This window comes from Anaeromassilibacillus sp. Marseille-P3371 (assembly GCF_900169665.1).
GTDB lineage: Bacteria > Bacillota > Clostridia > Oscillospirales > Acutalibacteraceae > Anaeromassilibacillus.
On the sequence record NZ_LT835157.1, the window covers coordinates 1,037,470 to 1,091,814 of the forward strand.

The following is a 54,345-nucleotide window of genomic DNA, read 5'->3' on the forward strand; positions in this document are numbered from 1 at the left end:
CGTTTTTACAGAACGAACTGGGCAAAAAATGACAACCATTCTTTCATAGTATCGGAGGTTTTGTTTTCAATTAAAGGAACTAAAGCAGACGTTTAGGCTTTTTGTTGTTACTGATAAATGGTGGTTAGAGAATTCTGAAGCACCTGCGAAAAATTGATATGGTTCTTTTCTGCAAAAATATTGAGCCATGCGAGATTTGTAAGATTTTTTCGAACCGCTTTTTATCATATTTTCCGTGTAGGCATCCATGTCCAAAACGAGAATGTTGACGAAATCACCGGGTTTAGAACGGAGGCTCTCTATTGGGCTTACTTTGGGTACGTCTTTGCCATCTTCCAGTCCACCGAGAACCCATCCGGAAACTGCATCCGTAGCCATTAGAATAGATCTGCCAGAGAATCCCCTTCGCTCACGCATACGGGAAGGTCTGAGACTTCCACTGTATAACCACCTTTGTTCTGCTTGTAGGGACAGAAATAAGCTGGATAGATTAAATTCATTACGTAAGAACTCACTTTAATGCTCCTGCGTAATTCCCAAAGCGTTTTTCAGAGCAGCCTGCAAGGTTTGGGAAAAGTTGATCCCTTCGCGCTCTGCCTGTGCATTTAGCCAGAACGGAATAGACATGTTTTTTCGTACAATGCGATTATCCGTTTCTGCTCGGTATTTGATTGTATCTACATCAATCCAAGCACGTACATTCACATCTGATTCTATGGGAATATTCTATGGAGCGCATGCAGAGGGGATTTCTACGTGCTGATCTTCCAGGACACACAGGCAGCCTGCCATCACGTTGCATACCATGCTCACCGCTTCGTCTAGAGTAACTCCACCTGTGATACATCCAGGAATATCTGGGACGGAGGTAATATATCCACCGTCCCCATGAGGACTAAAAACTGCTGTATATAAACAACGTACGATAAAGCCTCCTTAAACATTTTTGACAAGCAAGGGGCTTATCGAAGCCCCACCTGTCTTAATAACTTTTTTGCTGCTGTATTGTCAATTTCTATATGACGTTTAACTGGAATAGTGATTTTGGTAGCTGGGTTGAAATATATATCATGGTTTCCACTATACATTACTAGCTAAAGCTCCCGGCTTTTAAAGTGTTGATTACCTTCCAACGTTCCATCTTCGTTCTCCCTTTCTTTCTTTATTTACATTATTACACATAAATCCAAATGACGTTACACAAAAATACGCATATAAAGAAAAGGGAAAAATTATACATATCGACAAACGCTTCAGCATAATAAAAACCGGCCAACGGCGGCGAAAACCGGGCATAGGACAATCCACGAATCCCATACCCATTCTAGGAGGTGATTCATATGGCATATGCCCGCGGAGATACAGGAACACCCATTGTGCGAGTCTACTACATAGACGCAACGCCGGAGCTGGTGGCGCGAACGCGAGAGAACTTCGAGCGGGCGTTGTCGAAACTGGAAAGTGAACGATTAGGGGCGGAAGTAGAGATAAAGGTTGAGTGGCCCACTTATGCCACACGCAAGGAGAATACAAATCGAAGAAGATTAACATGAGACACATTGATGGACGAATTTTCGCAAGCCGTAGAGCAGGAGGATGAGTTTTTTTTTCGAAAACGGGATCGCTTATTGGTGGCGGTATCTGAAAATATCGCTGGGGCAATCAACCCCGTGAAAGAGGCTTCAGCGCCTATTTTGATCTGTATCATATGCCGGTATGCGGATCAGCTCGGTAAGGTGTACCCAAGTGCAGAAGAAGTGGCCAAAGAGTTTCAAAACGTCTTGGGAACCGCGTCTTTTGTGATTTCAATGGAAGGAGGAAAGCCGAATGCTGGAATGGATGATGGCACACCCATAGATGACGCTGATTCTGATGTTGGCGACGCTGGCCGTATTGGATGATGATCGTACGGACGATAGCAGCAAAGGCACATCACAGATGGAGCGATCGACCGCCAGAAATTTTAAAAGGAAGAAAACCGGAATGATACTGATAAAAAAGAAAGCCGCCGCCAGAAGGGGCACTTCTGACAGCGGCAAAGGGATAATTCTTCACGCGCTTAGTGTACCGCAGAGAGAGGAAAATGTCAAGGAGGTAAAGGTGTGAGACCGTGCATTTACCCGTTGGGTGACCGGAATATCGTAGGAACCCGTGTAGCAGACCTTCGAAAAGCAGCCGGTTGGAAACAGATGGAATTTATGGCAATGCTACAGCTTCGTGGAATGAAATCTCTGCAACCGACCTTTCGAAGTTAGAGGGGCAGAGCCGTAGGGTAACGGATCAGGAGCTTTCCATCATTGCAGCGGCGTTACATACAACGCCGAATACTCTCTTGAAATAGGAGAGGGGGAAAGGAAAGTGAAACGGTAGGAATTGCAGGAAATCATAAATAGCGCAGTTGAGAAAGCGCTCAAGGCCTGCGATGAAGATAATCCCGTTGCGGCATGGTCACTGTTTATTTCTGCACTGGATTACGCTGGTCGTCGGATCATTGGGGACCGATTGGAGGAACAAAGGTTGAAGAAGTGAACACCAAGGAATGGCGAGAAGAACCAAAACCCATAAAAGGCTATTACATAGACCCGGATTCCGTAGAGAACGGCGTTTCCCCTATCAATTTTATCGGATGCTTCAAATTCAACCGGCTGTCCAGAAAGGAAGAGACAAGAAGATTGCAGCACGATCCACAGCAGGTCCGCCGCGTATGGCAAAACACAGTGAATAATGCACGGGGCATGTGTTTGAAGAGGAAATCAAGATGGCATGTAGACATTACAAGGCACAGCGGCGCGCAAAGATTGATAAATTTCCGGAGCCGTTTCGTGTGGTGCAGAAGAATGGTGAGGGAATGTTCACTAGGAGGTTCACCGCCGCTGCGGCACCGGACTATCAAGTTTGGGGCCAAATATACGGCCACAGACCGGATGAACTGGAACGTCCTGACACAAGAGCAGATGGCTACGCTTAAAGATCACGCTGGAATGGGTGCGGCTACCGCGGTATGCGTTGGAATAAAAGAGCACTTTTTCTTCCTGCCGTGGGACGTCTGGCGCGATTATGAAAGCAATTTATGGACGAAAATATGTGACTGGTGGAGATTTACACCCGTGTCGTGTGAAATCCAATGGGATGGTGTTATTCCTAGATTATATGTGGGAGGATGTGAAGCGATGAGCGAGGAGAGAGGCCTTTTGACAAGCCAGGAGAAAAAAGCATATTTAGAGCACTACAAAGAAGCGGATAGAGAGATTGACCGTTTGTGCGAGGAGTTGTCACGATGGCGGGCGTTGGCAACCAAAGTAACGCTTGTTTTATCTCAAGAGCCCACAGGAGGCCGAGAAAGAGAGAATCAAATAGAATTAAGCTTTTGTAAAAATTATCGCCTTAGAAGGGCAAATAAACACTAAAATTAACGAGATATTGAAAACCAAACAGCGGGTGGAAGAAGCGATTCAAACGGTTCAGGACGGAACTCTGAAAGAAGTATTAGACAGGCGCATACTCGGAGAAACGTGGAAACAAATAACCGTGCACATGAAACTACACCTATCAATGGACTTGTTCCCTTCACGGAAAGGCATTGAAAGAGTTGATCGTAATTGATACTTAAAGTGTGATATAGTTAAACTATTGAGAGTGAGTACAAGGATGAGTTCACGTTCTTTTCTGAAAGGTACTTCCTTTTGTAACCAATCTACTTGCCGTATTACAACCTATCATTGAGGATAGCATTCGTCAACATCAGTCCGATGCTAACGCAAAAGTGGCAACTGCTGTAAAGATCAACCGAGAGCAGCGCCGCGCAAAGAAATGGCCGGGTGGGATTTACCGGAATTTGTGGAGATTGGCGGTAAGACGTATCAAATCAATGCGGATTACCGGGATATTCTTGATAGTATTACCTGTCTGAGCAATCAGGAAGAGAGTGAACAAACGTGCCTATACGTCGCAATGGCGCTTTTCTATGAAGAGTTTGCGGATATGCCGCGAAAGGATTATCAAAAGGCTATTTTTTGGATGATGCGCTTTATCAATTGTGGTGAAGAAGAGACGGACACCCGCCCGCGGCCAAAACTTCTTGATTGGGAACAGGATCACAACATGATTGTGGCGGATGTAAATAAGGTGGCGGGGCGTGAAGTACGCGCCCTGCCCTTTTGTCACTGGTGGACATTTATCGCGTGGTCCGACGCTATAGAAGAAGGACAACTTTCTACGGCGGTTTTCATTCACGATAAGCTTCGTCAGGGAAAACTTGAAAAATGGGAACAGAAATTTTACCGGGATCACAAGCAACAAGTGGACTTGAAATAGCAATACATAGTGGAGAAATTGGCCGAGCAGGAACGATTGAAGAAGTTATTGGAAGAATAAAAACCGCGCCCCTATAGGAAGGGCGCGGAGACTATTTATACTTTCCATCGATGTCCACAAGATTGACAAATAGCATATGTTTTGGTCTTGCTACCCTTGCGAGTCAAAAGAGGTATTAAAATAATTAATCCTAATGTACAGCAAGCTAAAACAATCCATACGATGGACATTAAACAACCACGCTTTTTTGTTCAGCGACAGCTTGTACAGTTACATTATTACTGCGGCATCGTGGACAGATTATTTTTTTTGCCTCGTTTTGCACTTGCAAATTTAGTTGAGCTTGTTGTATACGCAATTGTTCACGTTGTATATCTAATTGCTGCTGAATTTGATTGGATGATATGTTGTTATTAATTGGTGTTGCAATATTAGCAGTTTGCGATGTTGTGATAGCAGCTCCACAGTTCAAACAAAATTTTCCGTTTTCTGTTTCCGCCCCACATTTTGGACACTTCATAAATCTCCCTCCCCGATAGTTCACTATTTGTTCATATTATAATGCTTTTCGGAAAATTCTGCAAGAGAAAAAGAAAATTTTCCTAATCCTCTTGACTTTTAAACATACATAATACATCATTTAAGTACGGACAAAATAGAGGGAGTTGAAAATATCCCCGAGAACAGGAAGACTAACAGTTGATCTTAAACGATCACGTATGGAAATCCGAATTTCTGATAATAACCAAAGTAAAATGGATACTCTTGCAAGGTTTTCGGATTGACAAAAGCGGAGGTAATTAAGCAAGGCATTGATTTGATGTATGCAAAAGCACAAAAAATAGCAATAACGCCGTACGACCAAGCATAAACGTTATTACTATTAACCAGAGGTTACCCATCTGATGAATCCATTATATCAGATAGTGTAATCTCTTGCTATACTATCCGGAATCTGTCAGAATCAACGCTAGTGCTCGATAGTGGAGAGGCGGCACAGATGATAGGGAAAACTCATGGGCATTTATTGCGTGACATGGATTCCTATAGGGCGATTTTCACTGAATCCAATTTTGGATTCAGTGACTTTTTTCAAGAGAGCACCTATAAAGATTCTACCGGACGTATGTTGTCATATAACCAAGTCACTAAAAAACCTGTGAGCTGATCGCCCACAAGTTCACAGATAAAAAAGGAATTTTATTCACAGAGGCATATATTAACTGGTTCTATGAAATGGAAGAAATCTTGAAGGATTCTATACCCGTTCAAGTCATGTATTACAACGATCAGCCAATCTTACCGAAAGATGATTTTCTGCGACTACTCCCACCAGACAAGCGTCAGAGAAGATGGTTATATCCCCCTGCCTATTTAGGATTTTAATGGGATAGGGTTAAACCTGAAAGCGGAATTTGAACAAAAATATAGACAGTATTATGATGATGAAACGTTCATGTATGTATAACCATAGTGGTGTAGAAATCGCATTGTGGCTGTATGGTGTGGAGTCAAAACTCTGCACATAGATCATGGCATTAGTATAGCCACAAAAAGGATTGAAATGTGCGAAGTCCAAGCAAACATATTTAACTGACGGAATACGCGGAGAAATCGATGTCGCGATTGGTAATATCGCGCTGAATATCCATATGTGGAAGGAGGGGAAAGGCAGATAATCAGTAGTATTGCATAAGTGTAGCACCATAGAATTGTTACTATTTGCTGTCTTGCTCTTTACAGGCAAGTGGATTGAAATCCCTGCGGCGTTTTCCGCCCAAAACTCACATGCGTCTTGCTCTTTACGGGTAGGTGGGTTGAAATTGCAATTTTCCAAGGATGTCAGACGCATAGTTTGCATCTTTCTTTCTACGGGCAAATAGGTTGAAATAAATGTATGGGATAGGAGAGACAAGAACAAATAGAAATCTCTTGTTTTTTTAGTATATGTACGCTATAATGTACATATACTGGCAAAAAGGAGGAGTTTGTTATGACCAATACAAACATTACCAATTTGCGAAAGAACCTGTTTGAATATATCGACCAAGCGATCACTTATAATGATGTAATCAATGTAAATACCAGAAAAGGGAACGCCGTCATTATGAGCGAAGAGGAATATAATAGCTTAATGGCTACATTACAGATTACATCGGTTCCTGGCTTGACAAAGGCAATTTTATCAGAGGCAGAACAGCCGCTTGATGAAATGGTGAATGCCGATGATCTGGAGTGGTAAATATGTATGTAGTAAAGTTGTCAAAACGCGCGCAAAAAGATTTACAAAAACTGAAACAGAGTGGACTATCCAAGAAAGCACAGTCCCTGGTCGGTGTGATGAAAAAGAATCCATGGCAGAATCCCCCTCCATATGAAAAACTGGTGGGCGATTTAAATGGATTTTATTCTCGCCGAATCAATGCACAACACCGACTGGTGTATAAAGTGTATGAAGAAGAACAAGTAGTAGCAATCTACAGCATGTGGACACATTACGAATAACGAGATAATGAACCGCACTCCATCAGGGGGCGGTTTTCTTATGCACATTTTTAGTTCAGAGGTGACGGGTTGACAGACAGAAAAGTAATTATTGACACAGAATTAGACAACAGCGGTTTTAAAAAGGGGTTATCTGAGCTTAAAGGCGAATGATAGGTTGCCATATCCAGTATCAGTAATACAGTTGCCGTAGCGTTCAGCGTGGGGACCGTTGTTAATTTTGGTAGGGAATCTGTAAAAGTTACATCTGACCTGTCCAGTGCTATGTTGGGACTACAAAGGACTATGGATAGGCAAGGCTACAGCTTTTCACAGACACAGTCGTTTATTGAGAATTACATAAAAGATGGCTTCGTATCCATGCAAGATACAGCAACTTTTGGCTAGCAAGCATCTTTAACGATGGAATAGGCAATTTCGTCGGCGACGGAGCGCCTTAAGAATGAAAATTCTATTCTTGCAGACAATGCGAGCGTAACGAAAAACGTTTCCGTCATGTGGAAGGAACATGTGTAGTCTATTGGCGACGGAATCGTATTTATTAGCATACACCAGCGAGGAGGTAGATACTACCATAGAGGGATGACAGACCGCGCAGACGCAGGCAGACGTAATTGCCGCAGACATTGTAGAAGGGAAAGGGGTAATTACCAAAGACGGGTTTGTGACAGGGACCCTGCAGGCAGGTGCGGCAGTCCCCATTGTTACAACAGCGGAAACCGGAAGGGCGTTTACGGCTACGATAGACGACATCACAGAACGAACTATTGGCATGTTGATTAAAAATTATCCCGCACCGCTTACAACATTGTAGCCGGGCAGCAGGCGCAATTATAACGTATCTGAAGTCTGACTTAATAAGTCCTGCCTATAACGTTCAATGTCTACCCCTAAGAAAAAGACAAGACGCAGAAAGATTTCAGAACCGGGGGCAATTTCTCCTTTTTCGATCTTTTGGTATTCACGCAGAGAGATGGATACGGCATCTGCAACTTGCTGTTGTGTCAGTTTTAGCTTGTCTGTACGAATGTGATAAATGTCGCTTGCAAAGTGTGTTTTAAATGACATGAATATTCCTCCTTTAAAAGAAGAATATTCAAATAAATTTTTAAAATCCATAAATCTTCCTCAACTTGTCAAAAGATATTAGAAGATTTAGGCGAAATATGTAAATTATTAGATTCGTACAGTCTTAGTTTTTGGCGTGCACGATATTTTATTTTACGTATATTTTCTGGAGTGGTTTGTAATAGCTGTGCAATTTGTTTCGTAGAGTAACCATAAACATAGTAATTTATCACCCTTCGATATTTGTTAGGGAGTCTTTTTAGTTTTTGTTCTATGGTGTCAACTTCAATGTAGGTTTCTTGAGTAAATATGCTGTAAGCTAAAATGTTGTCAAGGTCAAAAGTAGAATCTATCCTTTTTTTCTTCATCTGAAGACGCCGAATATATTTTCGAGATATGCGGCGAACAGAACTATATACAACGTTTGATAAGTATTCTTGATCGGATTTCTTCGCGGATGAAAAGATGTCGATACTATTTTCAATGATCCAGTTGAAGGCTTCCATCACAACGTCGTCCGCATCGTAGGGGTCCTTTAGTTGGGTGAGGACCCAACGTTTCGCCGGATTGTAATATGTGGTGTATAGATTGATGAAATCATCTGTAAATAAATTGATATTTATAGAATGAATAGTGTTATTCACTACAACTGTCATAGATGCGCATGGCGTCGATACATACCGCTTCTTTGAAATTCCCGCTTGGCTCCTGCGGCGTGGAATTGCAATTGTTCTCATCCATAGTAAAATCCTCCTTACATCTGAAAAGTCGGGAAAAGAACCCGGCGCGCGGCGTTTCAGACGCACGCACAACCTTGTTTCTCCCTAACAGTTTATGGCAGGCGATTCTTTTTGCTACTGGAATATTTCAAAAGAAACAGAAGGGGAGCGAACCGCGGTTTGTTTTGCGAGGAGACTTTTACCAGGTTTCAAGAAGAAGAGAAATCGGATAGATGGAGAAAAAGAGACACAACTTTAAAATAATGTTTATACTTATAATAGAGGAATCGAAGAAAAAAGACACTTATAGACGAAACACTGTGTACAATAAAACTGTGCAGCCATCTGAAAGATGGCTGCACAGTTTTATTGTAAGAGGATTCTATTCATTGTCTCTTGGTCTAAACTTAAAAAGCACACTGGTTGTAGTGGTAGAGGAATGAATCATCTCTCTCCATTTTATTTCTAGAAGTGTTTATTTTTTGAGAGAACTTTTCTATAGAAATAAATTTTGAGGTTTTATAGGTTCTTCTCCATGCTGGGGATGGACAACCTCGGTATGGATATAATTCATCTCGGATTCTTTTTAAATTCTTTTTTGCCCTACTGGCGGGTTCTGACGATACCAACTTGGTGTGATTCCTTCATAGCGCTTGAAAGCCCGCGTCATTGTCACCGCATTGGTGTACCCTACCATTTCTGCGATGTCGCCAATATTATATTTGGTTTGAAGGATCAAATCTTTTGCCTTTTTAATACGATAGCGGTGGAGGTAATCTAAAAAATTGATGTGCAGTTCCCGCTTGAAAAGGTTGGAAAGCCAGGGAAGGCTGATGTGAAATTGTTCAGCAATTGCTCCTGCCGAAAGATTTGGGTCCTGATAATTCTCCTGTATATACTGCGTGATTTGGTGAATTTTGCGTTTTTTTAGAGGATCATCTTCTTCAGCTTTTTGTATTGCATGCAATGCATCACAAAGCTCTTCGCAGAGATCGTCTAAGTTCTGCCCTTTTTTAGGGGTAATGTCCTTTCGTTTCGAGAGAGATGATGATTCATCTCGTTCACAAAGGTATAGGCGAACCGTATCGAACAGGTAATGTAATCGCCTTTGGATGGAGGGAGCAGCATCAGGAGTACCAGCAGATAAAGTCTGGAAAATATGCCGTATACAGGAAATCGCTTCCTGGTCGTTTTCAGCTTGAAGGCAGTTTTCCAACTTACGCATGTTGTTCAAAAAGACACTGGAGGAATCATACTCAGACAAACGATGAGAAGATTGAAATTGTCGGACAGTTCCTGCCTCACCAATCAAGAGGTTGTATTCCCAAGTTTCAGAGGCCTCCCGATAGGCGTCGAAGAACTCTGCATGGGATATATGTATCTCGCTTAGTACCATTGAGAGAGGTACATCCAGAGAAGAGTGAATGTGTTTCTGGAGCTTGCGTAAAACCAATTCTATAGAAGACTCACTTCCCAAGGGGGGCATACTGGACCGATCAGAAGTCCCCGATATTCTGTTAAATAACAGGAATAATCGGATTCTGCCAAAAAATTGGATAAGATTTCTTGCAATGTATCCAAAGAAGGGAAACTCTTAGAAGAGTCCAACACCTCGGAAAGTTCCGGTTGAGCCATCAATATGACAAAAGGCGATGTCAGTGTAAAACCTACATGAGAGAACGCACTCTCTACTTCGTCGGAGAAAGAAAGTTCTCCCTGTAGCAACCGAAGGAGCAGACTATCTGCGAGCAGATGATTTTGCTGGTTCAACTGCTGCTCGTAATTTTGTGTCTGTTGATACAATTTTTGGACTGCGGTAGAAACCACTTGGAACTCATGCGGGTCGTTTTTGTCGATGTCCTGTACAGGAAGATCATGTACCAATTTCCCAATGGGCCGGTAAAAGCGAGAAGCAAATAAGTACGAAAAGATTCCACCTGCAACGAGCCAACTAAAAAGAGCAAACAGAACAACATTGAGAATCATCTGCAATTGGCCGTCTTGAATCGTATTGGGGATGAGAACAATTTGCTCGACGCTACCCTCGGCGAACGGGGTGTGAAACAGAAAATAAGGAGATTCACTCACATCGATGGTCTTGGAGTCTGCCATACTAGAAATCTGTGTAAACGACAGATATCCATCGAGAGGATTTTGCTCTTTTGTAGAAGAAATAAAACGATCATCGCTGGTGAGAAGGATGGCCTGTGAATTAGGCGGAAGGTAGAAATTTTGGAGTGTATTTTGCAGATTGAAGTCTGTAATTCCAGCCAACAGAACAACGTTTGGATAGATTTCTTTGGAGAGCATCAGTCGTCCAAAGGACATTTGATCGGTTTTTAAACAAAAGGCACGCGTTTGTGTTCCAGCAGTAATAAGATATTGCCATTGCTCCTCGGTCAGGCCAAAATCACCGGTCATCTCACCGCTGAGATATGGATCATTGCTGTAGCTTCCGAGCCCCATCGTATGGTTGCTTTTCTGGAAATATAAGCAGGCTACATTTCCGGCTCCTGACATAGTAGAGTGATAGACAGAATCGAAGTGATTCCAAAATTGTTTTGCTTCCTGAGCCTCTATGGGAAACGTATCGGCACAGGAGAGTTGTCCAATTTCTGGAATATCTGCAATGAGATCTGCAATCTGATAGTAACCTGCAACCATGGAAGGGGCGGACTGCAATACTTTGTTGGCCATTTCTGCATAGGAAGTTTCTGTTGCCTGATTGTTTTGGTTCATAAAATGTAGAGTCAATCCCACTGTCAATACGGCGAATAAAAATACTACGACAAAAAAGGCACCCATCAACTTATAAAAGCTAATTCCTCGATAAGATAATGGTTTTTGACTCATGATGTTCCCTCTCCCTATTTACGGTTTTATTGTATAAGTATAACACAAATTTACCTATTTTGGAAAATATAATAGAAATAATGCCCTTCCTTCATCGATCACTTTTTATCTATTTTTGAATCTGTATAGGCGTTTTTTAAAGTAAATCGTTATTAAATAGTAGTATTATACCTATTTTAAATAAATACATTTTTTAATTACATGGATAAAATACTAAAAAATAGAATAGAAAAAGAAAAAATGCTCCTTGTCCTGGTTTGCTGTGGAGATGTATGCTCAGGACAGCAAAACACGGAAATCCAAAACAAATGTATGTGCACACATTTTTGTAATTTTGGATGAAAAACAGTATGGAAAAGAGGTACAAAATACGATGAAATCCAATAAAGAGAAAAGACAGAAATCATTGCGTAGAGTAGGTTCCTTTTTACTGGCTGCAATGCTGATGTTCTCTTCCACAGCAACCGCATTTGCCTTTGACAAAGACACCGTTTTGCAAGAATCTACAAAAATTTTTACAAAACAGACTACCAAACAATTGACTGACGAAGGGATGGTCCTGCTGGAAAATGAGCAAAAGGATGCAGAAACAGGAGAAGGAAGTGGGGTACCAGTACTACCCTTGAGCAAAGGGAGTGTAGTCTCTGTATTTGGCGTTGGACAGAACAAATGGAGCACAGGTAGCTTTTATGATGGTTTGGACGAAAATTTCATCGATATCATGGAAGGCTTGGAAGCGTCAGAAGATTTGGAAATAAATGAAGATCTTCGCAACTGGTATAACGATGTGACAAAAGATGAAGCTATTCCAGAAGAAATCCTACAACAAGCAGTTGAACATTCCGATGTGGCGTTGATTGTATTCTATCGAAAAAATGGAGAAGGCTCTGAAGGAAAAGCTACCCAGGGCGGTTACTATTTGACAGACGATGAGCTGGCGATGGTCGATTCTGTGAATCAGACGTTTGACAAAACAATTGTTGTGTTTAACACGGGATATACTGTGGATATGCAGTGGGTAAAAGATAAGCACATTGACGCTTCTATCTGGGCAGGGCTGCCGGGCAATGAAGGCGGCAATGCGCTCGCAGATATCTTGACGGGTGCTGTCAACCCATCTGGTAAATTGGTGGATACTTATGCCAAAAGTTGGGAGGATTATCCGTCCTCTTCCCATTGGGCGGACTCCGATGGTACGGACGAGGAAGGGAATCCTATTGTCTACTATACAGACGATATTTATGTGGGGTACCGCTATTTTGAGACGTTTGATGTACCGGTTACATATGAATTCGGCTATGGCCTGTCTTATACGGATTTTACCTGGAGTGATTACAAGCTCTCTAGCGACGGCAGCGGAACAATGACGGCCACAGTTCAAGTAGAAAATACGGGAGATGTTGCCGGAAAGGACGTTGTTGAGCTGTACTTTTCCTATCCAACAGACAACGACAGTATGGATGGTGTGGATGTACCTGCCATCCAATTACTTGGCTATGGAAAAACCGATCTGTTAGAGCCGGGAGAGTCTCAGGAGGTCAGCATTTCCTTTGATTATAGCGACTTGGCCCTGTACAATGAGACTGCTTCTGCATACTATTTATATGCAGGTGTGTATCGAATCAAGTTCGGTCATTCCGTCCGCGACATAACAGGGGAAAAGACCTTTATTTGTAATGCCACACAGGCCACGGAAAATGTCGGACATTATATGGTTCCGCAGGAACCGATCGATGTATTGGAAGGGACCGGCGCTGAGGAAACTTTTGAGGCGGAATTCGGAAATGTAGAAAGAAGATTTGATGAAGATGCGGATTCGACCAATGCGGATGCACTTTGCACGGAGGAGACAGCCGTGCCCGTCGATGCAGAGTCCATGGAGGAGAATACGAAAGGCTACTCTTTAAATGAAGTGGCTTCTGGAAAGATATCCTTGGATACATTTGTAGACGACTTGACTCTGGTTGAATTGGCTGCCATGTGTTCCGGCTGTCCGGATGTTGAAAATTTTGGAAAACCCACCCTAAATGGCGAGCCTGTGATGGAGGTCAATACATTGACAGACCGCCAGGTCACAGGGCGTACGGCAGGGATAACGGAGCGCGATATTTATGGAATGACCATGGCGGACCGTCAGGAAACCATCGGGTATTATAATGAATCCTCTTGGGGAGACGGTGTGGGAAGCTGTGGGTTCCAGGTATATCCAAGTTCGACTGTGATTGCCTCCAGCTGGAATCAGGAGCTTGTAGAACAATATGGAGAGTCTATTGGCCGTGAATGCAAAGATGGCGGAATTGACTTTTTCCTTGCACCAAGTATGAATATTCACCGCAATCCCATGGGAGGCAGAAACAGTGAATACTTTTCAGAAGATCCGGTAATTTCCGGCTATTCTGGCGCGGCTGTGGTACGTGGTGTCCAATCCAATGGAATTGGCGCAACTTTGAAGCATTTTGCATGTAACAACCAGGAAACGAACCGCCAGCAGGTCAATGAGTTTGTTTCAGAGCGTGCATTGCGTGAAATCTATCTCAAGGGATATGAAATTGCCACAAAGGATGCAAAACCATGGGGAATTATGACTTCTTACAACAAGATCAACGGCGCGTATTCACCGGAAAACTATGATATGTTGCAAAAGATTGTACGCAACGAATGGGGATTTGACGGTGTATTTATGACGGACTGGGGACATACTGCGGACATCAATCGTTCTTTTGCGGCTGGCAATAATCTATGGATGGCCAGCATCAGTAATTTTGATGCATTTTATCAAGACATCCTGGATGGAATCCTTCCCTTAGATATTGTTAAACAGAATGTTAAAGAAACCCTAAATATTGTCTTACGATCCCAATACTATGCAGATATAGAACCTGAAGAACCCGAGGAACCGGAAGAGGAAGAAGTCGATAAGACTCTGCTCAACAAGGTGATCGACTACGCAGAAGAGCAACAACAGGCGGAAGACTATAATGATGTCATCGAGGATGTAAAAGCAGGTTTTGAAAAGGCGCTTCAAGAAGCAAAAGTAGTGCAGGCAGATCCAAAAGCCAGCGAAGAGGATGTGCTCAAGAGCTGGACTAATCTTGTTAAGTGGATTCATGCGTTAGGCATGCGGAGCGGGGATAAGACTCTATTGTTGCAGGTAATCACAGCAGCGGGTACCTATAACCTAGATAACTATGTGGACGCGGGAAAAGAGGAATTCCAAGAAGCACTCCAGGAGGCGCAGAAGGTCTATGAGGATGAGTTCGCCGGACAAGATACCGTCGATATAGCAACCGATCGATTAATGAATGCCATCTTGGAATTGCGTTTAAAGGCTAATAAATCCAATTTGGATGCGCTCCTAAAAAGTGCTAAAAAGATAGATCTTACCCAGTATACACGGTCAACAGCAAATGCTCTGCAGAAAGCTATACAAGAGGCAGAAGCGGTCATGGAAAACGACCAGTTGAGTGAAGACGATCAACCGATTGTGAAAGCGGTTGAAGAGGAGCTTAAACAGGCTATGGACAATCTGGAACGCAAGAATTCTGGTCACTCAAATAGCTCTGGAAAGAATAGTTCCAGTTCATCTTCTACCGGAAACACCTATGGCTCGTCAGGAACCGTGGTTGTTGGGGCCTTGCAGACAGCGCTAGGACAGGCTGAGGTGGTTTCGGATACAACCGTAGATTTTACTTTGAAGAGAGGTGCTTCCTACTGCTTCAAGATGAACGTTGTAAATGGGAACAATAGAACTCCGAACTTTACGGTTGGAAACGGTGATGTGCTTAAGACCCAATTTGTGGCAAAGATTGGCAACGATTTCTATTTCCGTGTGTATGCGATCGGTATACCTGGCCAAAGTACAGGCGTCTATACTACGCTGCCTGGTCAAAACGCTCAAAAGCACTGTACAGTGACAATTGTTTGATCGAAAGCTGTGTGAAATTTAAACAGGAGGAAATTTACTCGAAACGATACAAACATTAGGGTATGAATATCTGACCATACGAAAGGAGACGGTCCATTTCAAGGAATGGATCGTCTCCTTTGCTTTCTTCAAAAATTTCTATTGCACTTTCGAATATCTGCAAAAGAATAGGGAATTCTTTCCCTATTCTATGTGCGTTCTGCTGGTTTACATAAAGTCCTTTGTTTGTTCATGATTTATTCATATATATAGAATATAATTTTAGCACACTCGTGATAAGAGTGCTAAAAAATTAATAGAAACCCGCATGAACACTGAATGTGTAACAGATAGGAGGGGTTGAACATGAACGCACAGAAATTTACCCAAAAGTCCTTGGAGGCCATCCAGGAAGCCCAAAACCTCGCCATAGAAAACAACAATATGCAAATTGAGGAAGAACACCTTGTAGCAGCTTTACTGCAACAGAGGGATGGTTTGATTCCACAACTGCTAAAAAAGATGAATGTGGACTGTGATGCTGTCCAACAGGCTGTGAAAGAAAAGATCTCCCGTATACCAGGTGTAACTGGTCCTGGCCGTGAAGCAGGGAAAATTTATGTTTCCACCGATGTGGATGCTGTTTTGACCGCTGCGGAAAAAGAAGCAGATCGTATGAAAGATGAATATGTTTCTGTCGAGCATATTTTACTTGCGATACTGAATCGGCCAAACAATGCGGTCAAGGATGTGTTTCAACGCTTTGGAGTCGAGAAAAATGCGTTTTTGGCGGCACTCTCGAGTGTCCGTGGAAATACCCGCGTGACCAGTGACACACCCGAAGAAACCTATGACGCGCTTTCCAAGTATGGGCAGGACTTGGTCGAGCTGGCAAAGAATCATAAGCTCGACCCGGTAATCGGACGCGACGATGAGATCCGGAATGTAGTCCGTATCCTATCCCGTAAAACCAAAAATAATCCCGTCTTGATTGGCGAACCGGGTGTGGGCAAGACTGCTATTGCTGAAGGCTTAGCCCTGCGAATTGTGCGTGGGGATGTGCCCAATAATTTAAAGGACCGCAAGATCTTTTCTTTGGACATGGGTGCTCTGATCGCTGGAGCAAAATTCCGCGGCGAATTTGAAGAACGCCTAAAAGCAGTTTTGAATGAGGTCAAGAAAAGCGAAGGAAAGATCATTCTTTTCATTGACGAGTTGCATACCATTGTGGGTGCCGGCAAGACCGAGGGCTCCATGGACGCAGGTAATTTACTGAAGCCAATGCTTGCACGTGGGGAGTTGCACTGTATTGGTGCGACGACTCTTAATGAATACCATCAATATATTGAAAAAGATCCAGCCTTGGAGCGTCGGTTCCAGCCAGTCATGGTCGATGAGCCGAGTGTGGAAGATACTATTTCCATTCTTCGTGGTTTGAAGGAACGTTATGAGGTATTCCATGGGGTTAAGATTCAAGATCAGGCATTGATTGCTGCTGCGACGCTTTCAAACCGCTATATTTCCGACCGGTTCCTTCCGGATAAGGCGATTGATTTGGTGGATGAAGCCTGTGCAATGGTCCGTACGGAAATCGACTCCATGCCGACGGAACTGGATGATATTTCCCGAAAGATCATGCAGCATGAAATCGAAGAAGCGGCTCTGAAAAAGGACACCGATCCACTCACGCAGGAACATCTAAAGGAAATTCAAAAGGAACTGGCAGATCTGCGTGCCCAATTTAAGGAAATGAAGGCAAAGTGGGAAAACGAAAAGCAGGCTATTGGGAAAGTGCAGAAGTTGCGTGAGGAAATTGAGCAGGTTAATGCGGAGATTGAAAAGGCAGAACGTATGTATGACTTGAACAAGGCTGCTGAATATAAATATGGAAAGCTGCCAGAGCTGCAAAAGCAGTTGGCAGAGGAGGAGCAGATCGCAGAACAGAGCCAATCTTCCGACACCAACCTGTTGCGTGACAAGGTTACAGAGGAGGAAATTGCTAAAATTGTGGGCCGCTGGACAGGGATTCCAGTCTCAAAATTGATGGAGAGCGAACGTGAGAAGTTACTCCATCTTGACGATATTTTGCATCGTCGTGTGGTTGGCCAGGATGAAGCGGTACAGAAGGTGACAGAGGCCATTCTGCGTTCCCGTGCAGGTATTCAAGACCCGAACCGGCCGATCGGTTCGTTCCTTTTCTTGGGGCCGACTGGTGTCGGGAAAACCGAATTGGCGAAAGCTTTGGCAGAAGCATTGTTTGACGACGAGCACAATATGATCCGCATCGATATGACGGAATATATGGAGAAATTTTCGGTGTCTCGTTTGATCGGAGCGCCTCCGGGATACGTTGGATACGAGGAAGGCGGCCAGCTGACGGAGGCAGTTCGCCGGAAGCCGTATTCAGTTGTCCTTTTTGATGAGGTAGAAAAAGCTCATCCAGATGTATTTAACATCCTATTACAAGTTTTGGATGATGGCCGTATTACCGATTCCCAGGGACGTACAGTGGATTTTAAGAATACGATTATTATTCTGACTTCGAATCTGGGGTCAAATGCCATATTGGAAGGCATCAATGCGGATGGCAAGATCAGCGATCAGGCGAAAGAACAAGTGAATGCGCTGTTGAAACAGCAGTTCCGCCCGGAGTTTTTGAACCGTTTGGATGAGATTGTCTTCTACAAGCCTTTGACGCGCGATGAAATCGGTCATATTGTAGATCTGCAAATTGCCGATTTGCAACGCCGTCTGACAGATAAGCAGTTGCGTGTGGAGTTGACACCTGCAGCAAAGACCTTTATTGTGGACAGCGGTTATGATCCAATTTATGGTGCACGTCCGTTAAAACGCTTTATTCAGAGCAAAGTAGAGACGCTGATTGCAAAAAAGATCCTTCAAGCGGATGTCAAACCGCGTGAAACGCTTCTTGTGGACTACGATGGGAATCAACTTGTTGTAAAAAATATGTAATTGGATAGGGTCATTAAAGGAAAGCCACTGTGCGATAAAAGCTTTGTCGCACAGTGGCTTTTATTTTTTCAACCTTGAAGTAGTCTGTTTTAGGACTGTGAGATATAATAAAATATCTAAAAACTTCTTGTATAAAGCGTGTATTGATTTTATAAAATCACCAATATATAATATAAAATAAGATATATAAGTAATTCAATTAATGAAAAGGGGACGAAAAATAAACGAAGGGTTCTACTCGCATGTGGGTTCTGATGGAGAGAAAAGAAAGGATGGTTTAATTGACCTGAACAGCCCCAGATTGTGCGGACAGTAGAAAAAGAGCCCTGGTAGGAAAATTGAGTTTTAAGTGGAGAGGCATCGTGCAAGTGGCGCCTCTCCAGTCTTTAACTGGATGCGCTCGTGGTTGTAAAAGTGGATATAGCGGCCAATCATCTCGTTGGCATCTGAAAAGCTGGCCGGTTTGCGGCGGTAAATTCATTCTGTTTTGAGGATAGAGAAGAAATTTTCCGCCATTGCGTTGTCATATGGGTTTCCGCGTCTTGACATAGATGGCGTAATGCCGTATGTTTGAGTTAGCTCAAAATATGCTTGTGAGGCGTACTGAGCACCCTGGTCGCTGTGGAGCTGCCACTCCGCAGCGACCTTCTTTTTCTGCTGATTCATGGCCAGACGAATGGTGTCCAGAACCAGATTCACGGTTTGTTCTGTTCCAGTCTTGTAAGCCACGATACTGTTGTCATAGAGATCCCGGATCATGGACAGGTATAGCACGCCCTGTTTGGTATGGATGTAAGAGATGTCTGTTACCCATTTGCTGTTAGGCTTGTCTGCATAAAAGTCCCTGTTTAGAAGATTCTTGTACTTGTGTACCTGCTGCCATTTCCTGCGTCGGCGGATTTCAGACAACAGGTCATACTTCTTCATGATCCGCAGCACTGTTTTGGGATTACAAAAAATATTCTGACGTTTCAGCCATAACCACATCCGCCGATAACCGTAGGTACGAAAGCTGCGTTCCCGCTGATGTGCGATGAGTTTCGCAAGAGCTGCATCCTTCTCCCACTTACCAAGGCGATGGACGAAGGCATAGTAGCCGATTCTGGATACTCCGAAGAATTTGCACATGACTGCCACAGGATACTCTGTTCTGTGACGATATATGACGTGATATTTTACTCTTGCCCTCACTTCCTTCCTGCGCAATGCAGAAAATCCCACAGCAACTGATTCTCCATGCGCAGCCGTTGAATCTCATAGGCCTGTTCAGCTACATGTCTCTTGGCGCGGCATCTTTCCTCGACCGTCCTTTGAGACGTGGAAAGATACCGGCTTCCAGCTTGCGTTCTTTTCTCCGTTCCCGTTCAAGTAGCCTTTTTACCACCTGCTTATCTTGAAAGCCATAATACTCCGCCACTTCCCGCTGGGTCTTTCCCTCTGCCAGCATAGCCCTGATCCCAGGTAACAGCGCCTGAACATGGGTGTAATTCCGTTTCTTCATGACAAGTCCCCCTGATGTAGTCTATTTTCCTACACCAGGGGGCTTTTGTCACTGTCCGTTTTTACTGGACCTGTTCACAATTTAGCGGTATCCTTTTAGAAAACAATCGTGTATATCGCTTTAAGTGTTGCGTAGAGAGCCTGTTCACATTACTGGCTTCCCGTCTAGGATTTCAGCTCTTTGCTGTTTCCCTGCCGTTTCGTTTGATTCGTAAAGAAGGGGACGATTTATCTAGGAACCTTTTCCAAAATGGTTATATGCGGCATGATTCCCACAGGAGAAATGTTGTTATTTTTTAGGGAATGCGATATAATGAAACCGGTTTTATTTTGGGGACATCCCCTGGTGTGGAGGAACACCGCATGATTGATAAAGATTTTTTTGATCATTTAGAGGAACAGATTCATCAAACGGTTCAGGATGCTTTGAATCTGAAAGAAACCGTTGTTCATACGGTGAGGGAAAATGTAAACGTTCAAAAAGGACCGGTACCGCCAACCAAATCGGTTCCCCAAAAACGGTATGCATATCCGGTCCGGCCAGTCCGTGTCATGAAGGACCAGATACGAATCCGTAAGGCCCCTTCCGGCTCAGTAGCAGGGATCATTATGGAGATTATCGGACTGGTTGGCGCAATTTCTACGGGGCTGGCGTTTATTCTTTTGGCACTGATTTCCGTATTATTTGGCATGCCTTGGACTGCTTTTGCAATTTCTAGTTTTGTTATTGTTCCGTTGTGCGTAGGCTTTTCGGCACTGGCAATCTGTGGAGTGCGCCAGGTGCGTCGAAAGAGGCGTTTTCAAAGATATCAGGCCCAGTTAAACGGCGGCACATTTTGTTCTTTAAAACTCCTGGCGTCGGCTGTAGACGAGTCAAAGTCCTTTGTTGTACACGATTTGCGTAAGATGATTCGGGATGGTTTGTTCCCGCAAGGGCATATTGATGAGCAAGAAACCTGTTTCATCGCGACGGATGAGACGTATCGCCAGTATTTACAGGCGCAGGAGAGCGCCCGTCGCCGGCAAGAAGAGGAGCAAAGAAGAAAAGTGTCCAGTCCCGACGGACCTACAGAGTTGGAAAAAGTGATTGCGGAAGGGCGTGATTATCTTTGGCAGATTCGCGAAGAGAATCACGCGATATTCGAAGACGTGTTTTCGCAAAAGCTATCCCGCTTAGATGCAGTATCCACGAAAATCTTTAACCATGTAGAGGCACATCCCAAAAAACTTCCAGGCATTCGCAAATTTATGCAGTATTATTTGCCTATTACCTTAAAATTGGTGAAAGCTTATCGGGAATTTGGAGAACAGTCCATCCAAGGAGAGAACATTACCCGGGTAAAGACGGAAATTCGCGATACATTGGATACGATCAATATTGCCTTTGAAAATCTTTTGGACAGCCTGTTCCAAGATGATGCACTGGATATTTCTACAGACATCTCTGTATTGGAGACGATGCTTGCACAGGAGGGGCTGACCGGGGATACGTTTCATCAGAAGAAACCGTAAATTCGATTGGAGGTACTTGTTATGGACGAGACTTTTCAGGAGCAGCCCATGTTGACCCTCGAGCCGTTTGCAGATGAACAGCCTGCTTCCATCGAGAAGGTACAGCCTGTGCAGACATCTACAGAAACGCCAATATTCGATGAGCGTAGCTTAACGCCGGAAGAACGCCGGATGGTGGACGATTTTGCGGCCAAAATTCAATTGAGCAATTCCAATATGATCTTGCAGTATGGTGCAGGCGCACAGAAAAAGATGGCAGACTTTTCAGAGGATGCGTTGAGCAACATTCGTACAAAAGACCTTGGCGCAGTAGGAGAGATGCTTTCCAGTGTTGTTACAGAATTAAAAAGCTTCGATGTAGAGGAAGAGGAGAAGGGATTCTTTGGTTTTTTCAAACGGAGCGCAAATAAAATGACAGCCTTGAAGGCTAAGTATGATAAAGTGGAGGCCAATGTCGAAAAGATTTGTGCGGTGTTGGAACGACATCAGGTGCAATTGCTCAAGGATGTTGCGATGATGGACAAGATGTATGAAATGAACAAGGTTTATTTCAAGGAATTGTCCATGTATATTTTGGCAGGCAAAAAGAAACTTACGCAGGTTCAGCAGGAAGAACTGCCTCTCCTGGTGGAGAAAGCAAAACAAACCGGCCTGCCGGAAGACGCCCAGGCAGCCAATGATCTTGCTTCTCTTTGTAACCGCTTTGATAAGAAGTTGCACGACTTGGAACTCACCCGAATGATATCCATCCAAATGGCGCCAGAGATTCGGTTGGTGCAGAGCAATGATACCCAGATGTCGGAGAAGATTCAGTCCACGTTGGTCAACACGATTCCGCTTTGGAAAAGTCAAATGGCGTTGGCGCTGGGAATTGCACATTCTCAACAGGCGGCGCAAGCACAGCGCGAGGTAACCGATATGACAAACGAGCTGCTTCGCCGGAATGCCGCGACACTCAAAATGGCGACGGTCGAAACGGCAAAAGAGACGGAACGTGGGATTGTGGATATGGCAACGCTGCGCGAAACCAACCAAAGTTTAATTTCTACATTGGACGAGGTCATGCAGATTCAGACGGAAGGCCGCCAAAAACGCCGTGAAGCGGAGATGGAGTTGAGCCGTTTGGAGGATGAACTCAAACAAAAGCTACTGGAAATACACGGTTAACCAAAGAGTAAAGCCGCTTCGGCATGGAAATGCCGGGCGGCTTTTTTAGAAAATATTGGTATTACAAAATGAATACTGGATTTTTAAAGGGGTGCGCTTTATAATTAGAATAGAACATTTGATTGGAGATGGAACGCATGGAGCGTACAGACCGTGTTATTCTACATTGCGATTGCAACGCTTTTTACGCTTCTGTTGAGTGTTTGTTGCATCCAGCATATCGGGATGTCCCGATGGCAGTATGCGGAGATCCCGAAAACCGCCGCGGGATTGTACTTGCCAAAAATGAGAAAGCCAAACGCTTTGGCGTTCAGACAGCGGAAACCATCTGGCAAGCGCGGCGGAAGTGTCCAGAGCTGGTGCTTGCTCCACCGCATAGGGATCAATATGCCAAGTATTCAAAACAGGTAAATGCCATTTATCAGCGTTATACTGATTTAGTGGAGCCTTTTGGAATTGACGAGAGTTGGCTCGATGTGACCGGCAGTCAAAAGCTATTTGGTACTGGAAAAGAGATTGCGGACCGGTTGCGTGAAGAGGTCAAACGAGAGACTGGCCTGACCATTTCAGTTGGGGTGTCCTTTAATAAAATTTTTGCCAAACTGGGAAGCGACTACAGAAAGCCTGATGCAACCACGGTGATTTCACGGGAGAACTATTCGGAACTGGTGTTTCCTCTCTCGGTGGATGCCCTGCTCTATGTAGGAAAGAGTGCGCGGGAGACTCTGCAAAAAATGCGTATTCGTACAATCGGGGACTTGGCCCATGCAAGCCGCAAGACTTTAGTAGCGAGCTTAGGGAAGGTGGGTGGAGAATTATACGATCATGCCAATGGTCTGGATACGAGTCCGGTAAAGAGCGTTTACGAACCGAAAGAGGTAAAATCGGTGGGCAATGGTCTAACATTTAAACGTAATTTGATCGGCTGGGATGACATCCGACTGGGTGTCACTGTTTTAGCCGATACAGTTGCCGCGCGTATGCGCCGTAGTGGCGTAAAATGTTATACAGTGCAACTTAATATTCGCAATCCAAGTTTCAAAACCATTTCCCGTCAAAAGCCTTTACACGTACCAACTTTTCTGGCAAAGGAACTAGCGGATACTGCGATGGAACTTCTAACGGAATCGTGGAATCCCAACGCGCCAATCCGCATGTTGACGCTCACCGGTACAAACCTAGTACCAGCAAAAGAGGCGCCAGGAGAGCAGATGAGTCTGTTTGAACATTCCAGGCAGAAAGAGCGGAAGAAGCAGGAGAAGTTGGAGACCACTTTGGATGCCATTCGTGCAAAATTTGGAAAAGATTCCGTATCCATCTGCGGCGTTCTGCAGAATGATATAGGGGCGGATTGACTTGCATTCCAGCCGATGTCTTGCTAAAATGAGGAAAAGCAAATTCTATACAGATACAGTTTTTGGACTGGAAAGGAAAAGCGATCCAATGAAATACAGTATTTTTGGAGATACATATGTTGTACGCCTGCAAAAAGGCGAAGAGGTACTCACATGTTTACAGGAGCTCTGCCGGAAGGAATCGATCTCTTTGGGAATTGTTTCGGCGATTGGAGCAGTTAACCATGTATCAGTGGGTGTCTATCGAGTGGAAGAACAAGAATATATTGCAAAGACCTTTGATGGGGTGATGGAATTGACATCCCTTCTGGGGAATATTACCGAAAAGAACGGGGAGCCTTACCTGCATTTGCACGCCACCTTTGGGAGGCTCGATGGCAAGGTGATTGGCGGCCACCTCACGGAAGCTGTGGTGAGTGCTACCTGTGAACTGTTTATCCGAAAAATCGATGGATATGTGGGGCGTAGGCTGGACCCGGAAACAGGGTTAAACATTTTTGATTTATAAGGAGGATCTACCGATGGTCAAGCATATTGTCATGTGGAAGCTCAAGGATGAAATCAAACAAGATGGTTCAGAAGCTTTGGTCGTTTCGCTGCAAGAACGTTTCAAAGCACTCCTGGGGGTTGTACCGGGGTTGACTGAAATTGAATTCGGCGCCAACTACAACGGTGGGGAATATGATATTGCGCTGTATTGCGCATTTCAGACAAGGGCGGATCAGGACGCATATCAATCGAATCCGGCGCATCTTGCAGTGGCGGAAACGGTGCGTGCATCTACTTGTGGCCGCGCCTGTGTTGACTACGAAATCGAATGATAAAACCGGAAAGCCCTTCCCCTTATGGGGATAGTTGCTTTCCGGTTTTCTTTTTGTGCAAAGTATGTTATGATGGAGAAAAATAGATCAATCTGGGCATGCTTTCTATAAAAACTGTGTCCAAATGTAAAGGAGGAATTGCCATGTTGGCGGAGTTAGGAAACGATCTGAAAAACCTTTTGTTGGCTGGAGTAGGGGCCGTTGCAGTGACTGCGGAAAAGTCGGAGGAGCTTTTGAAAGAGCTGGTGAAGAGAGGGGAACTCACCGTAGAACAGGGCAAAGTCCTCAACGAAGAGTTGAAACATAGGATACAGGAGAAAAAGCAACCGGTCAAACAGGGTGAACCGTTGGCTGCACAAGGGTGCAGCGCGCCCTGTGTAGAGGTGGAACGGATGAGTCGAGAGGAAAGAGCACAACTGCTCAAGAAGTTGCAGGAGCTCGATGCGAAGGAACAGGATGGAAACGACAAAGCCGTTGAATAATTCCCCGGGGAACGGTAAGCGCCTGGGGGAAATCTTGCGCATTTTGGGAAGGCATAAGCTAACCCAGGGAATTACCCCGGAAAAACTGCGTGCGACGGTAGAGGACTTGGGGCCTACCTTTGTCAAGTTCGGACAAATCATGTCTATGCGGCATGACATGCTTCCTGCCGAATATTGCGAGGAATTAGCAAAGTTGCGCACAGACGTTCAACCATTGGCGTTTGCAGAAGTGCGCCGCGTGGTTGAGGCTGAATATAAGGTGCCTATGGAGGAAATCTTTTTGTCCTTTGAAGAGCAGCCAATTGGATCAGCGTCGATTGCGCAGGCACATATGGCGGTATTACGGGATGGCCGGCCGGTAGTTGTAAAAGTACAACGTCCGGGTATCCGCGAGACGATGGCCCAAGATGTGGCATTGCTGCATCGTGCGGCACGTTTACTGAATCTCACAGAAGTGGGCGACGTAGTAGATCTGAACATGGTGTTGGACGAAATGTGGACGGTTGCACAACAGGAGATGGATTTTCTGTTGGAGGCGCAGAATGCAGAGGAATTTCGGGCCTGCAATCGGGATACTGCATTTGTGGATTGTCCGGAAATTGATCACCGGCACACGACTACCCGCGTGTTGGTGATGGAATATGTGGATGGGGTCCAAATCGACGACGTGGATACACTGCATCGGGAAGCGTATGACCTTGAAGAGGTAGGTTTAAAGCTGGCGGACAACTATGTAAAGCAAGTGATCGATGACGGCTTTTTTCATGCAGACCCGCATCCCGGAAACATCCGTATCCGCGGGGGAAAAATCGTCTGGATCGATTTAGGCATGATGGGCCGCCTCACAATACGCGATCGTTCCTTGCTTCGGGATGGGGTAAAGGCCATTGTCAGTGGGGATGTGGAACATCTAAAACAGATTGTGCTGACAATGGGCGTGCATTCCGGGCGTATTGACCATGCGCGATTGTATGGCGACATCGACGATTTTCTGGCAAAGTATGCCAAGCTGGATTTGGGGAGTATGGATCTTGGACAGATCATCGAGGAATTGGTCGGCCTTGCACGGGAACATCGCATATCCGTGCCGAAAGGGATCTCTATGCTGAGCCGAGGTGTGCTCACTTTAGAGGGGGTCCTTGCGGTTGTCAGCCCAAAGATCAATCTTTTGGAAATTTTGGCAAATCGGATGTCGGCAGAAATCCGCAAAGATTTTGATTGGATAGAAGAACAAAAAGGCCGTTTCAGAAACTTGTATGAATCCAGCCAAAAGGGAATCCGTATTCCTGCACAGATGTCTGACCTGCTTCGAATGGCTTTAAAAGGTCAAGCAAAAGTCAACTTAGAAGTGATTGGTTCCGAACAGCCGTTGGCCTCTTTGGACCGCATGGTCAACCGGCTGGTAAAATGTATCCTATGCGCTGCTATGTTGCTGGGGTCCTGTTTGCTTTGTACCACCGGAATGCAGCCAAAGCTTTTGGGAATCCCATTGGTGGGGATGTTAGGTTTTATTGCGGCACTCCTTATGGGAATATGGGTACTTTGGGATATGCACAAGCATAAATAGGACTCATTTTACACAGTTAAAAGTATACGGCGTTAATAACAGAACCCCCGCTACGTCCCATTGGGATTTGTAGCGGGGGTTCTTGCAAATTATTTTGAATGGTTTTACAGAGATTGTTTAGATCATTACTATACGCTATGGAAACCTTTACCGATGATTTCGCTCGTATTGGAAATCAGGATGAATGCACCTGGCTCTACCTGCCGGATGTATTGCCGGAGCTGTACAGCCTGATAGCGCTTGAGTACGGTAAATACAATGTACTTTTTATCGTGGGAAAAGGCGCCTTCTGCTTCGCAAACAGTGGCACTGCGACCCAATTTATGCACGATAAAATCGCAGATTGGCTCCGGGGTACTACATACAACATTGAAGTATTTACAAAGGTTGATGCTTTCGATGACGTTGTCGATCACCAGCGATTTGGTAAATAGCCCCAGCATTGAGAACAGAAAAGTCTTTATATCAAAGATAAAGAACGCGGATAGCGTGATCAACAGATCGCTCAATAGGAGCGCATTGCCAATATTGACACTCGTATATTTCTTTAAGATCATCGCAACAACATCGGTGCCGCCGCTCGACGCGCCAATGTTGAACAGGATGGCAGAACCAAGGCCGGGGAGGACAATCGCAAAGACCAATTCCAGCATGGGATCGTCGGTCAGAGGCTTGTCCAAGGGCCAGAAATATTCCATTCCGGAGAGCGCTACTGACAGCAACATACTGGAATAAACCGTGCGTACACCAAAGCCCTTTCCCAAAAAAAGAAATCCTAAAATCAGCAACAAAAGGTTAACAATAAAGTTGACAGTACTGGGAGAGATGGGCATCACCTGACTGACGACAACAGCCAAGCCGGTCACGCCTCCAAAGGTAAAGTTATTTGGAAACTTAAAAAAATAGATTCCCACTGCCATCAGTAGGGTACTGGCTGTGATAAGCGCGTATTCTTTAAAAATCTTCTGAACGGTTTCCTGGCGTGGCATCGTAAATTTCATTGTGATCCCTCCAAAGAAAAACGTCATTTTCTCTATAACCTTTCGAACAATTGAAAGCGAATATGTGTAAGGACTTATGAACGTATCGCAAGAATCTTGCGTCAAGAAATTTTTTGAAACTATTGGAATTTATAAAAAGAGGATTTCCCCCGAGAGATTTTTTTATTGGGATACAAAGAATCGGTCAGGGATCTCATAATCGCCTTACGGCCGATCCATCCTATTTACATAAAGTAAGGATGCCTTATCAGAAGCCATCGTGCTGGAATTCTTGAAACAGTAAGAATCTCTTTTTCGGCATTTTGTAAGATCAATGGGAGATTGGCCCATAGGTAACTGGTGTGCATATCCTTTTCTCTTTTGGGCAATTCATAAACACCCATTTCTTTCCCGCAGAGCAAGTTTTTACCATCTTTATCTTACTATACAGCAGCAATATTTTCAAGAAGTCCATGGGAGGAAAGCGAGGCGCCCCCCTTGCATAGAACAGGGGGGCGGCCTGTCTACTTGAATCAAAAGGAAGAATTTGTTATAATACAATCGATTATTGCCGAAAAACGGGAGGAAAAAATCCACCGTATGAGAACGGGATGTAGATGCCGCCGGCTACTTCCCGCACCTGGAAACCGGCGGGGAATGGAGTACTTATGGCGAGAGTTACCCTTCTGACGTATACTCCCCAGCCGGAGAAAACGGTTGCCATGGCAGCCAAGCTTTGCTATTCGCCTTCTGCGATTGACGAAATCGGCGAGGGGTTAACGGAAGAAAAGACAGCTTCTTTTGTACAGATGCTGGCAGATATTGGCCACGAAAGTCCGATTGAGCACGCTTCGTTCACTTTTGGAATTGAAGGTGTTTCACGCTCGCTGTTGGCGCAGATCACGCGCCACCGCATTGCGTCGTTCAGCGTACAAAGCCAACGCTATGTAGCGGAAAGTGATTTTGCTTATGTCGTGCCACCGGAGATCGAGGCAATTCCGGAGGCAAAAGCGGAATTTTTGGCAGCCATGGAGGAAGACCGCCGGCATTATGAACGTTTAACCGCTCTTTTAAAAGAAAAACATCAAAAGACTTTGTTGGAAGAGGGAAAGAGCGAAAAAGAAGCAGTTCGTACTGCGGAGAAGCGCGCGATTGAAGATGCGCGTTTTGTATTGCCCAATGCTTGCGAAACCAAAATGGTCTGTACGTTTAATGCACGTTCGTTACAAAATTTCTTTGCGCTTCGTTGTTGCAATCGCGCCCAGTGGGAGATTCGGGATATTGCAACCCAAATGTTGTTCTTAGTGCGTGAGGTTGCGCCGCATCTCTTTGCAAATGCAGGTCCAGGTTGCCTGCGCGGCGCATGTCCGGAGGGGAAAATGTCCTGTGGAAAAGCGGCAGAGGTGCGTGCTTTTTTCCGTGTGGAGAAACCAGTATGAGTGGGAAATTAATTACCCTGGAGGGGCTGGACGGCAGTGGAAAGGCGACGCAGGCCGAACTGTTGTGCCGGGAATTGAACAGGCAGGGGGCGCATGTACGGAAAATATCGTTTCCAGATTATGCACAGCCCTCGTCCGTGCTGGCTAAGATGTATCTGGATGGCAAATTCGGTGAGAATCCGGATGATGTGTCCGCCTATGCAGCTTCGTCGTTTTACGCTGTAGATCGTTTTGCAAGTTATGTACAGTTCTGGAAAGAGGACTACCAAAAGGGGACGGTTATTGTTGCAGACCGGTATGCCACTTCCAATATTGTGTTTCAGATGTCCAAACTTCCCCGGAGCGAATGGAATACCTTTATCGAATGGGTGCAGGATTATGAATACAGTAAAATGGGTCTTCCCAGACCGGATTGCACGATTTATTTGGATATGCCCCCACCTGTGAGTCAAAAGCTTCTAAGTGCCCGTTACCATGGTGACGAGCGAAAGAAGGACATTCATGAGAGAAATACCGCTTATCTGCTTGCGTGCAGGGAGGCCGCGGCATACGCGGCAAAAATGCTCGGTTGGCTGGTTATAAATTGCGCAGAGGGCGACAATGCTAAACCTATGGAACAGATTCACAGGGAATTGATAAAAGAATTGGCAGGAGAGATTCATTTATATGTTTAATTGGAAAATTCCAGAAGTTTCAGATCGCGAATGGATGCAACCGGCGCTATCCGCATCCGGTGGGATGGGGAGCGAGTTCGCCTTTGGTACGCTGTATCTTTGGTCTTGCGCATATGGCACGCGGGTTTGCCAGCACGATGGACTAATCTTGCGTTGTTCTGGTCTACCGGATAACCGGACTTATCAGATTCCATTGGGCCCGGGGGACTTGCGCAGCAAAGTGGAACTTGTGCTCGCAGATGCGAAAGATTACGGTTGTAAATTTCGCCTATGGGGATTGACCAAACAGGAGACAGAACAGCTGGAACAAACGATGCCAGGGATGTTCCGCTTTCAGCTGGATAGGGACGCCTCGGATTATATTTATGATTCGCAGGCGTTGATCCACCTTTCCGGACGGAAGTATCATGGAAAGCGAAACCATTTGGCACGGTTCCAACGTTCTTATAATTGGTCCTATGAGGATATTACACCGCAAAATTACGCCGACTGTAAAGCGATTGCCCACGAGTGGTGCGTACAAAATGGCGGCTGTGGCAAAGAGGATGGTACGGACAACGAAAATTGTGCGATCAATATGGCTTTTCGTTCTTTTGAGGAGCTGGCGCTTTCCGGCGGGCTGTTGCGCGTCGATGGGAAACCAGTGGCCTTCACCGTGGGGGAGGAAATCAATCCGGAGGTTTATCTTCTCCATTTTGAAAAGGCGCTGAATGGATACGAAGGGCTGTATGCAGCCATCAATCACGAATATGCGGCAAAAAATCTGGAGAACTATCGTTATATCAATCGGGAAGAGGATTTGGGAATTGAGGGCTTACGCAAGGCAAAGCTCTCCTATAATCCGGCTATCCTTCTTGAGAAATATTCTGCGACCTTGCGTTCAGAAACAGAAGAAATCACGGAATTGGAACAAAAGAACTAAGTGGAAGGCGGTGCGGCGGTGATCGGTTTTGCAAATTGGGAGGACCGCCCGGTATTGGCAAAGCTGTGGCAGGTGTGTTTTGAAGAAGAAAGGCGATATGCCAACTTCTTTTTTAACAATGCATTTTGTCCAGAAAATTGCTTGGTTTATCGCGTCGGCGGCCAACCGGCAGCTATGTTACACCTGTTGCCAGCGAGCATGGTTTGTGGCGGAAAGGCCGTGCGTATTCATTATGTCTTTGCCTGTGCGACTGCGCCGGAACACCGTTCCCACGGATATATGAGTGCGCTGTTGGCTTATGCCGCCTTGGTGGGCGCCCAGAGGGAAGAGCAGTTTTCAGCAATTCTGCCGGCGAATCCCAGTCTTTATACGTATTATGCGAAGTCCGGTTATCAGACGTTTTTTGAGCGGGATGAGTATTTACTTCGCGCTGAACAGCTGCGTGAACAAGCCGCCGAGGTGGAGGGGCGGAAGTATTTGCCGGCTGAGGTATTAAACCGTATACGCAACACCCTGTTACAGAATTGGGAGGGAGCAGTCCTTTGGGACGACCGCGCGTTTTGGTTTGCATCAGAGGATAATCGTGCCTATGGTGGCAGATTGGTTTGTACACATGGGCCAGCATATGCGATCTGTCGGTATGCTGGAGAAGGGCTTTGTGAGGTGACGGAGCTGATGTGCACGACAGAGCACTTGCCTAAATTGTTCGGGGCAATGCTACAGGAGATGCCGGCTTCTAATTATCGAATTCGTCTTCCCAAGGGAAGCGGACTGTTGGAGATGGCCGGGCTTTCCTCCCTTTCTGCGCCGGAACCTGTGTTTTGTGGAATGCTCCGGCCGTTAGACGGCGCTTCTATGGATCAATTGCAAGTTGGAGAAAAAAAGCCATATCTTGGCCTTGGGAAAGATTAAAATCAATCGCTGATGAAAGGGGCGTTATAAAATGATCTATGTTTTTCTGGCAAATGGGTTTGAAGAGATTGAAGCGCTGGCAACCGTGGATATCCTTCGCCGTGCGGAGCTGAATGTAAAGACCGTAGGAGTAGGCGGTAAGACTGTCACGGGTTCTCATGGAATTCCGGTGACTGCGGACATCGAAGAAAAGGAAGTCACCACCGATGATATGGAGTTGGTTGTGCTTCCGGGCGGTATGCCGGGAACACTGAACTTAGAAAAGTCTCCGATTGTCAAAGCGTCCGTACAGTATTGCTTGGACAACAGTCTGTATGTGGCGGCCATCTGTGCGGCTCCCTCCATTCTGGGACATATGGGGGCGCTGAAAGGTTGTACAGCGACCTGTTTTCCCGGTTTTGAAAAGGAATTGGAGGGGGCGAGCCTTTCTTCGCAGCCCGTCTGTGTCAGTGGGCGTATAATTACCGGAAAGGGTGCAGGCGTTGCGGTGGACTTTGCTCTGCGCATTGTGGCGGAGCTCTGTGGATCGCAGGCATCCGTTGCGATCAAAAAATCCATTCAGTGTCAAAATTGACCTGCTTATAAAGGACGGTCGCATGTATATCAAGAACATCAAGGAACTGAAAAAGAACTTGCGCGCACGCTACCGGCGTTACCGGGAAAAAATGAATGTGGAGCAAAAAATTCGTCTGGATGCTTCGATTCAATGCCGGCTTTTGACATTAGAGGAGTACACGCGGGCAGATACGATTTTCATCTATGTGAGTAAGCCCATCGAGGTCGACACTTTGGCGATCATCAATGCCGCGCTTGCAAATCACAAGAAAGTGGCTGTGCCGCGTTGTGTACCAGATACCTTTGATATGGAATTCTATTACATTACCTCCTTGAGCGATCTGGAGAAGGGCACATTTGGCGTATTGGAGCCCATTGTGGACAAGTGCGAACATGTGGGAGATTCGTATGGACGTGCGCTTTGTATTGTGCCAGGACTCAGTTTTGATGCGCAAGGGTATCGCTTGGGATATGGGAAGGGCTATTACGACCGCTATCTTGCACAGTTCCGCGGTATCACAGTTGGCGTGTGTTACCTGGGGTGCATCCAGTGGAATCTGCCCCATGGGTATTACGACAGGCCTGTGGATATTTTGATTACAGAGAAATATGTCCGCAGAATTGCGAGGCAGGAGGATACGCCATGAACGACGATAAGCGCAACGAAGAACTGCGCCGGAAAAAGGTAGAGAACTTTCGGGTGCAGATTCCCGAGGACTCTTTTTCGGAAGGACAAGAATCCCGGGGCAGAGAACCGTCGGTTTTAAATAGCTATAGTGATCCCCAAAAAAAGCGCCGGGCACCGGACGTTCGTACAGCAGAGCGCAATGCAGCAAAACGGGCGACACAAGCACATAAACAGCGCAATAAGCAAAAGCGTGGAAGAAATAAACTGTTTTTCCGCTTGGTCTGGCTGATGATGGTTCTGTTTATCGGCATTGCACTGGCACAGTACGCAGTGGCCGGTATCAATGATATGTTGGCCATCGGCCGTGATAAGGTCAATGTGACCGTCGAGATCCCTAAGGGGGCAACAACGGATCAGATTGCGGAGGTGCTCCAAGAGCAGGGAGTCATTCAGCGGGCGGACTTTTTCAAGCTCTATTCCAAGCTAACAAAGTCGGACGGCCACTATAACAACGGTACTTATAAGCTGAATACCAGCATGGATTATGAAGCGATTATCAACAATTTGCAGTCGAATGCCAACCGTGTGGATATTGTGAAGATCACGTTCCCAGAGGGAGTGAACGCTCTTGAGGTTGCGCAGCTTTTGGAAGAAAACGGCGTTTGCTCTCAGGAGGATGCGCTGAACTATATCAATTCTACAGCTTTGGATGAAAAGTATGATTTCCTGAAACAGCTGACCGGTGACCGGTACTATCATATGGAAGGGTATCTATTCCCGGATACGTATGACTTTTTCAAGGACGAGGCCCCGGAGGATGCTATTTCCAAATTGGTCAACAACTGTGACCGGAAGCTCACAGAAGAAATTCGGGAAGAAATCGCAGCCAGTGGGATGACGATCGATCAAGTGATGACATTGGCCTCTATGATTCAGGCGGAGGCAGCGGATGAAGAGGACATGTATATGATCTCCTCCGTATTCCACAACCGCTTGAACAGCGATGGATCAAATGGGCTTTTGCGCCTCCAATCCGATCCCACCATGTACTATCCGTACCGTACGAAGAGTGCGATTCCAGAGGACATTCGGGAAACGTATTCCAGCAAGTACAACACGTATGAAATCGAAGGCCTGCCTACCGGCCCGATCTGCAACCCTGGCGCGAAGGCAATTGATGCGGCTTTGCATCCGAAAGACACGGATTACTATTATTTCTGTCACGACGCAGACCGCAATGCCTATTACGCAAAGACCTTGGAACAGCATCAGCAGAATCTACAGAAGGCGGGGTTGCGATGAATGACATGAAAGAGAACCGGCCGGAGCTTTTGGCGCCGGCCGGCGATATGGAACGTCTGCAAGCAGCGCTGGACTTTGGGGCGGATGCCGTGTATCTGGCGGGACAGATGTTTGGTATGCGCACGGCTCCATCCAATTTTACCCGCGAACAATTGCAGGAGGCTGTCGCTTTGGCACATGCACGGGGTGTACGGGTATATCTGACCTGTAATACCGTACCGCGCAATCAGGAGATCGATCTGTTGCCCGACTATCTTGCATTTGTACAAAATGTAGGGGTAGATGCGTTGATTGTAACCGACCTCGGCGCGATGGACCTTGCAAAACGCTATGCGCCCAAGGTAGAATTACATGTTTCTACCCAGGCGGGGATTGCGAATTATGCTGCGGCAAATGCTTTTTATCAGTTGGGTGCCAAGCGTGTGGTATTGGCGCGCGAAACAACGCTAGAAGAAATCGCAGAGATCCGGGCAAAGACGCCCAAGGATTTAGAAATTGAAGCCTTTGTACACGGGGCGATGTGTATGTCTTTTTCGGGGCGGTGTCTGTTATCCAATTATATGGCAGGGCGGGATGCCAACCGGGGAGCTTGTGCACAACCGTGCCGTTGGAAATATGCGTTGGTGGAAGAGAAACGTCCCGGTCAATACATGCCAATCTATCAGGATGGAGAGGGTTCCTATATCCTGAATTCCAAGGATATGTGTATGGTACGCCACCTTCCGGAGCTTCTCCGGGCAGGAGTCACCAGTTTGAAAATTGAGGGACGGGCGAAGTCGGCATATTATGTAGCGGTGACCACAAACGCTTATCGTTGGGCTTTGGATGAGTTGGCTCAACATCCCGATTGCTCGGTTTCCCCATGGATTGTCGAAGAATTGGAAAAGATTAGCCACCGGCCATACAGTACGGGCTTTTATCTAGGCGGAGAGCCGGGGCAGGAAACAGTCCAGGGGGGATATGTCCGCAACTACGAAGAGATCGCCGTCTGTGAGGATTATCATGACGGAATCGCTATTTTATCGCAGAGAAACCGCTTTTTCCGCGGAGAGGTGGCGGATGTATTGGAAATTGGAGAGAAGCCGTTTGATCTGCCGCTAGAAGAATTGTTCGACCAGGATGGTCAGCCCATCGAGGCGGCGCCGCATGCGACGATGACGGTACTTTTAAAGACGGATCGTCCGTTGAAGCGGGGGGCGATTTTGCGTCATCGCCGCCCGAAGGATTCCTAAAAAAGGGGGAAGTCCATTTGGAAGCTGTACAGACCACTTCACCACAAAAGGCCCGATATGATTGGGTGGATGCGCTGAAATTTCTCGGCATTTCGTCCATCTACGTAGGACATATGGGAACGGCAGCGGGGACTCTCTATCCGTTCACCTTTCAATATTGTGTGGCTTTATTCTTTTTGGCGTCGGGCTTTTTTGCGCCGCGTGCAGAGCAGCAATCGTTTTGGCCTTTTTTAAAGAAGAAACTTTGTACCATTGTGTTGCCGTATTTTGCTTTCAGCGCGATTAATCTGGTGGTGGATGTGCTCACCTGGGGATGCTCTTTTACCGAGTTTGTTGATTTGATTTTGGCGATGTTTATGGGCGTACGAACAAAAACGGTTGCAGCCGCCCTTTGGTTTCTTCCTTGCCTGTTCGTCATTTCCATTGGCCATTATGCTCTGAAGAAGTTCCTGCGGAAAGATTGGCTGGTGGTATTGGTGAGCCTCGGCTTTTACATCGCAACGGAAATAGGAATTCCCTATCGTCCGGTAGGAGAGCCGCGCATGTTTTTTGGAATCGACAGCGCGATGTGCTATATTCTCTACTATGCTTTGGGGGCGGTCCTTTTCCCCTATTTAAAGGAGTTTCATTTTCATGGGCTAAAACTCTGGGCAAAGGTGCTTTTTTGGGGGGCAGCCCTAGTATGTACATTTGTAGCATGTGTCGTCTATTTCAAAGGACCTTCGTTTCCAATCGATGCCCTGCCCTTTCAGCTGCCAAAAGCAATTCGTGTATTTTATTCAGCGGGGCTGGCTCTCGCCTTTCTGTTTCTAAATTTTATCGGCTCAAAATTGCTCGCTCATGTGAAAGCCTTTACGGAGATTGGCCGCAATACGTTAATTTTGTGTGGGACGGAGAACATCATGAAGGAAGTTTTAGCCGCTTTGGTGTCCCTTACAGGGTTGAAGCTGGAGATCCCTTCACAGTTTGCTGCATTTGTCTATGCATTCCTGCTGTTGTATCTCTCCAGTAGGACGATTGTGCCATTGATTCGAGACCATTCCAAAATCCTTTCCGGGACATACCGATTTGAAAAGGCATAGCGGTTTAAACGTCCTCTTGTCAGGTCATACTGACAGGAGGACGTTTTTATTTTGTGTGAAAGGAGACCAATATGGAACGCATTGGCAGACGTACAATTGCCTTCTTTCTGCTTCTGATGTTGGGAATGCTGGTGGCCGTGTTGAGCGTCTTCACGGTGGCGAATGGAACAACTCTTGCACAGACTGCGGATCAGCAGAGAAGTTACCGTTTAGAAGTCGCCCACACACGTGGGACCATCTATGACTGTAAGTTGCGCAGCTTTACAGGACAGCAGAAGGAATATGCAGCAGCGATTGTACCAACCATTGAGGATGCAGCAGCCCTAAGCAATATACTTAGCCAGAAGGAGATGGCCGACGTGTATCCGTCGTTAACAGCGGGAAAACCATTTGCCCTCCGGGTAAAAGAGTCCTTTACCGCGGAGGGGGCGGATGTATTTCCCGTGGAGAAGCGGTATGCGGATGAGCAATCTGCCGTCCATATTCTTGGTTATCTGGATGGTGCAGGAAAGGGAGTCTCAGGAATTGAAAAACTCTTTGACCAACCGTTATCGCAGGGACAAGGGGAAATCAGCGTCACCTATCAGGTGGATGCGACAAACCGGGTACTGGCAGGAGAGGAAAAAAAGATCAATGATACTTCATTTTTAAGCCGCCGGGGAGTGGTCCTCACACTGGATCAGGAGATTCAGAAGGTCGCCGAGCAGGCTGCCAAAAAACACCTGAAAAAGGGGGCGGTGGTGGTGACCGAGGTGCCGTCGTGTAAAATTCGTGCAATTGTAAGTCTGCCGGATTTCAATCCCAATGATGTAGCATCGGTATTGGAGGATGAGGATGCTCCCCTTCTAAACCGCGCTCTTTCCGCGTACAGCGTGGGTTCCGTGTTTAAGTTGGTTTCCGCTGCATCCGCGTTGGAATATGGAATTCCACCGGAAACCCGCTATACTTGTACAGGCGGTATACAGGTTTCCGACGACATTTTCCATTGTTATAATGGGGAGAGCCATGGCGAGGAGGATATGAGCCGGGCCATTGCCCAATCTTGCAATACGTATTTTGTGCATGTGATGCAACAGGTACCCCAGGCACAATTCCTATTGATGGCACAAAATTTGGGCTTTGGAAGCAGCGTGGAAATTGCACCGGGGTTTTCATCCGCGGCCGGAGACCTTCCCACCTTGGAAAGCTTGAAAATTCCAAAGGCGTTGGCAAACTTTTCTTTTGGACAAGGGGCCTTGACTGCAACGCCCGTACAGATTGCAGGCATGGTCAATGCGATTGCCAGCGGAGGAGAATATACGGCTCCAACGATCTATGAAGGCTTTGTCAATGAAAATTTGCAGTATCTCGATCAAGCACAGACGCCCGCAACACGCCGCGTGATGACGGAACACACGGCCTCTCTGCTGCGAACATTTATGGTACAGTCGATCGAAGAAGGCACCAGCAAGCGGTTCAAACCCGCTTCCGGCGGCGCTGGGGCAAAGACCGCGACGGCACAGACCGGAAAATATGTAGACGGCGTGGAAAAGGTTATCTCCTGGGTAGCAGGATATTACCCAGAGGAGGAACCGCGCTATGTCATTACGGTAATGGGCGAGGACGGAACCGGCGGCGGCGCAACTTGTGGTCCGGTTTTTCAGGAAATCGCCGATGCACTGCCCGTCGAGTAAAGTGAGTTTGGAATGAACGAGCCTTTTCGTATGCGGTGTTCTTGACATTCCGGCAGTGGAAGTTTATAATCATTCTGTAACTGAATACAAAGGCGATGAAGGGTCGATGCCTTTGTCTGTGCGGCAAAAGAGAGGGTTTTCCGGAAAAATCGGGCTGAAAGAAACCTGCCGAGGGCGGCAAATGGCGAGCCAACCCTAAGCCCCGCAGCGATGAGTTGCGGCGTATCCCGCGTTAAGGGAGTTGAGCGGCGCCGTAAGGCGCAATTTGGGTGGTACCACGGGTTTTCCCGTCCCATGTGGACGGGAAAGCTCTATTTTTTTGTTGAAGATGGGAGTTTCGAACATGCAGTGGACAGGACTTAATGAATTGCGCGAAAAATTTTTATCCTTTTTTGAGAGCAAAGGCCATACGCGCCTTCCAAGCTTTTCGCTGATTCCGAAGGATGACAACAGCCTGCTTTTAATCAATTCCGGTATGGCCCCGATGAAAAAGTATTTCACCGGCGAGGTGACGCCGCCAAGTAAGCGTGTTACGACATGCCAGAAGTGCATTCGCACCCCGGACATCGAGCGGGTTGGAATTACAGCGCGCCACGGCACCTTTTTTGAGATGTTGGGCAATTTCTCATTTGGCGACTATTTTAAACACGAGGCGACGGCTTGGGCGTGGGAGTTCTGCACCAAGGTGCTGGAATTGCCAGTGGACAAGCTCTGGGTTACAATTTATCAGGACGACGATGAAGCGTTTGACATCTGGACAAAAGAGGTTGGCGTCGCACCGGAGCGCATTGTACGAATGGGGAAAGAGGATAATTTCTGGGAGCATGGTTCCGGCCCCTGCGGACCTTGTTCGGAGATCTATTTTGACCGCGGCGAAAAGTATGGCTGTGGAAAGCCAGGATGCGGCGTTGGATGCGAATGCGACCGCTATGTCGAATTCTGGAATGTGGTTTTTTCCCAGTTTGACAGCGATGGAAAGGGAAACTACCCGCCGATGGAACATCCGAATATTGATACGGGCATGGGGTTGGAGCGCTTGGCCTGCATTATGCAGGGAGTGGATAACCTCTTCCTGGTGGATACGGTGCAGAATATCATGCAGCATATTTGCCGTATTGCAGGAGTTCCATACGGCGAGGACGAAAAGAAGGATGTTTCTCTGCGCGTAATCACGGACCATATTCGCAGCACGACCTTTATGATCGGCGACGGGGTGATGCCGTCCAATGAAGGGCGTGGTTATGTACTGCGCCGTTTGCTTCGCCGTGCGGCACGCCATGGCCGCCTGTTGGGAATCAATCATACATTCCTGGCAGATGTCGCCAATACGGTAATCGATGAAAATAAAAATGCATATCCAGAGCTCGATGAAAAGCGCGCGATGATTACAAAGTTGATCCATGTGGAAGAGGAGAGCTTTGCCAAAACCATCGATCAGGGAATGCAGATGCTGAACAGTTTGATTGATAAGGACTTTAATGCTTGCCTGTCCGGTGAAGATGCTTTCCGGCTGAACGACACTTATGGGTTCCCGCTCGATCTCACGAAGGAGATCGTCGCAGAGCGGGGGATGACCGTGGATGAGGAGCGCTTCCACCAGCTCATGCAGGAACAGCGCGAGCGCGCGCGCAACGCCCGGAAAAATGCGGGTGCAGATGCCTGGGCAGGGGAGAACGATGTCTTGGCCGATATACCTGCAACAGAGTTTTTGGGATATGAGAAATCCCAGACCGAAGCAACGGTATTGGCGATTCTCAAGGATGGCGAACGTGTCGATCATGCGACCGCAGGCGATGAGATTGCCTTGGTGCTGGACAAAACCACTTTCTACGCAGAGAGCGGCGGCCAGGTGGGCGATGTAGGTCCTATTTCTTCAGCCGATGCACTGATTGCAATCGACAATACGACGAAGAATCATGCAAAGAACTTCATTCATCATGGAATCATCAATGCGGGCACAATTTCTGTCGGGGATCGGGTTCAGACAGAAGGCGATCCGGAGAACCACCGCGCGATTATGCGTAATCATACGGCGGCACATCTGTTGCAGGCGGCACTTCGTATGGTGCTGGGCGATCATGTAGAACAGGCAGGCCAGTTGGTTGATGAGAAGTATGTGCGCTTTGATTTTACACATTTCTCCGCATTGACGCCGGAAGAGCTTCACCGTGTTGAGACCATCGTCAATGGAGTAATCCTCAGTGGCACGCCGGTCGAATGCCGCGAAATGCCGATTGAGGAGGCCAAGAAGCTGGGGGCAATGGCTTTGTTTGGCGAGAAATACGGTTCCATTGTTCGCGTTGTCTCTGTGGGGGATTTCTCAAAGGAATTCTGCGGCGGTACGCATGTGGATAATACGGGGCGGATTGGTTTGTTCAAGATCCTTTCTGAAAGTTCTGTCGCTGCAGGGGTGCGCCGTATTGAAGCGGTTACGGGCCTGAACGCCCTGCGTTATTTAGACGAGACGTTGGCCCAACTCGGTGCAGTTGCCTCCGCTTTAAAAGTGACATCTACTTCCGGCCTGGCACAGCGGGCGGAACAGATGGCCGCTGAACTGAAAGAGAAAGATCGCACGATTGAATCGCTGAATGCAAAAATGGCTGATATGCGTATTAACGGTCTATTTGAGGGTGCAAAGGAGATCAATGGGGTTCGTGTGATCACGGCGCTGTTTTCGGCAACTCCGGCCAATGCACTGCGCACTATGTGCGATAAGATTCGCGACAGCGCACCGAATGTGGTGGCTGTTTTGGCAGCCACGCAGGATGGAAAGGCAAATATTGCTGTCGCAGTGGGAAAGGATGCCCAGCAAAAGGGCCTCAATGCTGGAAAAATTGTGCGTGAGGTCGCCAAAGTTGCCGGAGGAAACGGCGGCGGTAAAGCAGAATTTGCTATGGCAGGCGCCAAAGATCTCACAAAGTTGGATGAGGCCCTGGCCGCAGCAGAAGGCATCGTAGATGCAATGATGCAGTAATTCTTGCGGGAATTCCCTTCTGTATGGTATAATCTTTGTCAGAAAGTAATCGTGAAAAAGAGTGTATGAATGGCACTTCATCATGGCCCTGTTGGCAGGGTAGGAGCGACGAAAGGAGGAAATACGGTTGGACTGCGTTTTTTGTAAAATTGCGGCGGGTGAAATCCCCAGCAAAAAGGCCTTTGAAGACGACCGCGTGTTGGCTTTCTACGACCTGGATCCCCAGGCCCCGATACATATTTTGTTGATTCCGAAGGAGCATATCGCATCGGCAGCGGAGATCACAGAAGAAAATGGCACAATTGTAGCACACATCTTTGCGGTCGCAGCAAAACTCGCCAAGGATTTAAATCTTGATAAGGGATGGCGCGTGGTGACAAATGTCGGTGCAGACGGCGGACAGACGGTGATGCATATGCATTTTCATCTGTTGGGAGGCCGTTCGATGGCATGGCCTCCGGGCTGATGATACTTTTGAAAGTTGGAACGGATCACACGCTGTAGCGTGTAGAAGAAAGGCTGATTATTTTGAGTGAAAATAAGTATTACCATATGACGATTGCAGGCTGTGAACGGGACCTTCCGATTTGTCCAATCGATGAACACTTGGACATTGCAGGCTTTGTGATGCTCGGAGATGTGGAGATTACGGAAAAGACGGCTGAAGCGCTTTTGGCCAAATGCCCGGAGCATGATGTAGTGGTTACAGCGGAAACCAAGGGAATTCCGCTTTGTTATGAGATGGCGCGTCAGGGATGCCGTCGCTATATCGTTGCACGCAAAAGCGTAAAAGCATATATGCGCAACCCCATCCATGTGGAAGTAAAATCCATCACAACCGATCATGTCCAAAAGCTGTATTTGGCGGAGGATGACTATAAGGGCTTGAACGGCAAGCGTGTGCTGATCGTCGACGATGTGATTAGTACGGGAGAATCTCTCGCAGCGATGGAAGACCTAGTAAAGCAGTTCGGTGGTAACATTGTCGGCCGTGCGTGTGTGTTGGCAGAAGGCGACGCAGCTGACCGCAAGGACATCATCTTTTTGGAAGCTTTGCCACTGTTTGCGAAATAATTGTAAGGCAAGAAAAGCACCCGTTTCTCCTGTAGGCGGGTAGAGACCTCTCAGAGGAGGAATGGACATGCGGCGGCCATTTGCGCTGGTTGGATTCACGTATCTGCTGGCGCAGGTGGCCGCTGTTTTTCTGGGGCTACCTTGGGCTCTGCCTGTCGCCTGTGTGCTGTTATTTTTAATGGGCGTGTCACTCATGATTCCACGCTTGCGGATGGGGATTTTCCCGGTGGCGCTTTGTGCAGCTTCGCTGGCATTTGGTGGTTTTGCAGCGTTGGCTCCAGCGGTCACCCTTCCAGGAGAAGAACTGAATGATCGGGAGGCAAGCTTTGTAGGAACGCTAGAAGAGGCGCCTTACCGCTCTTACGACAATCGGTATTGTACCATCCGATTAGAAAGTCTGGATGAGGAACCTGTAGATTTTCGAGTTCGGCTTTTGGTACCGGAAAATCTAGTTGGAGAAGCGGGAACTTGCCTGAAAGGGAAGGCCCATTTCTATCTGCCGCGCGGTGGGGACGGTTTTTCGAGTAGAAACTATTATGCCTCTCAGGGAATTTCCGTGTGCGCCTATCTTTACGGATACGAACCATATCAGGTTATTCCTCCGGCATCAAAATCCTGTTGGCACCACATACAGGACCTGCGTATTTCTCTGGGTGAAGCGGTGGATTTTTTATTGCCGGAAGAGGAAGCCGGTTTGTTGAAAGGAGTTCTTTTGGGAGACAAATCCGGTATTTCACCGGAACTTACCGCAGACTTTCGAACGGTCGGTCTTTCTCATGTGATGGCAGTTTCCGGCTTACATATGACCACGGTGGCGAACCTGTTGACGGCTATTTTTCTTGCCCTGCATGTACCGCGAAGAGGAAGAGCTGTTCTTGCATCGTTGGGGGTATTGCTCTTTATGGCAGTGGTGGATTTTGCCCCTTCTGCTTCGCGCAGTGGGATCATGTGCCTACTGTATTTGGCAGGTGGATTCCTATCCCGCAGATCGGATTCCTTGAATTCGCTGGGATTGGCCGTTTGGATTTTGTGTCTGGTCAGTCCTTTTGCCGGGGCAGATGTCGGATTATTGCTTTCCTTTTCCGCAACATTAGGCCTGATCCTCTGCTCAGGGCCGATCTGCCGGCGCTTGGACGCATGTGTTTCCAGTTGGAAGTATGGACGGCGTCTCTTTCACGCCATCCATGTAGTATTGGCAACCAGCATCAGCGCGACGTTGTTTACTTTTCCAGCAATGATGTTGACCTTCCGGACGGTTTCCGTTGTTGGACTGTTTGCAAATCTTTTAGCGCTGTGGCCAACGACTTTGCTACTACAGTTTGGTTTAGGCGCGGCGATTTTACAGCTTTTGTTGCCCGGTACCCTGGCAGCCTTGCCTTTGGCGCTTCCAGCGGGGTGGTTGGCTAAATATCTGTGTACAGTGGTTTCGTTGCTTGCGCAGATTCCGTATGCCAATATACCGCTTTCTATGGGGTTTGTATTGTTGTGGGTGGCGGCAGTACTTTTTCTGTTGGCATTTTGGCTATTCATGGGACATTCTAAAAATTCTTTACGGATTGTAGGATGGTTATCTTGTATTCTTCTCTTGGCCGGAGTATTTTCCTATCAGATTTCCCGGAGGAATCTCACGCGGATTGCAATAACCGATGTAGGGTCCGGCCTTTCAGTGGCCATTACGCGGAATGGGAATGCAGTTGTGATCGGGTGTGAAGGATATTCGGCTCAGGCCATAAAAGAGGAACTTCAGGGGCAAGGGATACGGTCGTTGGACGCGATGTTGTTATTCTCTCATTTTGGAGAGGAAGCACACAACGCTTCCGATGTTTTAGAAACCTTTTCAACGGAAAAATTAATCGTACCATCCGGTTATATGGACGACTTTTTGCAGACAAGGGTGGATTGCATCGGAGAGGTATATTCTTATCAAAATTGGGCGCGGCTGACTCTCGGAGAAGCATTCACGGTTGAACTGGTTCCGGGAGCAGCGCTTTTGGAGGCCAATGGTGCTACGATGTTATTTTGTTCCGCAGATATGCAGGTGGAAGTACTCCCCAAGACTTGGCGTTCTCCGGACTTTGTAGTCCTAACCCAAGCTGTAGAGGGGGTTGCCGGCGAGTATACGATTTTATCCATGGACGAGGGAGAGGTTCAAGAAGCAGCCCGTGGGAGACGAAATGTTGCGGTTACGGCTGGCAGAGGAACAGTCGTGGTAGAGTTAACGGATGAACAAACATGCCGAATCAGGAGGGATGCATAATGCCGGAAATTACAGAGACAGAATTAAAAAAGCAAATAGAACGTGGGACATTTGGAAATCTATATCTGTTGCACGGAGAAGAAAAATATTTGCTCAAGCTTTATGCAAATCGACTGATCGATAAGGCTTGTGGATCATCATTTCAGGATTTCAACCTTCAAAAAATGGATGGTGGAAGTACCTCCATTGACGAGATAGCGGACGCTGTAGAAGCGTTGCCGCTTCTTGCAGAGCGAAAGTGTGTGGCGGTATCCGATTTGGACGTAGAAGCACGTAACGCTTCTGAGACAGCCAAGCTCTATGAGTTGTTGGAAAATGTTCCGGAGAGTACCGTATTGGTGTTGTATCTTCCATCGGTTGAAATTGATTATAAAAAGTCCGCCAAGTGGAAGAAGTTTTTGGCTGCGGTTCAGAAATTAGGGACGACGGTCCTTTTTAAGCGCAAGACCCAGGCGGACGCTGAAAAGATGCTTTGTGCGGCGGCTGCAAAGCGTCACTGTGAACTATCCCGTGCCGACGCAGGGAAGATCATTGAATATGCAGGAAACGATTTGCAGGTACTCTTTCAAGAATTGGAGAAGCTCTGTGCCTATGTGGGAGAAGGGAAAGAAATCACCCGGCGGGAGATTGATCTCTTGGTCACGAAGAACTTTGAGACGACCGTTTTTTTGTTGTCCCGTGCCATCTTAGCCCGGCAATATGACAAGGCCTATTCCATTTTGGATTTGCTCTTTTATCAGAATGAAGAGCCCGTTTCTATTTTAGCAGTTTTGTCTACCTCATATTTGGATTTATACCGAGTACGTGCTGCAGTTCAGAGCGGTAAGAACAGTTTAGAACCGGCAAAATATTTTGATTATAAAGGGAAAGAATTTCGTTTGCGCAATGCAGAACGCGATGGAGGCCGCTTTTCAATGGAAATGTTGCGCGAGAGTTTGGAAGTCCTTTTGGCAGCCGATCTCTCCTTAAAGAGTGCAAGGGGAGACCGCCGGACAGTGATGGAAAAGTTGATTGCCCAGTTGCTATTGATTGCAGAAAAGGAAAAATTTGCAGAGTGAGGGAAAGTACGTGCGCTTAAAGATTCAGGAAGCTGTGATTGTAGAAGGAAAATATGATAAAATCAAGCTGTCCTCTCTGATTGATGGATTAATCATCGAAACAAATGGATTTCAAATATTCAAAGATCCGGAACAGATGGCGATGATACGGCGTCTGGCAGAGACACGTGGGATTTTGGTGTTGACCGACAGCGACGGGGCAGGGTTTGTAATTCGCAACTATCTGGCGGGAGCAATCCCAGCAGAACAGATCAAGCACGCTTATGTACCGGATATTTTTGGGAAAGAAAAGCGCAAAGAGAAGCCCTCAAGAGAGGGAAAGCTTGGCGTTGAAGGGGTACCCGCCCAAACGATATTGGAGGCTCTCCGGCGTGCAGGGGCAACTTGTGACCAGACAGCGGAGTCAAAGAAAGGCAGGAAGATCACCAAAGCGGATCTTTTTGAAGCGGGTCTTTCTGGCGGAGAGAACAGTGCCCAAAAGCGAAAAGTTTTGCTCAGGAAGCTGAAATTGCCAGAACATTTGGCGCCAAATGCACTTCTAAAAGTGTTGAATAGCTTGATGGATTATGAAGAATTCAGCAGACAAGTACAAAAGTTATAGAACGAATGAAAAGTACAATGAAAAACAAAAAAGAATGCAAAAAATTTGATATTTTGTCTTGACATTTTATAGGAAACAATGCTATAATAACTCTCGCTGAATGCGCGAGTGCTGGAACTGGCAGACAGGCACGTTTGAGGGGCGTGTGTCTATGACGTACGAGTTCAAGTCTCGTCTCGCGCACCAAATTTGAAACCCTGAAACCCGCATGAATGGTGGGTTTTGGGGTTTCTTTTTTTATCTTCGATCAACAAATTGATCAACAATTTTACAAAATAGATCAACGCTATGGAATGGTCGTTTTTTGAGTTTTGTCGAAATATATCCGAGAACGTTTTACTGTTAATTGCAATAGAACAGGCGGTAGGCAAGGGGAGAATGGGGGCTGTGTCCGTAAATCCTATAGACTCCGTTTCCAATGGTTTGTCCAGAGCCTTAAAGAGCCCCTAAGAATCTGTTCCAGCCGCTTTTAGCCATTAGGGTTTGTAAGGAATTACTTGAAAAATCATATGATAATATAGGATTCAAATGAAACGTCCGTAGAGTCTCTATCAAAGAGATTCTACGGACGTTTTGCTATAAGATACTAGGCGGATATTCCGATAGGTCTTTTCTATAGGCCTGAATATCAATATTGAAGAAAAAGACCAGGCGAAGAAAAATTTCGGAACCAGGTGAGATCTCTCCCTTTTCGATCTTTTGATATTCTCGTAGAGAGATGAATACGGCATCTGCAACCTGCTGCTGTGTCAGCTTGCGTTTGTCTGTGCGATTGTGATAGATGTCGTGCCCAAAGTGCATTTTGAATGACATAAATATTCCTCCTTGAAAAGAAGGATATTCGAATATGCACGATCATTCTACGAATAAAAATTCATATTGTAGATTATGTAAAAATAATTCACATATTTTTAGGACATTTGAGAATGAAAAATCGATTCTATTAGAGGAATCGAATTGGGAAAAGTCTCATTTTATCAAAAAATACTGGTTCGGCCATCCTTTGCCTATCTTAGGTGGTACTTCCTTTTATGTACAAAAACAAAAACCTGTATCATTCGACATAAATAGGTGTTTTATGACTTTGTGAAATAAATTTTTTTATAGTATGATTACGGTAAGTTCAGGAAAGAGGAGATTATATGGAAGACTACCGAACCATCATAGGAGAAAATATTCGCCGTCACAGAAAGCGGCACTGCCTCACCCAGGAAGATTTGGCGGAGTTGACCGGCATCCAACCATCCTCTGTTGGGAAAATAGAGCGTGCACAGTCAAATCCAAACTTAACCACACTGTTGCGCTATGCGGATGCATTGAAAATCGATTTACCTGCGTTGTTTATTGATCCCAATTCAGAAAAGATAAACGATTGTGTGCCCAATATCCCTTTGTCCGCCCTTCCGGAGCCCAATCGTTCAGCAGCGAGGCTCCTATTACAGGTGCTAAACGATATTGTGAATACAGAATTGGATGAAAGCTATGTTAGCTCCCTATTTTTAGAAATCCTTCGTTTGGTACGGCACAGTGTTTTTGAGGTGACATCCTCTTCTTGCAGGGAGGAAATGTACAGTGGAGTGCCGGTTTATGGAGTAAAAGCAGTATTTTATAAGGAAGGGCGTATATATCGTACAGAAGAGATCGCGGATCTATCTACAGATCGCCAGATAGTGGAGCATTTTGTAGCCCGTCTAAATCGCAACTTCGTCTCCTATGAGAATTTTCGTGATCTTCTGGATGACTTTATGAATAATTTTGGAGCATGGGAATAATATATGCCCAATAACCGTTTCTTTCTCATCAATGAAATAATAAAGTATATTCGATTGGATAAATTATTTGAAAAAGTCCGTAGAAGTACAACAAATATACACAATAAGATACATAAAAAAATAGTTTATCATTTGATGAATATTGTGAGAAACGATATAATTTAAATAAGCAACTATTGCGATATATGCGCAATCGGAAACTTAACAAGAAAGGAAGGATTTAGAAAGAATGAAAAAGACAAAAAAGTGGTTGTCGCTTCTGGTAGCGGCTATGATGGCTTTGCAACCATTGACGATCCATGGTGCGGCGGCAGAAGATGATGTATCTCCTCCTGAAGCTTGGGGACCTCTTCCGACAGAGACACAGTTGCAGTACCATGAAGAAGAATTATCAGCGTTCATCCATTTTGGTGTTAACACCTTTTATGGCGTAGAATGGGGAACTGGAAAAGAAGACCCGAATGTGTTCCACCCAACAGGTTTGGATACGGACCAGTGGGTAAAGACATTGAAGGATGCTGGCTTTAAGCGCATCATCATGATTGGGCGGCACCACGATGGGTTCTGCCTGTGGGATAGCGAGTACACCACCCAGGACGTTGCCAGCAGTACCGACTTTCAAGCTACACAGGCAGCCCGGGGACAGTCTGGAGACGTTTTGGAAGAGCTCTCCAAATCCTGCACAAAGTATGACATGGATATGGGATTCTATCTTTCTCCTTGGGACGCCAATAATCCCAGCTATGGTTATGGTACGGGTACGGATGAAGAGACCGATTCAAATGGCGATTACAATGAATACTATATGAATCAGCTTCGGGAAGTACTGGGCAATCCAAAGTACGGCAACGATGGTAAATTTGTTGAGGTCTGGATGGACGGTGCAAAGGGGAGCGGCGCTGCTGCCCAGCATTATAAATTCCAAGAGTGGTTTGATTTGATTGAGGAACTTCAACCCGGCGCAGTGGTTTTCAGCCCATATGGCTCGACCATCCGTTGGATTGGAAATGAATCCGGTAAGGCGGGGGATCCCTGCTGGTCAAAGCTAGATCAACAACGCCAGAGGGATTACTACGATACATATGGAGGGGACGAAGCAAATTATCTAAATAGTGGCGATCCAAATGGAGATATTTGGAGCATCGGCGAGTGCGACGTTTCCTTAACGTCCGGATGGTTTTGGAAGGCGGGAAAACAGCCGAAAAGCATGGAAGAGCTGACAGACATCTATTTCAAATCTGTGGGACGTGGTCAGCCGTTGCTGCTGAATGTTCCGCCGGATACAACCGGTGTTTTACCAGAGGACTTTGTCGACCGTGTATCGGAATTGGGAGAGACGATTCGGGATACCTTCCGGACTGATCTGACAAAACAGGAGGGGGTAACAGCAGAGGCGACCGCTGTGCGTGGCAATAGTCCAACTTATGCTGCGGCCAATGTTTTGGATGACGATTCAGACAGCTATTGGACCATGGACGATGGCCAGACGACGGGAAGTATCACGATTGATTTAGGTGGAACCAAGTTGTTTGATATTGTTTCCATTGAAGAGTACATTGAACTGGGACAGCGAATTTCCGACTTTACCGTAGACGTTCATACTTCTTCCGGTTGGAAAGAATTTGGTTCTGGGCACACCATTGGTGCAAAACGTTTGGTACGCGGTGCACCCGTTCGTGCAGACCAGATTCGCGTCAATATTACCGGTTCCCAGGCTGTGCCGTTGATTGAAAATATCGGCGCTTTTAAAGCCGAAGGTGCATTTGAACAAGAATCCATTATGCCGGAAGGCTTATCTATGATTGACGATCGTGAATTCGATCGAAGCGATGGTTGGAACCTGGAAACCATTGATGGTGTTAACGATACCGGCATGTGGGCGAACCCTGGTGCTGAGGCGAGTTTCACCTTTACTGGCACAAAGGCATGGATTGTTGGAACAAAAGATCCCAACCATGGTACGATGGACGTATATGTGGACGGAAATTTGGTTGCAACCCCTGACGCATATCAGCCAAATCGCCAGCTCAAACAGATTCTCTATGTGACTGATGATTTGCCGTATGGAGAACATACGGTGCGTATGGTTTGCAAGACAAAGGCAACGGGACTGGATGCTGCCTTTATATTGGACAACAACGGCGCAGGGATGTTTGAGATTGATCCGGCCAGTTATACGGTTCTTGAAGGTGGCACGCAGAATATTATCATCAAGCGTGTTGGTGGCACATCCGGAGAAGTTTCTGTCGATTTTCAGACTGCGCCGGATACCGCCGTTCACGGAAGACACTATAACGACGTGAATGAAACAGTGACATTTGCGGATGGACAGGACACGGCAGAGGTGACCGTAGAAGCCATTGAAAACAATGAGGTCACCGGTGACCTCCGTTTCTTTGCGGAGATTGTTAACCCGGCTGGAGGCGCTATTTTAGGTTTTAATACGCGCGCAGATGTCATTATAAAGGACAATGACTTGGTGGATAAAAATGCTTTGAAGGCTGCACTGGAGAAGGCAAATGCGGAGAACGAGGGCTGGTATACCTCTGCAACATGGATGTCCTTTGTGCAGGCCAGAGAGGAAGCACAGGCGGTTTATGATAATTCGGATGCGACAGCAGAACAAGTGAATACTGCTCTGGAGAATTTGGAACAGGCTCAAAAAGGGCTGGAAGACCGAACTGCCTTTACAGAGGCGGACCCCTTTATCCTTCCAAAAGAAAATGAAGGGGATAAATTGGCGGAGGCAGAGTTTTTTACTCTGGTACCAATTTCTGGGGACAAATATGTCCGAATCGAAGAGGATGCCAATGCGAGTCATGGACAGAAGGTAGGCTGGATGGAACCAGGCAATGTCATCAAGTTGCCCTATGTAGCACCCAATGCTGGCACATATCGTGTCGACTGTCGTTATCAGAGCGGCCGTCTCAGCGAAGAAACTGCCAATGTGATCAATTGGAGTGGAGATGGGATTCAGAGCGGTTCGGTGCATGTCTTTGGGGACAGCAGTGCGCCGTATAAGAACGTCACCTTTGATTTAATCGTCACAGAACCCGGTGTAGGGGAATTGGTAATTACAGCGGATTCCAATGCAGGCCCCAATCTTGACTTCTTTACTTTTACCGCCAAAGATTTGGTAGCAAATACGTACATCATTACAGCAGAGGCAGGAGAGAATGGTTCAATTGAGCCTTCAGGAGAAATCGCAGTGAAAGAAGGCTCTTCACAGACCTTTACGATCACGCCAGACCGTGGCTATGAAATCGCAGAAATTTTGGTGGATGGGGAGCCAGCGGACAAAAAATCCACTTATACCTTTGAAGAGGTAACTGGGAATCATACGATTTCTGTTTCCTTCCAGGAAATGGATCATTATGGGGAGAATCGGCCAGTTGTTTTGAACAGCAGTACCACACCGGTTGAAGTGGAGGCTGAACTCCTGGAACTGGGCGGCGAAGGTGGACTTATTGAGGACAATGCCTATGCAAGCGGCGGCAAGGCAGTCGGTTGGCTGGGCAATTGCGGAGACCATGGAAACGCTTGGCTGAATCTCTGGGTGGAAGTGCCACAGGATGGAACCTATGACATCGCCGTATCCTGCATGGCAGGAGCACAGAATATACTTTATTATGAGAATCTTGACCAAACGGTTCAGGGGCGGATCTCCTGTGAAAATACCTATCCCAATTTCGTGGAAAAGACCATTCGCGTCGAGCTGAAACAGGGGATAGACCGGTTGAAGTTCTTCAATGATGAAGAGTCCACAGCAAATTTGGACAAATTTACCATTACAGCGGTACAACCCAAACTCACAGTGGTTTCTGTGAAAAATCCGGAGAAACAGACCGTTGTATCGGGCACTCTGTTCGAAGATCTCGATCTGCCGGAAACGGTAACGGTGGTATTGAGCGATGGATCGACAGAAAAGGCAGGGGTCGTTTGGGAGAAGGACGGCTATTTGCCAGAGGTCGGTACCTATACGATTTCCGGCATTTTAACGCTACCTGATGGAGTGGAAAATCCGGAAAACTTACAGGCAGAAGCAACGGTCGTCGTAGAAGAACAAGAGTTGTCTCCGCATTTGTTCTTTGTACAGTGGAATGCCAATGCAGAGCTGGAAGTAGAGGGCAATGTGAACGAAGTCATTTTGGAGCGTGACGGTATTTTCAGTGCAGAAGTTATGGCGGGCGAGGATTTAAAACTGCATTTTACGCCCGTGGGACAGTCCTTCAACGCGGTTACCTGCAACGGAGAGACGATTCCATTTGAGGCGGATGGGTTTACCTATTCGGTAACCATGCAGAATCAGGATACGAAGCTTTACTTCCATTTTGTGGTGGTCAACAAGGCAATTTTAGAGGCCGCCTTGGATGTAGCAAACACTGTAACAGAAGAAGAATTGGAAGATCTGGCGGATACAGTAAAGCAGAACTTCTTGGAAGCGAGAGAAAATGCCCAAGAGGTGTTTGATAAAGATACAGCTACACAGGCAGAAGTCAATGAGGCTTGGAAGCTGTTGATCGAGGCAATTCATTACCTTGACTTTGAAAAGGGAGATTTGACTTCCCTTGGAAAACTGCTGGAGATTGCATCAAAGATCGATCCGGAACTCTTTACAGAGAGCAGCTATGAAGGGTTTGAAAAAGCTTATCAGACCGCCCAGGATGTCTATGATTTAGGTGGAGATGCTTTGAAGGGAGACGTCGAAAGTGCATACTACACTTTGGAAGAAGCTCTCAATCGACTGATCTTTAAAGCCGACTTGAGTTCTTTACAGGCTGTGGTCGACTATGCTAAGTCGCTCTGTCTTGAGGATTATCGCTCAGAGGGGCAAAAAGAATTCCAAGAAGCGCTTACAAAGGCAGAAACCATTCTGGAGAAAGGCGCAGGGGCTGTCACGCAGGAGAAGGCCGACGCAGCAGCTGCTGCGCTTACCAAGGCGATAGAGAATCTACGCAGAATTCCAGATAAGGACGCTTTGGAAGATCTCATTGCACAGGTAGAGAACATGGATTTGAGCAATTATACGGCTGCATCGGTGCGAGCGTTAAATGGCGCATTGCAAAGCGCACGGGAGGTAGTGAAGGACCCGCAAGCGACTCGCGACCAAATTGTCAAAGCGTATGACGAGGTAGAGGATAGAGTCGAGCAATTGGAAACGAAAAAGCAGAATGGTTCCCATTCCGGAGGTTCCAGCAGCAGTTCTTCAGCGGGGAATTCCTATGGAGTAGGAACGGCTCCCGCAACAACGGTTCCAGTGCTACCGACAGAGAATTGCCAGACACAGGTGTTTGTTGTTTCCGACACAACACTTCCGTTTACTTTAAAACGAGGCAGTGCCTATTGCTTTAAGATGACTGTAAACGGCAGTATGACGGCTGTTCCAAGCTTTACCGTTGGCAATGGTGATGTACTCAAAACGCAATTTGTGGCAAAGGTTGGGAACGACTATTACTTCAGGGTTTGGGCAATCGGTACCCCAGGAACCAGTACAGGCGTATATACCACTTTGCCGGGCCAGAATGCACAGCTGCATTGTACAGTGACCGTTGGTTGAGTACTGGATAACTTGCGAATGGTATAAACCCATTCGGTTAGGTAGCAGTCGACGGAAACGCGCTTTCATAGAAAACGCCGTAGGCGCAGAAGACGCTATGCGTCCACCGGGCGAGGGTACGGGAGGTCTATACGACCTTGCCGGTGCGGAATGCGCAGCTGCATTGTATAGTGACCGTTGGTTGAGTACTGGATAACTTGCGAATGGTATAAACCCATTCGGTTAGGTAGCAGTCGACGGAAACGCGCTTTCATAGAAAACGCCGTAGGCGCGGAAGACGCTGTGCGTCCGCCGGGTCAGAGCACGGAAGTCTATACCGCATTACCTAGTCAGAATGCACAGCTGCATTGTACGGTGGCCGTTGGTTGAGCACTGGATAACTTACAAATGGTATAAACCCATTCAGTTAGGTAGCAGATGACGGAAGCGCGCTTTCATAGAAAACGCCGTAGGAGCGAAAGACACTGTGCGTCCGCCGGGTCAGATCATGGGAGGTCTATACAACCTTGCCAGTGCAGAATGCGTAGATGCATTGTACGGTGGCTGTCGGCTGAGTACTGGATAACTTGCGAATAGCATAAGTCATTCAGTTAGGTAGCAGATGACGGAAGCGCGCATTCGTAGAAAACGCCGTAGGAGCGAAAGACACTGTGCGTCCACTGGGTCAGAGTACGGGCGTCTATACGACCTTGCCGGGCCAGAATGCACAGATACATTGTACGGTGACCGCCGACCGAGTGGAAATGGCAACCTTTGCTCTATGCAGAAGAGGCGCAGTTATTCCAGTGAAAATAAGGGATCGGTTGTCCAGATAAGTGCATATTATGTGTAGCTTTCGATAGATCCGATCTTTCCAAAGAAGTAGTCACCGTAAAGTGAATGAAACCAGGAAAAGCAAATAATAAACCAAGCC

At 46.5% G+C, this 54,345-nt stretch carries 47 protein-coding genes and 1 tRNA gene; 36 read left to right on the forward strand and 12 right to left on the reverse strand.

Going from position 1 to position 54,345, the window contains the following annotated elements; all coding sequences use genetic code 11:
• Window positions 1–66: 66 nt before the first annotated feature.
• From B9Y59_RS03355 to B9Y59_RS16730, 3 genes are all read right to left on the reverse strand, one after another.
• On the reverse strand, window positions 67–378 hold the full coding sequence (locus tag B9Y59_RS03355; RefSeq protein ID WP_242967225.1) for a type II toxin-antitoxin system HicB family antitoxin: 312 nt from the start codon (window positions 376–378) through the stop codon (window positions 67–69).
• Window positions 378–515 (reverse strand): type II toxin-antitoxin system HicB family antitoxin, encoded by a 138-nt coding sequence (locus B9Y59_RS16125; RefSeq protein ID WP_242967229.1) that lies wholly within the window; start codon window positions 513–515, stop codon window positions 378–380. The genes B9Y59_RS03355 and B9Y59_RS16125 overlap by 1 nt, the downstream gene beginning before the upstream one ends.
• 211 nt (window positions 516–726) lie before the next feature.
• The gene (locus B9Y59_RS16730; protein ID WP_143255359.1) at window positions 727–927 is read right to left on the reverse strand and encodes a type II toxin-antitoxin system HicB family antitoxin; all 201 of its coding nucleotides are present in this window, start codon (window positions 925–927) and stop codon (window positions 727–729) included.
• Window positions 928–1,340: 413 nt separating this feature from the next.
• Between B9Y59_RS16730 and B9Y59_RS03365 the strand changes: the two genes are divergently transcribed.
• From B9Y59_RS03365 to B9Y59_RS03390, 5 genes are all read left to right on the forward strand, one after another.
• Window positions 1,341–1,553: a hypothetical protein gene (locus B9Y59_RS03365; RefSeq protein ID WP_054323853.1), complete on the forward strand. Its 213-nt coding sequence runs from the start codon at window positions 1,341–1,343 to the stop codon at window positions 1,551–1,553.
• Between the two features lie 9 nt (window positions 1,554–1,562).
• Window positions 1,563–1,901: a helix-turn-helix domain-containing protein gene (locus B9Y59_RS03370; RefSeq protein WP_085531791.1), complete on the forward strand. Its 339-nt coding sequence runs from the start codon at window positions 1,563–1,565 to the stop codon at window positions 1,899–1,901.
• Between the two features lie 201 nt (window positions 1,902–2,102).
• Window positions 2,103–2,255, forward strand: coding sequence for a hypothetical protein (locus B9Y59_RS16130; protein WP_242967231.1), 153 nt, complete (start codon window positions 2,103–2,105; stop codon window positions 2,253–2,255).
• Between the two features lie 189 nt (window positions 2,256–2,444).
• Window positions 2,445–3,407: a hypothetical protein gene (locus B9Y59_RS15980; RefSeq protein WP_198945590.1), complete on the forward strand. Its 963-nt coding sequence runs from the start codon at window positions 2,445–2,447 to the stop codon at window positions 3,405–3,407.
• A gap of 403 nt (window positions 3,408–3,810) precedes the next feature.
• Window positions 3,811–4,314 carry a Gp15 family bacteriophage protein gene (locus B9Y59_RS03390; protein WP_085531793.1) on the forward strand — a complete coding sequence of 168 codons (504 nt, stop codon included), beginning with the start codon at window positions 3,811–3,813 and terminating at the stop codon, window positions 4,312–4,314.
• A gap of 229 nt (window positions 4,315–4,543) precedes the next feature.
• Here B9Y59_RS03390 and B9Y59_RS03395 read toward each other — a convergent pair whose 3' ends face one another.
• The gene (locus tag B9Y59_RS03395) at window positions 4,544–4,834 is read right to left on the reverse strand and encodes a zinc ribbon domain-containing protein (protein WP_085531795.1); all 291 of its coding nucleotides are present in this window, start codon (window positions 4,832–4,834) and stop codon (window positions 4,544–4,546) included.
• Between the two features lie 1,473 nt (window positions 4,835–6,307).
• Here B9Y59_RS03395 and B9Y59_RS03400 point away from each other — a divergent pair.
• The 3 genes from B9Y59_RS03400 (at window position 6,308) to B9Y59_RS15640 (ending at window position 7,633) form a co-directional block, all read left to right on the forward strand.
• On the forward strand, window positions 6,308–6,556 hold the full coding sequence (locus B9Y59_RS03400; RefSeq protein ID WP_054323846.1) for a type II toxin-antitoxin system Phd/YefM family antitoxin: 249 nt from the start codon (window positions 6,308–6,310) through the stop codon (window positions 6,554–6,556).
• Between the two features lie 2 nt (window positions 6,557–6,558).
• Window positions 6,559–6,819 (forward strand): Txe/YoeB family addiction module toxin, encoded by a 261-nt coding sequence (locus tag B9Y59_RS03405; protein ID WP_054323845.1) that lies wholly within the window; start codon window positions 6,559–6,561, stop codon window positions 6,817–6,819.
• Between the two features lie 664 nt (window positions 6,820–7,483).
• Window positions 7,484–7,633 (forward strand): hypothetical protein, encoded by a 150-nt coding sequence (locus tag B9Y59_RS15640; RefSeq protein WP_158088935.1) that lies wholly within the window; start codon window positions 7,484–7,486, stop codon window positions 7,631–7,633.
• A gap of 17 nt (window positions 7,634–7,650) precedes the next feature.
• Here the strand turns inward: B9Y59_RS15640 and B9Y59_RS03410 are convergent, their stop codons facing one another.
• From B9Y59_RS03410 to B9Y59_RS03430, 4 genes are all read right to left on the reverse strand, one after another.
• On the reverse strand, window positions 7,651–7,938 hold the full coding sequence (locus tag B9Y59_RS03410; RefSeq protein ID WP_082402161.1) for a helix-turn-helix domain-containing protein: 288 nt from the start codon (window positions 7,936–7,938) through the stop codon (window positions 7,651–7,653).
• A gap of 17 nt (window positions 7,939–7,955) precedes the next feature.
• Window positions 7,956–8,624, reverse strand: a complete 669-nt coding sequence (locus tag B9Y59_RS03415) for an RNA polymerase sigma factor (protein ID WP_085531797.1) — start codon at window positions 8,622–8,624, stop codon at window positions 7,956–7,958.
• A 568-nt stretch (window positions 8,625–9,192) separates the two neighbouring features.
• Entirely contained in the window at window positions 9,193–10,002 is an 810-nt protein-coding gene (locus B9Y59_RS03425) for a helix-turn-helix transcriptional regulator (protein WP_158088936.1), read from the reverse strand.
• A gap of 59 nt (window positions 10,003–10,061) precedes the next feature.
• On the reverse strand, window positions 10,062–11,459 hold the full coding sequence (locus B9Y59_RS03430; protein ID WP_085531803.1) for a hypothetical protein: 1,398 nt from the start codon (window positions 11,457–11,459) through the stop codon (window positions 10,062–10,064).
• A 373-nt stretch (window positions 11,460–11,832) separates the two neighbouring features.
• On the opposite strand from B9Y59_RS03430, the gene B9Y59_RS03435 reads away from it, so the two are divergent.
• Entirely contained in the window at window positions 11,833–15,384 is a 3,552-nt protein-coding gene (locus B9Y59_RS03435; protein WP_158088937.1) for a glycoside hydrolase family 3 protein, read from the forward strand.
• A gap of 345 nt (window positions 15,385–15,729) precedes the next feature.
• A complete protein-coding gene (gene clpB, locus B9Y59_RS03440) occupies window positions 15,730–18,336 on the forward strand; it encodes an ATP-dependent chaperone ClpB (protein WP_085531807.1) in 2,607 nt (868 codons plus the stop codon).
• Window positions 18,337–18,813: 477 nt separating this feature from the next.
• On the opposite strand, the gene B9Y59_RS03445 is transcribed toward clpB, so the two are convergent.
• Complete coding sequence (locus tag B9Y59_RS03445) at window positions 18,814–19,557, reverse strand: IS3 family transposase (protein WP_143255222.1); 744 nt, start codon at window positions 19,555–19,557, stop codon at window positions 18,814–18,816.
• Window positions 19,558–19,606: 49 nt separating this feature from the next.
• Window positions 19,607–19,837, reverse strand: a complete 231-nt coding sequence (locus B9Y59_RS03450; RefSeq protein ID WP_198945591.1) for an imidazolonepropionase — start codon at window positions 19,835–19,837, stop codon at window positions 19,607–19,609.
• Between the two features lie 362 nt (window positions 19,838–20,199).
• Here B9Y59_RS03450 and B9Y59_RS03455 point away from each other — a divergent pair, with 362 nt between their 5' ends.
• The 7 genes from B9Y59_RS03455 to B9Y59_RS03485 all read left to right on the forward strand — a co-directional run bounded on the left by B9Y59_RS03455 (window position 20,200) and on the right by B9Y59_RS03485 (window position 26,740).
• On the forward strand, window positions 20,200–21,348 hold the full coding sequence (locus B9Y59_RS03455; protein ID WP_158088938.1) for a 5-bromo-4-chloroindolyl phosphate hydrolysis family protein: 1,149 nt from the start codon (window positions 20,200–20,202) through the stop codon (window positions 21,346–21,348).
• A gap of 21 nt (window positions 21,349–21,369) precedes the next feature.
• A complete protein-coding gene (locus B9Y59_RS03460) occupies window positions 21,370–22,515 on the forward strand; it encodes a toxic anion resistance protein (protein ID WP_054324775.1) in 1,146 nt (381 codons plus the stop codon).
• A gap of 137 nt (window positions 22,516–22,652) precedes the next feature.
• Window positions 22,653–23,870, forward strand: a complete 1,218-nt coding sequence (dinB, locus tag B9Y59_RS03465; RefSeq protein WP_054324776.1) for a DNA polymerase IV — start codon at window positions 22,653–22,655, stop codon at window positions 23,868–23,870.
• An 88-nt stretch (window positions 23,871–23,958) separates the two neighbouring features.
• On the forward strand, window positions 23,959–24,378 hold the full coding sequence (locus B9Y59_RS03470) for a PPC domain-containing DNA-binding protein (protein ID WP_085531811.1): 420 nt from the start codon (window positions 23,959–23,961) through the stop codon (window positions 24,376–24,378).
• Window positions 24,379–24,391: 13 nt separating this feature from the next.
• Window positions 24,392–24,691: a Dabb family protein gene (locus B9Y59_RS03475; protein ID WP_085531813.1), complete on the forward strand. Its 300-nt coding sequence runs from the start codon at window positions 24,392–24,394 to the stop codon at window positions 24,689–24,691.
• Between the two features lie 143 nt (window positions 24,692–24,834).
• Window positions 24,835–25,173, forward strand: a complete 339-nt coding sequence (locus tag B9Y59_RS03480) for a hypothetical protein (RefSeq protein WP_085534490.1) — start codon at window positions 24,835–24,837, stop codon at window positions 25,171–25,173.
• A complete protein-coding gene (locus tag B9Y59_RS03485; protein ID WP_242967238.1) occupies window positions 25,148–26,740 on the forward strand; it encodes an ABC1 kinase family protein in 1,593 nt (530 codons plus the stop codon). The genes B9Y59_RS03480 and B9Y59_RS03485 overlap by 26 nt, the downstream gene beginning before the upstream one ends.
• Before the next feature lie 128 nt (window positions 26,741–26,868).
• Here the strand turns inward: B9Y59_RS03485 and B9Y59_RS03490 are convergent, their stop codons facing one another.
• A complete protein-coding gene (locus B9Y59_RS03490; RefSeq protein WP_242967239.1) occupies window positions 26,869–27,741 on the reverse strand; it encodes a YitT family protein in 873 nt (290 codons plus the stop codon).
• Window positions 27,742–28,388: 647 nt separating this feature from the next.
• Here B9Y59_RS03490 and thyX point away from each other — a divergent pair.
• The 17 genes from thyX (at window position 28,389) to B9Y59_RS03575 (ending at window position 46,289) form a co-directional block, all read left to right on the forward strand.
• Window positions 28,389–29,159, forward strand: coding sequence for an FAD-dependent thymidylate synthase (gene thyX / locus B9Y59_RS03495; protein WP_054324794.1), 771 nt, complete (start codon window positions 28,389–28,391; stop codon window positions 29,157–29,159).
• On the forward strand, window positions 29,156–29,833 hold the full coding sequence (locus tag B9Y59_RS03500) for a dTMP kinase (protein WP_085531816.1): 678 nt from the start codon (window positions 29,156–29,158) through the stop codon (window positions 29,831–29,833). Before thyX ends, B9Y59_RS03500 begins: the two co-directional genes overlap by 4 nt.
• Window positions 29,826–30,755, forward strand: coding sequence for a DUF2156 domain-containing protein (locus tag B9Y59_RS03505; RefSeq protein WP_085531818.1), 930 nt, complete (start codon window positions 29,826–29,828; stop codon window positions 30,753–30,755). The genes B9Y59_RS03500 and B9Y59_RS03505 overlap by 8 nt, the downstream gene beginning before the upstream one ends.
• An 18-nt stretch (window positions 30,756–30,773) precedes the next feature.
• Complete coding sequence (locus B9Y59_RS03510) at window positions 30,774–31,667, forward strand: GNAT family N-acetyltransferase (protein WP_158088939.1); 894 nt, start codon at window positions 30,774–30,776, stop codon at window positions 31,665–31,667.
• Between the two features lie 31 nt (window positions 31,668–31,698).
• The gene (locus B9Y59_RS03515) at window positions 31,699–32,241 is read left to right on the forward strand and encodes a DJ-1 family glyoxalase III (RefSeq protein WP_054324779.1); all 543 of its coding nucleotides are present in this window, start codon (window positions 31,699–31,701) and stop codon (window positions 32,239–32,241) included.
• A gap of 22 nt (window positions 32,242–32,263) precedes the next feature.
• Window positions 32,264–32,869: a 5-formyltetrahydrofolate cyclo-ligase gene (locus B9Y59_RS03520; protein ID WP_054324780.1), complete on the forward strand. Its 606-nt coding sequence runs from the start codon at window positions 32,264–32,266 to the stop codon at window positions 32,867–32,869.
• Window positions 32,866–34,152 carry an endolytic transglycosylase MltG gene (gene mltG / locus B9Y59_RS03525; RefSeq protein ID WP_085531822.1) on the forward strand — a complete coding sequence of 429 codons (1,287 nt, stop codon included), beginning with the start codon at window positions 32,866–32,868 and terminating at the stop codon, window positions 34,150–34,152. The genes B9Y59_RS03520 and mltG overlap by 4 nt, the downstream gene beginning before the upstream one ends.
• The gene (locus B9Y59_RS03530; RefSeq protein WP_143255223.1) at window positions 34,149–35,384 is read left to right on the forward strand and encodes a peptidase U32 family protein; all 1,236 of its coding nucleotides are present in this window, start codon (window positions 34,149–34,151) and stop codon (window positions 35,382–35,384) included. The genes mltG and B9Y59_RS03530 overlap by 4 nt, the downstream gene beginning before the upstream one ends.
• A gap of 17 nt (window positions 35,385–35,401) precedes the next feature.
• Window positions 35,402–36,466 (forward strand): acyltransferase family protein, encoded by a 1,065-nt coding sequence (locus B9Y59_RS03535; RefSeq protein WP_158088940.1) that lies wholly within the window; start codon window positions 35,402–35,404, stop codon window positions 36,464–36,466.
• A gap of 71 nt (window positions 36,467–36,537) precedes the next feature.
• The gene (locus B9Y59_RS03540; protein ID WP_242967240.1) at window positions 36,538–38,139 is read left to right on the forward strand and encodes a peptidoglycan D,D-transpeptidase FtsI family protein; all 1,602 of its coding nucleotides are present in this window, start codon (window positions 36,538–36,540) and stop codon (window positions 38,137–38,139) included.
• Window positions 38,140–38,482: 343 nt separating this feature from the next.
• Window positions 38,483–41,113: an alanine--tRNA ligase gene (gene alaS / locus B9Y59_RS03545; RefSeq protein ID WP_085531826.1), complete on the forward strand. Its 2,631-nt coding sequence runs from the start codon at window positions 38,483–38,485 to the stop codon at window positions 41,111–41,113.
• A 127-nt stretch (window positions 41,114–41,240) separates the two neighbouring features.
• Window positions 41,241–41,579 carry a histidine triad nucleotide-binding protein gene (locus B9Y59_RS03550; protein ID WP_054324785.1) on the forward strand — a complete coding sequence of 113 codons (339 nt, stop codon included), beginning with the start codon at window positions 41,241–41,243 and terminating at the stop codon, window positions 41,577–41,579.
• 86 nt (window positions 41,580–41,665) lie between these two features.
• Window positions 41,666–42,187, forward strand: coding sequence for a phosphoribosyltransferase family protein (locus tag B9Y59_RS03555; RefSeq protein ID WP_054324797.1), 522 nt, complete (start codon window positions 41,666–41,668; stop codon window positions 42,185–42,187).
• Between the two features lie 67 nt (window positions 42,188–42,254).
• Window positions 42,255–44,444, forward strand: coding sequence for a ComEC/Rec2 family competence protein (locus B9Y59_RS03560; protein ID WP_158088941.1), 2,190 nt, complete (start codon window positions 42,255–42,257; stop codon window positions 44,442–44,444).
• Complete coding sequence (gene holA / locus B9Y59_RS03565) at window positions 44,444–45,502, forward strand: DNA polymerase III subunit delta (protein WP_085531830.1); 1,059 nt, start codon at window positions 44,444–44,446, stop codon at window positions 45,500–45,502. The genes B9Y59_RS03560 and holA overlap by 1 nt, the downstream gene beginning before the upstream one ends.
• Before the next feature lie 10 nt (window positions 45,503–45,512).
• On the forward strand, window positions 45,513–46,103 hold the full coding sequence (locus B9Y59_RS03570; RefSeq protein ID WP_085534492.1) for a ribonuclease M5: 591 nt from the start codon (window positions 45,513–45,515) through the stop codon (window positions 46,101–46,103).
• 102 nt (window positions 46,104–46,205) lie between these two features.
• Window positions 46,206–46,289: transfer RNA gene (locus B9Y59_RS03575), tRNA-Leu, on the forward strand.
• Between the two features lie 390 nt (window positions 46,290–46,679).
• On the opposite strand, the gene B9Y59_RS03580 is transcribed toward B9Y59_RS03575, so the two are convergent.
• Window positions 46,680–46,916 carry a helix-turn-helix domain-containing protein gene (locus B9Y59_RS03580; RefSeq protein WP_054324787.1) on the reverse strand — a complete coding sequence of 79 codons (237 nt, stop codon included), beginning with the start codon at window positions 46,914–46,916 and terminating at the stop codon, window positions 46,680–46,682.
• Between the two features lie 329 nt (window positions 46,917–47,245).
• On the opposite strand from B9Y59_RS03580, the gene B9Y59_RS03585 reads away from it, so the two are divergent.
• On the forward strand, window positions 47,246–47,875 hold the full coding sequence (locus B9Y59_RS03585; RefSeq protein ID WP_054324788.1) for a DUF6514 family protein: 630 nt from the start codon (window positions 47,246–47,248) through the stop codon (window positions 47,873–47,875).
• 229 nt (window positions 47,876–48,104) lie between these two features.
• Window positions 48,105–53,432 (forward strand): alpha-L-fucosidase, encoded by a 5,328-nt coding sequence (locus B9Y59_RS03590; protein ID WP_085531832.1) that lies wholly within the window; start codon window positions 48,105–48,107, stop codon window positions 53,430–53,432.
• Window positions 53,433–54,345 lie beyond the last annotated feature (913 nt).

What these genes read in the sequence shown, in the direction of transcription:
- B9Y59_RS03355 (WP_242967225.1), bottom strand. Translation starts at nt 378, where the DNA reads ATGGCTACGGATGCAGTTTCCGGATGGGTTCTCGGTGGACTGGAAGAT.
- B9Y59_RS03365 (WP_054323853.1), top strand. Translation starts at nt 1,341, where the DNA reads ATGGCATATGCCCGCGGAGATACAGGAACACCCATTGTGCGAGTCTAC.
- B9Y59_RS03370 (WP_085531791.1), top strand. Translation starts at nt 1,563, where the DNA reads ATGGACGAATTTTCGCAAGCCGTAGAGCAGGAGGATGAGTTTTTTTTT.
- B9Y59_RS15980 (WP_198945590.1), top strand. Translation starts at nt 2,445, where the DNA reads ATGGTCACTGTTTATTTCTGCACTGGATTACGCTGGTCGTCGGATCAT.
- B9Y59_RS03390 (WP_085531793.1), top strand. Translation starts at nt 3,811, where the DNA reads ATGGCCGGGTGGGATTTACCGGAATTTGTGGAGATTGGCGGTAAGACG.
- B9Y59_RS03395 (WP_085531795.1), bottom strand. Translation starts at nt 4,834, where the DNA reads ATGAAGTGTCCAAAATGTGGGGCGGAAACAGAAAACGGAAAATTTTGT.
- B9Y59_RS03400 (WP_054323846.1), top strand. Translation starts at nt 6,308, where the DNA reads ATGACCAATACAAACATTACCAATTTGCGAAAGAACCTGTTTGAATAT.
- B9Y59_RS03405 (WP_054323845.1), top strand. Translation starts at nt 6,559, where the DNA reads ATGTATGTAGTAAAGTTGTCAAAACGCGCGCAAAAAGATTTACAAAAA.
- B9Y59_RS03410 (WP_082402161.1), bottom strand. Translation starts at nt 7,938, where the DNA reads ATGGATTTTAAAAATTTATTTGAATATTCTTCTTTTAAAGGAGGAATA.
- B9Y59_RS03415 (WP_085531797.1), bottom strand. Translation starts at nt 8,624, where the DNA reads ATGAGAACAATTGCAATTCCACGCCGCAGGAGCCAAGCGGGAATTTCA.
- B9Y59_RS03425 (WP_158088936.1), bottom strand. Translation starts at nt 10,002, where the DNA reads ATGGTACTAAGCGAGATACATATATCCCATGCAGAGTTCTTCGACGCC.
- B9Y59_RS03430 (WP_085531803.1), bottom strand. Translation starts at nt 11,459, where the DNA reads ATGAGTCAAAAACCATTATCTTATCGAGGAATTAGCTTTTATAAGTTG.
- B9Y59_RS03435 (WP_158088937.1), top strand. Translation starts at nt 11,833, where the DNA reads ATGAAATCCAATAAAGAGAAAAGACAGAAATCATTGCGTAGAGTAGGT.
- clpB (WP_085531807.1), top strand. Translation starts at nt 15,730, where the DNA reads ATGAACGCACAGAAATTTACCCAAAAGTCCTTGGAGGCCATCCAGGAA.
- B9Y59_RS03450 (WP_198945591.1), bottom strand. Translation starts at nt 19,837, where the DNA reads ATGAAGAAACGGAATTACACCCATGTTCAGGCGCTGTTACCTGGGATC.
- B9Y59_RS03455 (WP_158088938.1), top strand. Translation starts at nt 20,200, where the DNA reads ATGATTGATAAAGATTTTTTTGATCATTTAGAGGAACAGATTCATCAA.
- B9Y59_RS03460 (WP_054324775.1), top strand. Translation starts at nt 21,370, where the DNA reads ATGGACGAGACTTTTCAGGAGCAGCCCATGTTGACCCTCGAGCCGTTT.
- dinB (WP_054324776.1), top strand. Translation starts at nt 22,653, where the DNA reads ATGGAGCGTACAGACCGTGTTATTCTACATTGCGATTGCAACGCTTTT.
- B9Y59_RS03470 (WP_085531811.1), top strand. Translation starts at nt 23,959, where the DNA reads ATGAAATACAGTATTTTTGGAGATACATATGTTGTACGCCTGCAAAAA.
- B9Y59_RS03475 (WP_085531813.1), top strand. Translation starts at nt 24,392, where the DNA reads ATGGTCAAGCATATTGTCATGTGGAAGCTCAAGGATGAAATCAAACAA.
- B9Y59_RS03480 (WP_085534490.1), top strand. Translation starts at nt 24,835, where the DNA reads ATGTTGGCGGAGTTAGGAAACGATCTGAAAAACCTTTTGTTGGCTGGA.
- B9Y59_RS03485 (WP_242967238.1), top strand. Translation starts at nt 25,148, where the DNA reads ATGGAAACGACAAAGCCGTTGAATAATTCCCCGGGGAACGGTAAGCGC.
- B9Y59_RS03490 (WP_242967239.1), bottom strand. Translation starts at nt 27,741, where the DNA reads ATGAAATTTACGATGCCACGCCAGGAAACCGTTCAGAAGATTTTTAAA.
- thyX (WP_054324794.1), top strand. Translation starts at nt 28,389, where the DNA reads ATGGCGAGAGTTACCCTTCTGACGTATACTCCCCAGCCGGAGAAAACG.
- B9Y59_RS03500 (WP_085531816.1), top strand. Translation starts at nt 29,156, where the DNA reads ATGAGTGGGAAATTAATTACCCTGGAGGGGCTGGACGGCAGTGGAAAG.
- B9Y59_RS03505 (WP_085531818.1), top strand. Translation starts at nt 29,826, where the DNA reads ATGTTTAATTGGAAAATTCCAGAAGTTTCAGATCGCGAATGGATGCAA.
- B9Y59_RS03515 (WP_054324779.1), top strand. Translation starts at nt 31,699, where the DNA reads ATGATCTATGTTTTTCTGGCAAATGGGTTTGAAGAGATTGAAGCGCTG.
- B9Y59_RS03520 (WP_054324780.1), top strand. Translation starts at nt 32,264, where the DNA reads ATGTATATCAAGAACATCAAGGAACTGAAAAAGAACTTGCGCGCACGC.
- mltG (WP_085531822.1), top strand. Translation starts at nt 32,866, where the DNA reads ATGAACGACGATAAGCGCAACGAAGAACTGCGCCGGAAAAAGGTAGAG.
- B9Y59_RS03530 (WP_143255223.1), top strand. Translation starts at nt 34,149, where the DNA reads ATGAATGACATGAAAGAGAACCGGCCGGAGCTTTTGGCGCCGGCCGGC.
- B9Y59_RS03540 (WP_242967240.1), top strand. Translation starts at nt 36,538, where the DNA reads ATGGAACGCATTGGCAGACGTACAATTGCCTTCTTTCTGCTTCTGATG.
- alaS (WP_085531826.1), top strand. Translation starts at nt 38,483, where the DNA reads ATGCAGTGGACAGGACTTAATGAATTGCGCGAAAAATTTTTATCCTTT.
- B9Y59_RS03555 (WP_054324797.1), top strand. Translation starts at nt 41,666, where the DNA reads ATGACGATTGCAGGCTGTGAACGGGACCTTCCGATTTGTCCAATCGAT.
- B9Y59_RS03560 (WP_158088941.1), top strand. Translation starts at nt 42,255, where the DNA reads ATGCGGCGGCCATTTGCGCTGGTTGGATTCACGTATCTGCTGGCGCAG.
- holA (WP_085531830.1), top strand. Translation starts at nt 44,444, where the DNA reads ATGCCGGAAATTACAGAGACAGAATTAAAAAAGCAAATAGAACGTGGG.
- B9Y59_RS03580 (WP_054324787.1), bottom strand. Translation starts at nt 46,916, where the DNA reads ATGTCATTCAAAATGCACTTTGGGCACGACATCTATCACAATCGCACA.
- B9Y59_RS03585 (WP_054324788.1), top strand. Translation starts at nt 47,246, where the DNA reads ATGGAAGACTACCGAACCATCATAGGAGAAAATATTCGCCGTCACAGA.
- B9Y59_RS03590 (WP_085531832.1), top strand. Translation starts at nt 48,105, where the DNA reads ATGAAAAAGACAAAAAAGTGGTTGTCGCTTCTGGTAGCGGCTATGATG.